Raw genomic sequence first — 57,671 nt, 5'->3', positions numbered from 1 at the left:
GGAGTTCGCGGCGGGCGTCATGCCCAGGTCGCGCATCATCTGCACGCGCGCCTTCACGATGTACGCCGCCTTGCCGAACGCCCGAGAATAGACGATGCCGTGGTAGGATTCGTCCGGCTCCGTGAACTCGGGGAACTTGCCGTTCGTCCAGTCGAAATTGCCCGAATCGACGACGACGCCGCCGACGCAGAGCGCGTGCCCGTCCATGTATTTCGTCGTGGAGTGGACGACGACGTCCGCGCCGAACTCGATCGGGCGGCACAGGATCGGCGTCGGGAACGTGTTGTCGATGATCAGCGGCACGCCGTTCGCGTGGGCGAGCTTCGCGAGCTTTTCGATGTCGCAGACGGCGAGCGCGGGATTGGCGAGCGTTTCGCCGAAGACCGCCTTCGTGTTCGGGCGGAACGCTTTCTGGATCTCCTCGGCGGGAGCGTCGGCGTCCACGAACGTGCATTCGATGCCGAAGCGCTTCAGCGTCACCGCGAAGAGATTGACGGTCCCGCCGTAGATCGCGGCGGCGGAGACGAAGTGGTCGCCCGCCTTGAGAATCGTCGCGAGCGCGGTGAACGACGCCGCCTGGCCGGACGAGGTGCACAGCGCGCCGACGCCGCCTTCGAGCGCGGCGATCTTCTGTTCGACGGCGTCCACCGTCGGGTTGGAGAGACGGGAATAGAAATGCCCGGCGGCGGTCAGATCGAAGAGGTCGCCGATGTGTTTCGTGGAATCGTATTTGAACGTCGTGCTCTGGCAGATCGGGAGCGCGCGCGGTTCACCGTTCTTCGGCTCGTAGCCGGCGTGGAGGCATTGAGTTTCTTTTTGCATAAGCCTCTATTCTCGCGGGAACGCGCGCAGGTTTCAACGGTTTTCCCCGCGCCCGCGGCTTAGTCTCGAAACGCGGCGCGGACGGCTTTAAGCTGAGCGCATGAACTTTTTCGACTCTTTGACCGTTCCGCCCGCGCGGACGACGCTCGCGAACGGCGTCCGCGTCTTTTTCCGCAAGACGCCGCCTTCGGGCCTCGCCTCTGTGCAGGTCTGGGTGAAAAGCGGCAGCGTTCACGAAGGCGAGCTGCTCGGCGGCGGCGTCTCGCACTTCATCGAGCACATGGTCTTCAAGGGCACGGAGAAATATTCCGCCGAGGCGCTCGCGAAGACGGTCTCCGCGAAGGGCGGATTCATGAACGCCTACACGACGTTCACGCGCACGGTCTATCACGTCGATCTGCCCGCGGAGTTCGCGGAAACGGCGTTCGACGCGCTCGCGCAGATGACGCTGTTCCCGCGTTTCGACGCCGCCGACGCCGCGCTCGAAAAGGACGTGATTCTGCGCGAAATCGACATGTGCGCGGACGATCCCGACGAGCGGATTTCGGACGCGACGCGCGCGACCGTCTTCCGCGAGCACCCGCTGCGCGTGCCCGTCATCGGCAGGCGGGAAATCTTCCGCGGAATCGGCGTCGAACAGCTCCGCGCGCATTTCGAAAAACGCTACGCGCCGGGCGCGATCAGCGTCGTCGTCGCGGGCGATCTGGAGGCGGAGGCGGTCTTCGCGCTCGCGGAAAAGCATTTCGGCGTCGTTCCCGCGCGCGCCGGCTGCGCGGCCGTCGTTCCCGCGGAGCCGCCGCAGCTCGCGCCGCGCGAGACGACGCTACGCGGCGACGTGAACGTGCTCCGCGGCTGCGCGGTCTGGCGCGTTCCCGGAGCGGCGCACGAGGACGCGCCGGCGCTCCGCGCGCTCGCCGCGCTGCTCGGGCTCGGCGATTCCTCTCTGCTCTGGAACGAGCTTCACGAAAAGCGCGGGCTTGTGCACGAGCTCGAGGCGACGCGCTGGACGCCCGCGGGCGAAGGCATGTTCTGGGTCGGCTACGTCGCCGATCTCGACAAGCGCGCCGCCGTCGAAGCCGCGATCGAGGACGTCGTCGGCAGGGTCGCGCGCGACGGCGTTCCCGCGAAGCTGCTGGAAAAGACGGTGCGGCAGATGCTCGTCGGGCTGGTGACGTCGCGCCGTTCGGTGCAGTCGACGGCGGCGGCGCTCGGCTCCGAAGCGGTCGAAAGCGAACTCGGCGCGACGCGCGTCGCGTTCGAAAAAATCCGCGCGCTGACGCCGGACGACGTCCGCCGCGTCGCGGACAAATATTTTCACGAAAACGCGCGGACGCTTTCCGCCTACGAGGCGAAGCGCCCGACGGTCGCCGTTCCCGCGGAGACGCCGGGCGCGGCGGCGCCTTCGGGTTGCCCGCCGTTCGAGGACGTGCGCTTCGCGAACGGCGTGCGCGTGCTGCTGCAGCCGGTCGCGGGCTATCCGAAAGTCTCGGTCGTCGCGGAGCTGCGCGCGGGCGGCGCGTTCGAGGACGAAAGGCGCAAGGGCGCGACGTCGCTGCTCGCGGAGCTGCTTTCGCTCGACGCGGGAACGCTCTCGGCGGCGGAAGTCGCGGAAAGAATCGAGAGCGTCGGCGGCGTCTTCACGACGACGGGCTCCGCGGAATCGCTCTCGGTCATGCTCGAGACGCTGACGGAGGATTTCTCCGTCGCCCGCGACACGCTGCGCGACGCGCTGCTGGCGCCGCGCTTCTCCGAAGAAAATTTCGCGCGGGAACGCGACGCGCAGCTCGCGACGCTGCGCGCGAAGCGCGACGAGATCGAGAGCTTCGCGCGCTACGCCCTGACGGAACGTTTTTTCGGCAAGGCGTGTCCGCTCGGCACGCCCGCGCTGGGCACGGAAGACGCGCTCGCGGCGATGACGCTCGCGGACGTGCGCGCGCTTTACGGGCGCGTCGTCGCGCCGGAGAATCTGGTGCTCGCCGTCAGCGGCGAATTCGAGCGCGACGTCGTTCTGGGCGCGCTCGAGGAGGCGTTCGGCGCGGCGGCGTTCCCGTCGCGCGGCGCTTTCGTCGAGCCGGATTTCGCGCCGCCGACGCCTGTCACGGAAGCGCGCGAGGAGACGCTCGACTTCGACGGCGAGCAGACGGTCGTCCAGCTCGCGTTCCCGGACGCGGGCGAGAGCGACGAACGGCGCTTCGCGGCGCATTTGCTGGTGACGGCGCTCAACGGCATGTCGAGCCGCCTGTTCACGGAAGTCCGCGAAAAGCGCGGGCTCGCCTACTACGTCGCGGCGGCGCGGCGGACGGCGAAGGCATGCGGCATGTTCCGTCTCTACGCGGGAACGGAGGCGAAGAACGCGCGCGCCGTGCTCGACGCGATGCGCGCGGAGATCCGCCGCGTCCGCGAAGGCGGGCTGACGGACGAGGAAATCCGCGACGCGAAGATTTCGATGCGCGTCGCGGGCCGCTCGGGCATGCAGGGACCGCTTTTCCGCGCGATGGCGGCGACGACGGCGGCGCTCAACGGGCTCTCCCCGAACGCGCCGCTCGAGCACGAGGCGCGCATCGAGGCGCTGACGCGGGAAGACCTGACGCGCTTCGCGAACGAGTTCCTGCGCGACGAAGCCTCGCTCGCGCTGACGGTCGGGCGAGGGAACGTTCAGGAGTTGAAAAGTAATAGGAAGTGACAAGGTTTCGGTGACAAGTGACAAGAGCAGTGAACAGCGAACAGTGAATAATGAACAACGCCTTGCGTTCGGCTTCGCCGAAGCGGCTGCGACGCTGTTTAAACAGCGCGAAGCGCTTATCACTGCGTTATTCACTATCCATTATTAATTATCCGTTATTCAATTCACTTGTCGCCTCCCCAACTTTCCTTTCGCCTTTCCGCGGCGAAAGCCTTAGCGTTGCGCGCATGAAAGCTTTTATCACCGGCGCCGCCGGATTTCTCGGACGCGAAACCGTCTTCGCCGCGCTGCGACGCGGATTCGAAGTCACCGCGTTTCTGCACGACGCGGACGCGCCGCTCCCGCCGCAGATCCGCCGCGTGAAGACCGACCTCGAGGACACGGCGGAAATCGAATCGCTCGTCCTGCAGGAATTCCCCGACGCGATCGTCAACTGCGCCGCGGTGACGTCGCTCGCCGCCGCGAACGCCGATCCCGCGCGCGCCGAGCGGCTCAACGTCGCGCTCCCGCGCCGCCTCGCGATGCTCGCCAACCACGTTTCCGCGCGCTTCGTGCACGTTTCGACCGACATGGTCTTCGACGGCGAAAAAGGCGCCTACGAGCACACGGACATGCCGCTCCCGCGCAATCTCTACGCGCAGACGAAGCTCATGGGCGAGCGCGAAGTCCTCAAATACGGCAAGGCGAACGCGAGCGTCGTGCGCACGACGCTGCTTTCCGGCAACTCCTTTTCCGGCTCGAAAAGTCTGCACGAACGCCTCTTCGCGGACTGGGCGGCGGGCAGGACGACGCCGCTCTTCGGCGAGGAGATCCGCCAGCCGGTGAGCGCGGGCAATCTCGCCGACGTGCTCGTCGAGCTGTGCGAACGCCCGAACCTGAGCGGCGTTTACCACTGGGCGGGCGGCGAGGCGCTCTCGCGCTTCGAAATCGGCGAACGCATCGCGCGGCATTTCGGCCTTCCCGCGGAAAAGCTCGTGAAGCGCGCCTGCTACGCCGACGTTCCCGGCGCGGCGGAAACGCGCCCGCGCGATCTTTCCTTCGTGCTTCACCCGCTTGCGGGCAAGCTGAAGACGCGCGTCCAGGCGTTCGACGAACTGCTCGCGGAAATGCGCGTTCCCGCGCCCTGCGTCGCCTGGTACGAAGCGATGACGGGCCGCAAGGTCGTCCGCCGCCTCGTCAAAGGCGTGGACTTCTGATCCCCCGCGCGTCAGTCCGTCAGCTCGAATTCGCGGACGACGAGCCATTCGTTCTGCGGAGCCGTGACGCGGAGGCGCAGAGCCTTGACGCGCGTTCCCGCGGGGAGCGCGGCTTCGGCGACGCCGTCGGAAAATTCCGCGACGCGGCGCCAGGCGTTCCCGTCCTCGGAAATCTCGAGGACGCCGTGCTGCAGGCGGTCGCCGCCGCCGCCGTTTTCCTCCTTGCCCGTGACGCAGCGCACGCGGCGGGCGCGGCGCGGTTTTTCGAAGACGGCGCAGACGGAATCTCCCGCGAGCGCGGCGCGGTCGGACCAGTAGATCGTGGCGCGGGACCCGTCGGCGGCGCGTTCGGGGAAGTGGATTTCCGTCGTGCCGAGCGTCGAGCTCACGGCGGCCTTGGGCAGATTCAGAAAGCGTTCCGCCTCGCGACCGAGCGCGCCGTCGGGCAGCACGGCGCGCGCGCGGACGCGCACGGCTTCGCCGCGGTCGGGGATCTTCACGAAATAGTCGGGCGCTTCGGCGCGGGGAGAGTCGGGCGTCGGCGCGCTCCCGTCGAGCGTGTAGGCGACGGGAGCGTCCTTGCGGTCGGGGGAGAAGACGACGCCGCCGGGCGCGGCGCGGACGAGCACGCCGACGGGCTCGCGCGCGGCGAAGTCTGCGGCTTTCCAGCGGGCGAACTGCGCGTCGAGGCGTTCCCGGAAATCGTCGAAGTCGAGGCGTTCCCGCGGCGTCCACGCGATTTCCGCGAGCGCGGCGATACGCGGCGCGAGCATGTATTCGGCGCGGCGTTCGTTCGGCACGTATTCGGTCCACAGCACGCCTTCGGCGCCGAGCACGCGCCCGCGGCTCTCCTCGGGAACGCCCGCGGCGGGATCGAAGGAATAGACGCGTTCGAGCGGCACGAATCCGCCGATGGAGCGCGGCTCGCCCGTGCGCGCCTGCGAGTAGTCGAAGTAGCAGAACGCCGTCGGCGTCATCACGACGTCGTGCCCGAGCGCGGCGGCGCGGGCGCCGAAGGAGACGCCGCGCCAGCACGTCACGACGGCGGATTCCGGGAGCGCGCCGCCTTCGAGAATCTCGTCCCAGCCGACGAGCCGGCGGCCGTTCTCCGCGAGCGTTCCCGCGACGCGGCGCAGCGCGAAGCTCTGCAGCGCGGCGCCGTTCTTCAGCCCGGCTTCGCGGATTTTCGCGCGGCATTTCGGGCATTTCCGCCAGCGCTTCGTCGGGCATTCGTCGCCGCCGACGTGGACGAACTTTCCGGGAAAGAGCGCGAAGATCTCTTCGAGAACGCCGTCGAAAAATGAATACGTCGCTTCGTTCCCGAGGCAGAAGACGTCGTCGAAGACGCCGCCGGACGTCGCGACCGCGTAGGGCCCGCCCGTGCAGCCGAGGCGCGGGAACGCGGCGAGCGCGGCGAGCGCGTGTCCGGGGAATTCGATTTCGGGAACGATCTCGACGCCGAGAGAGTCGGCGAAGCGGACGATTTCGCGGATTTCCTCCTGCGTGTAGAAGCCGCCGTAGCGGCCGTCGGCGTCGAGCTTTCCCGTTTCTTCGGGCTTCATGCCGAACGCGCCGGGCGCGCGCCGGGCGCCGACGCGCGCGAGCTCGGGAAATTTTCGGATTTCGACGCGCCAGCCCTGGTCGTCCGTCAGGTGCCAGTGAAGCACGTTGATCTTCAGCTCCGCGAGCGCGACGAGCAGTTTTTTTATCCATTCCGGCGACTGAAAATGGCGCGCGGAATCGAGCATGACGCCGCGCCACGGGAAGCGCGGAAAATCCGCGACGGCGCAGGCGGGAAAAACCGCGGGAACGCTTTCCCCCGCGCGCGGCGGGAGCAGCTGGCGCAGCGTCGCGAGCGCGCGCAGAAAGCCGGCTTCGGCGAGCGCGGCGACGACGATTTTCTCGCGGGAGATTTCGAGCGCGTAGCCTTCGGGATTGCCGCGGACGCGCGCGGGATCGGCGAGTTTTTCGAAGACGACGCGGTTCGCGGGCGCGGCGCCGGCGGGCGCAGGAACGAAGTTTTCGCGGAAGCGCGCGGCGGCGCGTTCGGCGGCGGCGTTCCCGCGTTCGGCGACGATTTCCGTGCCGGACGAGAGCGTGAACGGCGCTTCCGTTTCGCGGATTTCGAAGGAGACGGGCAGGGGAATCGGCGCGGGCGTTCCCGCGTCCGCGCCCGGCGCCCCGCAGAGCGCGAGGAGAAACGAAACGGCCGCGGAAACGTGAAGAAATTTCGAAATCGTCATCGCTTCCGCAGCCTTTTCCGTCCCGCGACCTCTTTAAACTTTAAGCCTTAAACTTTAAGCTCTTCGCGCCTCACTCCCATTCGATGGAGGCGGGCGGCTTGGTGGAGATGTCGTAGAGCACGCGGTTGATGCCCTTGACTTCGTTCAGAATGCGGTTGGAGACTTCGCGCAGGAGCGGGATCGGCAGCTCGACCCAGTCGGCGGTCATCGCGTCTTCGGAGACGATGGCGCGGAGATTCGTCGCGAACTCGTAAGAGCGCTCGTCGCCCTTGACGCCGACGGTCTTTACGGGAATGAGGCCCGCGTAAGCCTGCCAGCACTTGTCGTACCAGCCGTATTTGCGCAGTGTGGAAATGAAGATCGCGTCGCAGTCGCGGATGATGTCGAGGCGCTCCTTGGAGACGGCGCCCGGGCAGCGCACCGCGAGCCCCGGCCCCGGGAACGGGTGCCGCCACAGAATGTCGTGCGGAATGCCCATCGAGGCGCCGAGCTCGCGCACTTCGTCCTTGAAGAGCTCCGCGAGCGGTTCGAGCACCTTGCCCTGCTTCTGCAGCTCGAGCACGCGCTCGACGCGGTTGTGGTGCGTCTTGATGACGGACGCCTTGGACTTCGCGTTCGACGCGCTCTCGATGACGTCGGGATAGAGCGTGCCCTGCGCGAGCATTTCCGCGTTCCCGACGGCGTCCCAGAACACGTCGATGAAGAGCCCGCCGATGATGCGGCGCTTCTTTTCGGGATCGGGCTCGCCGGCGAGCGCGTCGAGGAAGCGCCGCGACGCGTCCACGGTCTCGATTTCGACGCCCATGCGGGCGAAATTCGCGCGCACTTCGTCCGCCTCGTTTTTGCGGAGCAGGCCGTTGTCCACGAAAATCGCGCGCATGTTCACGCCCGCCTCGTGCAGCAGCACGGCGAGCACGGTCGAATCCACGCCGCCGCTCACGCCGCAGACGACCTGGCGCGAGCCGACGCGCTCGCGGATTTCCGCGATGAGCTGCTTCTTGAAATCGCCGATGTCGAAGCGCGCGAGGTCCTTCGCCTGCGCGAGGAAATTCTTCAGAATCGTGCGCCCCTCGTGCGAGTGCGTGACTTCCGGGTGAAACTGAATGCCCCACATGGCGTCCGCCCAGCGCAGGCTGACGGGAACGCCCTCGGCGTTCTTCGCGATGACGGTGCAGCCGTCCGCGAGATGATCGACCGTGTCCGAGTGGCTCATCCACACCTGCGAGCCGCTCGTCACGCCCGCGTAGAGCGCGTCCGCCGGCTCGGCGGGAACGAGCGCCGCGGGACCGTATTCGCGCTTGTTCGAGGCGCGGACGGTGCCGCCGTGCTTGATGTTGAGCAGCTGCATGCCGTAGCACACGCCGAGCACGGGAACGCCGAAGCTCTTCAGCCACGCGAAGTCGATGTCGGGCGCGTCCGCGTCCGTCGTGCTCTTCGGCCCGCCGGAAAGAATGATCGCGCCGGGATTCTCGATCTGCGCGAGATCTTCGAGCGCGTAGAGTTTCGCCATGAAGCCCAGCTCGCGGACGCGCCGGACGATGAGCTGCGTGTATTGGGAACCGAAATCGATGACGGCAGTGATTTTAGACATGGGCGCAGAGCTTAGCCGTTCCGCCGCCCGTTTTCAAACCGCAAAACGCGCGGACGCCGCGCAACCCCAAGCTGCGTTCCGCCGCATGGGGTTATTCTTGTTCCGCATTTCATGCGGATCCGTCGCGCAAGCCGACGGAAGACAGGCGAAAGAGCACTATTCGCGGAAACGCTTTGGGGAAGCGACATTCCTGTCGCTTTGCAGAATTCTTAAAAAGAAAATTTCCTTAAAAAAAACTTCAACAAGCGACAGGAATGTCGCTTCCCCAAAAGGCTGCGGGGCTCGCAGATTGCGGATTCGGCACGGGAACGCCCCGGAGGGGCGGAACAAACATAACCCCATGCGCGCCGCGAAGCGCGCGCTTGGGGAAAGTCCGGCGCATCGACCGCGCCTGAAAGGCGCAACCGCCCGGAGCATCCGAGGTCGCGCGGCGAGCCGTCCCCGCAATAGAAGTTGCGCCTTTCAGGCGCGTGTTCCTTTTGTGCCGCAGCCCCAAGCGGCGCCCGCCGCATGGGGTTATTCTTGTTCCGCATTTCATGCGGATCCGTCGCGCAAGCCGACGGAAGACAGCGCGAAAGTGCCCTATCCGCGGGAACGCTTTTGGAGAAGCGGATCCCGACGGCTCCGCGAAAATTCCGCGAGCGCAAATTTTTGCCGCGGATGAGCGCAGATGCTTTCGCGGGAACGCTTCCCCGCGAAACTACTTCCCGGCGAGGACGGCGGCGAGGTCGCGCCAGTGCGCGTCGAAGGCGGAGGGATCGTAGCGCTTTGAAATCGGAGTGCGGAACCGCAGAAAATCAGAGTCTTCGTATTAAGGCGTCCCAGTTCTTTTTGGGATTTCGGAAGAACAGAAACATCAGCGAAACCGCGTACGCCGCGCGTGCTCCGAAGCGCCGCTTCGTCCAATAATAAATCCGTTCCCGACGCGAATGCCAAGACGCAGCAAAATGGTGAATCGTGTACGTATTCGCCGTCAGACGAATTTCTCCCGTCTCCCACGACTTCGGGCAGAAGAAATCTTTCGGAAACATCGTGACCATTCCTTGGAAATCCTGCTTCGTATTGTCGAAGCGAAAACCTCCTCCCCGCATCATGTTCGTGATAATCATGACGTTCGTCGTCATGTCCATGCGTCCGTCCTGCAAAATGAAATGGCGTCCCTCGTAATATCCGAGCAGATCCTTTACCCATATGCCATTTTTTTCGCTCGCCATGATGCCTGTCGGCACCGATGATTCCGTCTCGAATCCCGAAAACGCGGGAAGCGACAAAAATTCGTCCAGCGGCTTCAGCACCTCCACGTCCGTGTCCATGTAAATTCCGCCTTCTTTGACCAACGCCCAAAGCCGGACGTAATCCGTCACGAACGCGAACTTCCGCGCTTCGTAAGCCTCTTTCACGAACGGATGAGAATTCACGTCGAATGAATCTTCGTTCCAAAGGCGCAGTTCGTAATCCGGGCAGAATTTCTTCCACGAAGCGATGCATTTTTTCGCCAGCGTCGGCATTTCGCCGCGTCCGAACCAGCAGTAATGAATGATTTTAGGAATCATAAAAAGTTTTCAGAAGGTTTCGAGGATTCTTCGGCAGGCGTTGCCGTCGCCGTAGGGATTCTGCGCTTCGGACATCGACGCGTAGTGCGCCGCATCGTCCAGCAGGCGCGAGACTTCCGCGACGATTTTTTCGCGGCTCGTGCCGACGAGCTTCACCGTTCCCGCCGCGAGCGCTTCGGGGCGTTCCGTCGTGTCGCGCATCACCAGCACCGGTTTGCCCAGCCCGGGCGCTTCCTCCTGAATGCCGCCGCTGTCCGTCAGCACGATCGAGGAAAGCTCCATCAGCCGAACGAACGGCAGGTATTCCTGCGGCTCGGCGAAGAACATGTTCGCGGGAACGTCCGCGCCGAAGACTTCTCGGATCGGCTTGCGCACGTTCGGGTTCAGGTGCATCGGATAGACGAAATCGACGCCCGGATATTTCAGATTCAGGTCTCGGATGCCCGTGCACATGCGGATGAAGCCTTCGCCGAAGTTTTCCCGGCGGTGGCCCGTGATGAGCACCATGCGGCGCGTTCCCGCGCTCCACGCGTCGAGCCGTTCCCGCGGAATGCCCGCCGCGCATAGCGTCGCGGCGACGCGTTCCCGCAGCGCGGCATCCTCGCCGAGCTTGGCGACGACGGAGCGGAGCGCGTCGATCACGGTGTTGCCCGTCACGAAAATGCGCTCGGCGGGAACGTTCTCCTTGATCAGATTTTCGCGGGAAAGGGGCGTCGGCGCGAAATGTCGCGTCGCGATGCGCCCCGTGATCTGGCGGTTCATTTCCTCGGGCCAGGGGCTGTAGACGTCGTGCGTGCGCAGACCCGCCTCGACGTGCGCCACGGGAACGCGCGCGTAAAACGCGGCGAGCGCGGCGGCGGCGGAAGTCGTGGTGTCTCCGTGGACGAAGACGAAGTCGGGCTTCGCTTCGGCGAGCACGTCGCGCATGCCCGTGAGCACGCGCGCGGTGACGTCGTAGAGATCCTGCCCGGCCTTCATGATGTTGAGGTCGTAGTCGGGAACGATCTCGAAGAGATGCAGCACCTGGTCGAGCATCTCGCGGTGCTGCCCCGTCACGCAGACGAGCGTTTCGAATTTCTCGGGAACGGCGCGGAACGCCTTCACCAACGGCGCCATCTTGATGGCCTCCGGGCGCGTCCCGAACACGAGCATGATACGTTTTAGGTTCATGCAGCGCTCCTTTCCTCCGCAATCGAATACGCAAAAAGAGCCGCTTCGCGAAAACGTGAAGCAACTCTTTCCCCGCGTGTGAAATGAATTCTTTGCGAAAATGAGACAGCGTTCCCGTCAACGAGACCCGCTATACCCCCCCCCCCCGTTTATTTCCGCCAATCCGACGTACGAGAGCATTCCAGTTTTTCTTTGGATTTCGGAAGAGTATAAAAGCCAATGAAAGCGCCAGAGCCGCGCGTGCACCGAAGCGTCGTTTCGTCCAGTAATAAATCCGTTCTCGCCGAGAGTGCCACGATGCCGCGAAATGGTGAATCGTGTATGTGTTCGCCGTCAGACGAATTTCTCCCGTTTCCCATGACTTCGGACTGAAATATTCCGTGGGATAAATGAATACGCCGTCGATTTCCATGATTCCGGGCTTCGGTTTCAGTCCGCGCCGCAGAAGAATTTCGGACGTGTATTGAACCACCGTCTTGAAATTATAGACGCCCGGCGAAAGCTCGAAATGAAGCTCATGGTAGGCGTTTAATATGTCTTTATAGAGCCCGAGACCGGGCGCACACGCGAGCCCGAGACCGGGATTCACGCTGTTTTCGGCGGGAACGTTCCGCTCCAAGCCCATAAATGCGCCTCGCTCCAGAATTTCGTCCATCGGCCGCAGCACTTCCACGTCTGTGTCAAAATAAACACCGCCCTGTTCGTAGAGAATTTTGAAACGCGCGTAGTCGCTAACGAACGCGTATTTTTTCGCCGCATATGCTTCGCGCGTGTAAGCGATTGCGTTGACGTCGAAGTTGTCTTCGTTCCATTCCCGAATTTCCCAGCCCGGGAAAAAACGTTCCCACGAAGCGATGCACTTTTTCGCCAACGCGGGCAGTTCTCCGCGCCCGAACCAACAGTAATGAATGATTTTGGGTATGCTCATGATTTGCCTTTCCGAATTTCCTCTTCGCATTTTGCTAATGCCGTTCTCAGAAATTCCAATGATCGTTCCCGTAACGCGGACAGTTTCTCGCGGACGGACGCCCAATCAATCGGCGCGTCCATTGCCGCCGAAAAATCTCCCCCTTTGTAAATCCGATCGCTCAGTCCCAAAGAGAAAAGAAATGAATTCGGACGGGCGTTCAGCACCGCGTAGCGTCCTTTGAGAGGCAGGAGCAAAAATTGTTTTTCGAACAGAACCGCAAAAACCACACCGTGAAACGAATTTGTGACGACGTATTCCGAATCGCGGTAATGCGCCAGCCATTCTGGAATCGAGTCAAAGGCGTATTCAGCGCCTGGAAGCCTGTCGTAGGCGAGATTCATGCCGTCGGAAAGAGTCGCAACAAAACGGCATCCGCGGGAACGGCAAAAATCTTTTTGCGCCGCATAATGCACGTCATCTGCTTCGTCGAAATTCAAACCATAGAAGAAAAAGCATTTCTGTTCCCGCATGGAGGGAACGGCGGCTGCGACTTCCAAATATGCATCCATGTCCAAAAGACAAGTCGGGTCCAAGACGTGGGCGGCGTCCGTCCTTCCGGCTTTTCTGCAAATTTCAACGCCTGTGTTTTCACGAACGGACACGGCGGAAAATTTTTTCAGATGCGGTGCAATCGCCGACAAATATTCTTTTCCGAAATCTGAGGCTCCGAAACTCGCCGCGTAAGAAATGCGCGGCGTTCCCGCAGAGCCGAAATCTAGGAACATCGCTCGATGCCAGTCTCCGAACACATTGTTCTCCGTACTCCAAACGACATCGGAGCCGACGGCGTAGATGTCTGCGACGGGCGGATCAGAGAGCAGTTCTTCCAATGACTTGTATCGGCGCTCGCTGACTCGGATGTTCGTTGCTCTGAATCCGTCGAAGTCCCTCCGGTCCTCAGATTCGAATGCTAGCGCGCGGGAACGCTCAATTTTTGCGAAATTCCTCGCTCGCCTGGAGCGAAGATATTTGGTCAATGCCATCGGATTCAGGCATTTCAACATTCTCCGGAAAAGCGAAATGCAGACATCTGCCTTCGTCCGTTTTTTCGGCACCGAATTTCCGCCGAAACGAATGAGGAACGGATCATGCCCTTCTCTCTGAAAAATTTTTTGAAGAGCATAGCACTGCAAGACCTGACCGTAATTATTTTTTGACCACCAGAATGTGATTCCGCCGATTTTCATTTTTTCCCTTTCTTTCCGAGAATCTTTTTTGCAATTTCCAAAAGCCGGAGCGCCCGCAAAGTGCGGACGACAATCGAAAAGCACACCTGCTTTCCGTTTCGACGAATGCGCGTCAGATACGGCAAAGGTCTGAATTTCCTGACGGCGACGTCCAATGGGACCCCACGCTCAATTGACGCGAAAAATGCTTTCCGCTTAGGATGCGGAAGCAACGATTCTTCGAGCGACCGGATACCGCGAGCCTGGGCGTACGCCTTGGGTATCAGCTCGACGGAATCTGACGCCCGTATAGCCGCCAGACCGCGCTCTGTATTGGCGAGAACGAGGGAACAGCCGAGATCGTCGTCCAATTCCGCTTCGATTCCCCAAAAATCTCCGAGAACCAGATCCGATCCGGATTTCTGAAATTTAGCGGGACATGTGGCGCATGAAGGACGATTTGCCAAGTCGCTCAGAAACGCGTTCATGTAGGTGTTTTCCGCCCAATAGTGGCATGGCTCTAAAAAGCTCAACTTCGTATTTTTGTCTCCGCTTTGCGGCGACCACGTAAGCGCAAGACTGTATTTCTTCCATCCGCCCGGAGGAGATTTGCTTCGCAGGCTTAGAGTGCGGATTTCGACATGGTCTTCATTGCTTCCGCAATCAGTCGTACGCGAAGAACGCGCCCCTAAATCTTTCCCGTCAGATTTCCCGTCGGGTTTACTTCCTAGCTTCTTTTTGAGATCCCGAAGATAAATTCTCCAAATCTTTGGAGAAGGAACGCCGTGACAGACCACTTCTACGGCGAGCAGGTTCGGAAAATCCGCGCGCAGCGCGCGCCGCAGCCCCGCAATCTGGCACGGCGTTCCCGTGAACATCACTTCGCGTCCGGCTCGCAGAAATTCGCGCGCCTTGCGGAACGTGTCGCCGACGCGCGACTGCAGATACTTGCTCCCGCGAAACGCCGCGAGCCCTTCGAGCGTTTCCGTGAAATCGTGCACGACCTCGGTGAAATCCGAGTTCCAGCGCGCGCCGAACACGACGCCGCCATTCCTTATCACGCGTTCGGCCAACGCGGAAAAAACGCCTCCGGAAGAGCTCTGAAAGCGGATTGCTTCGTCGAGATTTTTCGCAGCGAAAACGACGGGGTCACACCCTCCATTCGGAAAATTTCGCGGGCGCTCGCCGCGATTGATCATCGGACAGACGTTCTCGCAGAGATGGCACTCGATGCATCGCGATGCGTCCGTTTCCGGATAGAGGAAGCCTTCGTTGTCTTCCTGCATTTTTATGCAGTTTTTCGGACAGACGGTTTCGCAGGCGTGACAGCCGCAACAATCTTCTTTTCGTCGGAGAACTATCATTTGTCTTTCGAAAATTTATTGATGAAAAATTGCTTGAAGAACGTTCGCTCTTCCTTGTTGAATCCGATGAAAAATGTGATTACGGGAACGCAGATGCCCGTCGCAGCTCCTGAAATCGCGAGTTTCGCCCATCCGTCATTCATCGCGAAAACGAGAGGAAGAGAAATGCAGAGGCACGAAAGACTCACTAAGACGGCGCGACCGAAAACGCATCGCAGATATTTGCCCGGAGAAAAATACGGAATCATTCGGCGCAGGTAAAAAATCCGCCAGACGGAAACTGTGAAATTCACGGCGGTGCGAACGACGATGACAGAGACAGGCGAATATCCGCACCATAGAAGCAGAATGCTTACGGGAACATTCGTGAGGATCAGACTGCTGACAATCATCTGGTAATTGCGAATCTTTCCGGTCGCGCTTGCGGAAATGCATAGCGACGACGCAAGCGCATCAATGACAGAAGACACGATGATCCAACGGACAAAACCCGCCGTGTGTTCCGGAACGTTTCCGAGCCAGATTTCCAAAATGAAATCGGCGTTGATGAGGATTGGAGTCGCCAAGAACACCATCAGAAAAAATGAAAACTTCGAGGCTCTGAAAACTAACTTCAAAAACGCGCCTTCGTTTTCCGCCGAGTACAGTTTTGTGATCTGCGGCGAGAACGCCGTTTGAAAATTCATGACGAACTGATAGACCGCTGCGTAAACCTGATTGGCGATGCCCATCGCGGCGTTCACGGCGACGCCGCAGAAAATGTTCACCACCATGTTGATACCCTGGCTGTTCGCCATGTTCGCGACGCCGCCGAAAAGCCACCACCCGGAAAACGAGACGAGCTCGCGGAAGAGTTTTTTGTCGCGGAAGGGGCGATAGATGGCCGTCCGCGGGAACGCGCGGCGGCAGTATGCGACGTGGACGATCTGCATCAGCACGCCCACGGCGAAGGTCAGCGCCGCGTAGAGTACGAGCTTGTCCGCGTTCCCGATCACGAGCAGATAGACGATGCCGAGCCGCAGAAACGTCGTCGCGATGCTCGCCCAGGCGTAAAACGTCATGCGCTCGTAGGCGATGATCGTCGCGTTGTAGGGCACGAGCATGATGCCCAGAAGCGTGCTCGCGACCGAGAACTGATAGACCCAGTTCGCCGCCGCCATGCGCTCGGCGGGAATGTTCAGCTGCGCGTTCAGAAACCACAGTCCGAGCGTTTCCGCGAGCAGGAGCACCGCGCCCGCGATGGCGAAATGCACGCTCATCGACATCGAGAATACGCGCCCGACCTGCGCGAAGTCCCTGCGCCCGAGCTCGAAGTTGAGAAAGCGCTGCGTCGCCGAGGACATCGCCGCGTTGAGGAAGGAAAAGAGCACGACCACGCCGCCGACGACGTTGTAGATGCCGAAGTCCTCGACGCCGAGCGTCTGCAGCACGACGCGCGAAGTGAACAGCGACACGATCATCGAAACGCCCATGCGCACGTAGAGCGCGAGCGTGTTCTTGGCGATGCGGCGGTTGTCGGAGGAAATCATTTCAGGCGGGTTCCGAAGATTTCAGCGGGCTTTTTGGGGAAGCGACATTCCTGTCGCTTGGCGAAATCCCTCCGAAGGAAATTTTTTTGAAGAAGGTTTCCGAAAAGCGACTGGAAAGCGAGGCGTGGAGCCAAGTCGCTTCCCCGGAAGGAAGAGGTTTTTGGGGGCGAAGACATTCCTGTCTTCGTTCCCGCGGCGAGCGGTTCCCGAAGGACGAAATTTCGCCGCTCGATTCGCGGGAACGCTTTTGGGGAAGCGACATTCCTGTCGCTTGGCGAAGTCCCTCCGAAAGAAATTTCCTTGAAAAAGGTTTCCGAAAAGCGACTGGAAAGTCGCTTCCCCAAAAAGCGCGTTTTCGTTCATCGGAAAAACCTCCGTTTCAAAAACGCGGCGACGACGATCGCCTTCGCGACGGCGAGCACATAAACGAAGCCGAGCGGCGCGGGAAGCAGGTGGTGCAGGTAACGCAGTTTCCCCGCCGCGCCGAGAGCCGCGAAAGTTTTTCGAGAAAATCCGCGGGAACGCACGGCGGAACGATACGTCTCCCACGACGCGCCGTAGGGGCGCGCGTTGAACGTCAGCCCCTCCCGCCACGACGCGACGAAGCGCACGACGTCGGCGTCGCCGAACAGGGTGCGTTCCCGCGCGAACGCGTCCATTTCGTCAGCGATGCGCACGAGCGAATCGAGATTTTTTCGGGACTTCGCGGTCATGATCGAATTGCCGCGGATCGTGTAGACGTAGGTCGGCGCGCGCACGACGCACATCGATTCGGCGACGCACGCGAGCTGGAACGACCAAAGATTGTCCTCGTGGAGCAGCCCCTCGGCGAAACGCAGGTTTTCGCGGACGAGAAATTCGCGCTTCACGAGGCGATTCCACGCCATCATGAACCACTCGCCTCGCAGATAGCGCGCGCGGATTTCGGCGTTCCCGCGGATGAAGCCGTCGGCGGCCTTCACGGGAATGAAGCACGATCGGTCGCCCCCGGAAGCGTAGTTGCCGAGCACGAAATCGACGCGGCGTTCGCGCAGAGGCTCGGCGAGCAGCGCGACGCAGTCGGGCGTGAGGAGGTCGTCGCTGTCGAGAAAATAGACGTATTCCCCGGTCGCGGCGTCGGCGCCGGTGTTGCGGGCGGCGGAGAGGCCGCGGTTGCGTTCGTGGCGCACGACGCGGAAGCGGACGTTCCCGCGGTAGGCGGCGATGCGTTCCCGCAGGACGTCCATGCTCGCGTCCGGCCCGCGGTCGTCCACGAAAACGCATTCGAGGTTCGGATACGTCTGCGCGGCGACGGAATCGAAGCAGCGCCCGACATATTTTTCCACGCCGTACACGGGCACGACGATCGAAACCGCCGGCAGGAGAAGGCTTTTCGCGGAAGCTTTGTTCGTGTCCATTCGCGGTTCCTTTTTTCCGCGTCAGCCGAGGATTTTTTCGACGGCGGGAACGAGTGAGGCGAGCGCGTCCTTCGCCGCGCGCAGCTTCGCGATCTTCGTCTTCGCGGCGTTCCCGCGCGCGAGCTTCGACGCGTGATCCAGGCGCAGCGAAGTCTTTTCCAACGCGGGCAGGAGAATCTCGTGGAGCGCTCCCGCGGCGAATTTTTTCAGGTCCGTCTCCGCCTCGAAGAAGTCCTTGCGTTCGCCGAGCCGGATCACGACGCGGATCGCGCCGAAGCGCCGCAGCAGCTGCGTCGCCTCCACGCACGCGCCGCGCGAGAGCAGGAGCTTTTCCTGCAGGTCGGTGATCGCGAGCGGCTCGTCCGCGCAGTAGAGCGCGCCGTAAACCATGCCGACGCTCTTGCGCAGCCCGAGCATCGCGGCCCCGCGGCAGAACACTTCGACCACGGCGAGCTCCCACGCCTCCAGCGCGGGCAGAGGAGCTTCGGATTTCCTGTCATTCTTCTTTGACATGGCAGGAAACACTGACGGTTTAAAATACCGGTGGCAAGTCCGAAATTTCGACCACGGAAGACACGGGAAAGCACGGAATTCTTCTTTGGCGAAAAATCGCGGGAATGCAGGGGAGAAGCGGCATTCCTGCCGCTTTTTTGAATTTCCCGAAAGCTGATTTCGCCGAAGCGACAGGAATGTCGCTTTCCCTCTGGTTGAAATTCCGCGCGATTTGACCGAGGGGGAAATCCTTTTGTTTATGCGGCTTCGGAGTCGTTTTCCCCTCGGTATTTTAAACCGAGGGGGGGGGCGGGCGGCGCGCGGCGGGCGGGGAAAACGACGAATCCCGTCCGGAAGGCGGGCGGGATTCGCGAAAAATGGCGGAGAGAGAGGGATTCGAACCCCCGGTGCCTTGCGGCACACCTGATTTCGAGTCAGGCACAATCGGCCACTCTGTCATCTCTCCGTAAGGCCGAAAAAGGAGCAAGCATCAAAAAGTTTCGCGCGGAAATAGTCAACCGGAAATTTTGTGGTGGCAAAAGAAGGCGCTTTGCGAGAAAATTTTTCTCCGTCGTGAATACCGCAGAGCCGAGCCGTTCGTCCCGCGCGCTTCGCGCCGTCCGCGAACGTTTTTTCGTGAGCGAGCGGCGCGCGTTCCTCTGCGCGCTCGCGGCGTGCGCGTGCGCGTTTCTCGCGTTTTCGCCGGAGCTGCGTTTCGACGGCGCCGCCGAGGAGCGGGCGTTCCCGCGGATTGGCGTTTCCGACGAGGTGAGCGAGGAGGAGGATCTGCGCGATTCCGCGCCGCTCTTTCTGCCGACGCGCTGGAACGGGGGCGACGAGAATCTGGCGGCGGAGCTGGACGTGGCGCAGGACGAGAACCTTTCCTTCGGCGGCATATTCTTTCTGGATTCGGACGGGAACAGGGCGGTGCTGGAGCCGCGCGATCTTGAGGCGGACGAGAAGGACGTCTTCGTTCCCGCGAAGCGCTGGGATCTTGTCCGCGCGTTCGGGCAGCGGGGCGACGCTGAGGAGGCGGCTCGGGCGGAAGGCGGCGTGAAGATGGCGGTGTTCGATTCGATGCGCGGGACGGCGGTCTTCTTCGGGAAGGCGGTCGCCGACGGCGTTCCCGCGACGGAGTTCGAGGATCCGAAGATGCTGCTGCGCCCGGTGGAGATCTTCTGCTACGGCGAACCGACGCGGCGGCAGTTCTACATCGTGTCCTCGTCGGAGGACAGCAAGACGGACGCGGCGGCGCTGAAGCTCGTGAAATCCTGGGCTCGGGAGCATCTCCGCGGCGCGGGCGAGTACCGTTTCCGGCTGGGGAAATAATTTTTTTGAAAAAAGTGTTGACGATTTCCCCGAAAATGAAAAAATGACCGCTCCTTTTTGTTCCGCTCCGGCGATACGGGAAGGAGACGGTTGCCCTTGTAGCTCAGTCGGTAGAGCGCGTCCTTGGTAAGGACGAGGTCGGCAGTTCAAGTCTGCTCGGGGGCTCCATCCACGAATTTTCAACATAATCATAAACAACTAAAACAAATACAGAATATGGCTAAAGAAACCTACGTTCGCACGAAACCGCACGTCAATGTCGGCACCATCGGTCACATCGACCATGGCAAGACGACGACGACCGCCGCTATCCTCGCCGTCCAGGCCTGCAAAGGTCTCGCGGTCGTCAAGGCTTACGCGGACATCGCGAAAGGCGGAACGGTCCGCGACGCGACCAAGACGGTCACGATCGCCGCTGCGCACGTCGAATATGAATCGGAAAAGCGCCACTACGCGCACGTCGACTGCCCCGGCCACGCCGACTTCGTCAAGAACATGATCACCGGCGCCGCCCAGATGGACGGTGCGATTCTCGTCGTCTCCGCCGCCGACGGACCGATGCCGCAGACGAAGGAACACGTCCTTCTCGCCCGCCAGGTCGGCGTGCCGAAGATCGTCGTTTGGCTGAACAAGTGCGACCTTCTCGACGACCCGGATCTGCTCGAGCTCGTCGAAATGGAAATCCGCGACCTCCTCAATAAGTATGAGTTCGACGGCGACAATGCCAAGATCGTCCGCGGTTCCGCGACGCAGGCTCTCGAAGACGCCGCCGCGAACAACGCCGAAGGCCCGGGCTACAAGGCGATTACGGAACTCATGGAAGTTCTCGACAGCGAAATTCCGGAACCGGAACGCGCGCTCGACCAGCCCTTCATGATGTCCGTCGAAGACGTGTTCTCGATCACGGGCCGCGGCACGGTCGCCACGGGACGTATCGAAAAGGGCGTCATCAAGGTCGGCGAAGAAGTCGAAATCATCGGTCTCGCGGACACGCAGAAGTCCACGGTCACGGGCGTCGAAATGTTCCGTAAGAGCCTCGATCAGGGCCAGGCGGGCGACAACGTCGGCGTGCTCCTCCGCGGCATCGAAAAGGACCAGGTGCAGCGCGGCCAGGTGCTCGCGAAGCCGGGCTCCATCCACCCGCACACGCAGGCCAAGGCTCAGATTTACGTCCTCACGAAGGAAGAAGGCGGCCGCCACACGCCGTTCTTCACGAACTATCGTCCGCAGTTCTTCTTCGGCACGGCTGACGTCACGGGCGTCGTGAAGCTGGCCGCCGGCACGGAAATGGTCATGCCGGGCGACAACGTCGAGATCGAAATCGAACTCGGCAAGCCGGTCGCGATGGAAAAGGGTCAGCGCTTCGCCATCCGCGAAGGCGGCCGCACGATCGGTTCCGGCCGTATCATCGACATCATCAAGTAATCGAGGATAAACGGGATTTCGCGGATGCCGGGACGGAGCGTTATCCGTTCCCGGCTTCCGCACCTAAACTCACAGGGCAGTAGTTCAACGGTAGAACAGCGGTCTCCAAAACCGCATATGAGGGTTCGATTCCTTCCTGCCCTGCCACTTTAAGCAATGTTTTCAAAAATCTTCAGCTTCGTCGGGACCGTTCGGCGTTTCTTCAACGAAACCTGCACGGAGGTCTTCAAGAAGGCGATCTGGCCTAAGCCGAAAGAACTCGCCCAGTACACGGCGGTCGTCTGTGTCGCGGTGATCGTTCTGACGTGCGTCATCTTCGCCTTCGACCTGTCCTTGGGAAGCCTGATTCAATTTTTGACCAAACTTGTGAGCGCCTAAAATTTCTTAGGCGTTTTTCCAGCATAAAACAACTTTCAATAAGACAGACACCATGGAACAGGCGGAAGCGGAAAGCGGCTTTGATTGGTATGCGATTCAGACTCTCTCCAACATGGAGCAGAAGGTGGAGAACTATCTCAAGAAGTTCGTCGAGATCGAAGGACTGCAGGACTACATCAAGGACATCCTGATGCCGACCGAAACTGTCCAGGAGGTCCGCAACGGAAAGAAGACGCAGCGGAAGCGCAAGCTTTATCCGAACTACATCTTCCTGCGCATGCGTCTGTTCGACGAAGAGGGGCGTCTCATCAACAAGCCCTGGTTCTTCGTGCGCAATGTGCAGGGCGTGATCGACTTCATTGGCGGCGAACACCCGGTCAAGCTCAAGAAATCTGAAATCGATCAGATTCTGGAGCAGGTCGAGGCCGCCAAGAACAAGGTCGTCCCGAAGGTGCAGTTCCACGAAGGCGAAGAGGTGAAGATCCTCGAAGGTCCCTTCGTGAATCTGACGGGAGCGATCGATTCCATCGACGTCGAGCGTCAGAAGATGCAGGTCTCCGTTTCGATTTTCGGTCGTCTTACGCCGGTCGAGCTCGAGTTCTGGCAAGTGGAGCGTGTCGTTGAAAGTTGATTCCAACGTTCGAAATCAAACTTTAAAAATACAGACAAATGGCAAAAAAAGTAGTAGGTGAAATCAGACTCCAGCTCCCGGCGGGCGCGGCGAATCCGGCTCCTCCGGTCGGCCCGGCTCTCGGCGCGAAGGGCGTCAACATCATGGCGTTCTGCAAGGAGTACAATGCTCGCACGAAAGACCAGGCGGGAATGATTCTCCCGGTCGTCATCACGGTTTACCAGGACAAGTCCTTCACGTTCATCCTCAAGACGCCGCCGGCGGCGGTGCTCCTGAAGAAGGCCGCCAAGATCGAAAGCGGCTCCGGCGTTCCCAACAAGGACAAGGTCGGCAAGGTGACGCGCAAGCAGATTCTCGAAATCGTCGAGATCAAGAAAAAGGACCTCAACGCCGTCGACGCGAACCAGGCCGCCCGCATGATTGAAGGCACGGCCCGTTCGATGGGCATCGAGGTCGTCGGATAAGAATTCGTACTGCGATCAGGCAGGAGACAAAGAAAGTCGAAAACATGCAGAAAAAAGAATCCAAACGTTATACGGCAACGAAGGCCGTCGGCGATTTGGCGGCGTCCTATTCCGTCGCGGAGGCGGTCGAGATGCTCGCGAAGATGCCGAAGGCCAAGTTTGACGAAACCGTCGAGATTAGCGCCCGTCTGGGCGTCGATCCCAAACAGTCCGACCAGATGGTCCGCGGGACCGTCTCGCTTCCGAACGGCAGCGGCAAGAAGGTCGCCGTCATCGTCTTCACGGAAAATCCGCAGGAGGCGCTCGACGCCGGCGCGGACGCCGCGGGTCTGGCGGATCTCATCGAAAAGGTGAACTCCGGCTGGACCGGCTTCGACGTCGCCATTTCCACGACTTCCGCGATGAAGGACGTGCGCAAGGTGGCCCGCGTGCTCGGTCCCCGCGGACTGATGCCGAACCCGAAGTCGGGAACGGTTTCGGACGACATTCCCGCCACGATCAAGGCGGTCAAGGGCGGCCGCGTCGAGTTCAAGATGGACAAGACGGCCAACATCGCCATCGTCATCGGCAAGCGTTCCTTCGACGCCAAGCAGCTCGCCGAAAACGCGGAAGCCGCGATTCAGGCTCTCGTCAAGGCGGAGCCCGAAGCGCTGAAAGGCACGAAGTTCATCAAGTCGCTGACGGTCAGCTCCACGATGAGCGCCGGCGTCAAGATTGACGTCAAACCCTACATCGCGTAAGAAAGGACCGAGAAAACATGAGATCCGAAAAGAAATTTCTCGTAGACGAAGTCGCGCAGCACCTCGCCAAATCCAACTATCTGCTTTTGGCGGACTTCACGCAGGTCACGGTCGCCGACGCCGCTTCGATCCGTTCGCAGATTCGCGAATTCGGCGCGGAGTATCACGTCGTCAAGAACAGCATTCTCAACATCGCCGCGAAGAGCGCGAATCTTCCGGACATCGCCCAGTACCTGACGGGCCACACGGCCATCGTCACCGGCGGCGACAATCCGAGCGGAGTCGCGAAGGTGCTCTTCAAGTTCTTCAAGGACAAGTCCCGTCTCGAAATCAAGGCGGGCGTCGTCGAAGGGGAACTGCTGAACAAGGACGCCGTCGAAGAGCTCTCCAAGCTCCCGTCCCTCGCGGAAGCGCGCGCGCTCTTCCTCTCGCTCCTCTCGACGCCGGCCGGCTCGTTCGTCCGCGTTCTCGTCGCGAAGAACGACAAGGAGAGCGGAGCCGCCGCGGAGTGAAACCCTTTTTCGGACCGTCGTTCCGGCGTTCCCGTCGGCGCGGCGGTTCGGGAAAAACAATCCAAAGAAATCGGTTAGGGGCGATAACCCCTTAAATGTCCGCAATTCCGCGGACGCTAATCATTCAAGGAAACAAAAACTATGTCAGACATCACCAAAGAACAAGTCATCGAATGGCTGAGCGCCCAGCCCGTCAAGGAAATGGTCGCTCTCGTCAAGGAACTCGAAGAACTCTGGGGCGTTTCCGCCGCTCCGGTCGCCGTCGCCGGCGCCGCCGGTGCCGCCGCCGCTCCGGCTGAAGAGAAGACGGAATTCGACGTCATTCTCGTCAACAAGGGCTCGAGCGCCATCAACGTCATCAAGGAAGTCCGCGCGATCACGGGTCTCGGCCTCAAGGAAGCCAAGGAACTCGTCGAAAGCGCTCCGAAAGCCATTAAGGAAGGCTGCACCAAAGAGGAAGCCAAGCAGATCGAGGAAAAGCTTAAAGCGGCCGGCGCCACGGTCGAAGTCAAGTAATTTCTTGAGCTTCTCCTCACATTCAAATCCGGAGTTGCGGACAGTGTTGCGCTGTCCGCATTTCCGGTTTGAAGAGAAAGGGCGTTTTTCGTCCTTTCTCTTCAACTCCCCTTTTACATACAAAATTTTTAACTGAACCCAACAAGGACACTATCCATGTCAACGCGCAAAAATTTTGGTACTCTCAGCGAGATCATTCCTCCGCCGAATCTTATCGAAAATCAAATCAACTCCTACAACGAGTTCTTGCAACGTGATTTGCCGGCGGCGAGCCGCAGACCGGTTGGGTTGGAAGGCGTCTTCCGCGAAATTTTCCCGATTGAAAGCTACGACGGCCGCTGCCGCGTCGAATACGTGAGCTACAACCTGGAAGCGCCGAAATACACGGAGCTCGAATGCATCCGCGAAGGCATCACGTATTCCGTCAAGCTGTTCCTGAAGCTGCGCCTCTGCGAAGAGGGCGACCGCATCAAGGAAGAAGAAATCTTCATGGGCGAAATCCCGCTGATCACGGACCGCGGTTCGTTCATCGTCAACGGCGCCGAGCGCGTCATCGTCAGCCAGCTGCACCGTTCTCCGGGTCTCTGCTTCGAGCAGAGCGACCACTCCAGCGGCAAAACCCTTTTCGCCTTCCGCATCATTCCCGACCGCGGAACCTGGCTTGAAGTGCAGTTCGACCAGAACGATCTGCTCTACGTCTATCTGGACCGCCGCCGCCGCCGCCGCAAATTTCTCATCACGACGCTCCTGCGCGCCTTCGGCTATTCGACGGACGCGGAAATCATGGAGCTGTTCTACAATTTCGAGACGCTCAAGGTCAAAAAGGCGATCGAAATGGACGGCGTCTCCAAGTACGTTCTCGTCGAGGACATCGTCGATTCCGAAAAAGGGAAGATTCTCGCGCGCGCGTTCGAGCCGATCACGAAGACCATTCTGCGCGAAGTCGAGAAGATCGGCATCGCCTCGGTCCGCGTCATCGACACGTCGATCGACGACGGCGCCATCATCCGCGCGCTGAAGAAGGATCCGACGCGCAACGAGGAAGAAGCGCTGAAGGACATCTACAAAGTGCTCCGCCCGGGCGAGCCCGCGACGGTCGCGAACGCGCGTCTGCTGCTGAAGCGCCTTTTCCAGGATCCGAAACGCTACGATCTCGGGAGCGTCGGCCGCTACAAAATCAATCAGAAGCTGAATCTCAAGACGCCGATCGAAACGCGCATCATTCAGATCGAGGACATCGTCCAGGCGACGAAATACCTCTGCAACCTGAAGCGCGGGGACGGCGTCGTGGACGACATCGACCACCTCGGCGCGCGCCGCATCCGCAACGTCGGCGAGCTGCTTGCGAACCAGTGCCGCATCGGCCTCGCGCGCACGGAGCGCCACGTCCGCGACCGCATGGCGATGTTCGATCCGAGCGTCGAGACCATCACGCCCGGCCGCCTCATCAATCCGAAAGCGCTTTCGACGGTCGTGCGCGACTTCTTCGCGCGCAGCCAGCTCTCGCAGTTCATGGACCAGATCAACCCGCTGTCCGAGCTCACGCACAAGCGCCGCTTGTCCGCTCTCGGGCCGGGAGGTCTCAACCGCGACCGTGCGGGCTTCGAAGTCCGCGACGTGCATCCTTCGCATTACGGCCGCATCTGCCCGATCGAAACGCCTGAAGGCCCGAACATCGGTCTCATCAACTCGCTCGCGACGTATGCGCGCGTGAACGAGTTCGGCTTCATCGAAGCGCCTTACCGCAAGGTCGTGAAGGGACGCGTGACGAACACCGTCGAGTACATGACCGCGGACGACGAAGAGCGCTACAAGGTCGCGCAGGCGAACTCCGAAACGGACGAAAAGGGCAATCTCATCGGCAAGGTGACGGCGCGCTACCGCGACGACGTCCTTTCGCTCGATCCGACGGAAGTTGACTACATCGACGTTTCTCCGAAACAGGTCGTTTCCGTGGCGGCGGGGCTGATTCCGTTCCTCGAACACGACGACGCGAACCGCGCGCTCATGGGCTCGAACATGCAGCGCCAGGGCGTGCCGCTGCTGCAGCCGGAAGCGCCTTACGTCGGCACCGGGCTCGAACAGCGCGTCGCGGAAGACTCGAAGACCGTTTCGCTCGCGCTCGAGGACGGCATCGTCGCCTCCGTGGACGCCCGCAAGATCGTCATTTCCAAGGACGGCAAGGAAAACGGCAAGGACGCGATCACGTACGAACTCCGCAAGTTCCTGCGCTCCAACGCGACGACCTGCTTCAATCAGCGTCCGGTCGTGAAGAAGGGCGAAAAGGTCAAGAAGGGGCAGTGCATCGCCGACGGCGCCGCGACGCAGGACGGCGAGCTCGCGCTCGGCCGCAACGTTCTCGTGGCGTTCATGCCGTGGAACGGCTACAACTTCGAAGACGCGATTCTGCTCAGCGAGCGCGTGCTGAAGGACGACGTCTTCACCTCGATCCACATCGAAGAGTTCGAAGTCACGGCCCGCGACACGAAGCTCGGGCCGGAAGAAATCACCCGCGACATTCCGAATGTCGGCGAGGACGCGCTGCGCAATCTCGACCGCTCCGGCGTCATTCGCGTCGGCGCGGAAGTCGGCCCCGGCGACATTCTCGTCGGCAAGATCACGCCGAAGTCCGAAACCGAACTCGCGCCGGAAGAAAAGCTCCTCCGTGCCATCTTCGGCGAAAAGGCGGCGGACGTTAAGGATTCCTCGCTCAAGGTGCCTTCGGGAACGTACGGCATCATCATGGACGTGAAGGTCTCCTGCCGTTCCGACAAGGAAGCGGAAAAGACGCAGTCGCAGTCCGACATGCGCCGCCAGATCAAGAGCGTGAACGAGACGTTCCGCTCCGAGTCCGAAAAGCTCCGCGACGAGCTCACGGAATCGCTTTCCAACATTCTGCTCGGAGAAAAGATTCCGCTCGACGTCGTCAACAGCGACAACGGCGAAGTCATCATTCCCGCGGGCCGCAAGATCACGAAGACGCTGCTGCGCAAGCTCGCGTCCGTTTCGAAATACATCGAAATGCCGCAGTCTCCCGTCCGCATCAAGATCATGCGCATCGTCGAGGATTACCAGAAGCGTTTCGACGAGCTCGAGGCGGAACGCGACCGCAAGGTCGCCGCGATCGAATCCGGCGAAGACGATTCCGGCGTCATCAAGAACGTCAAGGTCTACATCGCCGCGAAGCGCAAGATTCAGGTCGGCGACAAGATGGCGGGCCGTCACGGGAACAAGGGCGTCGTCGCCCGCATCGTTCCCGTGGAGGACATGCCGTTCCTGCCGGACGGCACACCGGTGGACATCTGCCTGAATCCTCTGGGCGTTCCTTCCCGAATGAACGTCGGGCAGGTTCTCGAAACGCACTTGGGCTGGGCCTGCAAAAAGCTCGGCATCAAGGTCGCGACGCCGATTTTCGACGGCATTCCGGAAGAAAAGATCCGCGGTTATCTCGACGAAGCCGGGCTGCCGCACAGCGGCAAGACGATTCTCTTCGACGGCCGCACCGGCGAGCCGTTCGACCAGGACGTCGTCGTCGGAATCATCTACATGATGAAGCTGAACCACCTCGTCGCGGACAAGATTCACGCCCGCGCGGTCGGTCCCTACAGCCTCATCACGCAGCAGCCTCTCGGCGGCAAGGCGCAGTACGGCGGACAACGACTCGGGGAAATGGAAGTGTGGGCTCTCGAAGGCTACGGCGCCGCGCATACGCTCCAGGAATTCCTCACCGTCAAGTCCGACGACGTCGCCGGCAGAACGAAGATGTACGAAAATCTCGTCAAGGGCGACAACAGCCTCGCGGCGGGAACGCCGCAGTCGTTCAACGTTCTGGTCAAGGAAATGCAGGCCCTGGGGCTGGACGTCCGCATGGGAGATTCGGCGGCGCTCTGAGCGGGTGCCCCGGACTCCTCCAAAAATCAACCATTTAAGGAACATTATCGATGAACCACGCAGAATCCGACATCAGCAACAACGAGCGCGAGCCGTCGTTCGACTACGTTTCCATTTCCATCGCGTCGCCGGACGCGATCCGTCAGTGGTCTCACGGGGAAGTCAAGAACCCGGAAACCATCAACTACCGCACGTTCAAGCCTGAACCGGGAGGACTTTTCTGCCAGCGCATCTTCGGGCCGGTCCGCGACTACGAATGCGCCTGCGGCAAGTACAAGCGCATCAAGTTCAAGGGCGTCGTCTGCGACCGCTGCGGCGTCGAAGTCACGGTCTCGCGGGAACGCCGCCGCCGCATGGGGCACATCGAGCTCGCCGTTCCCGTCGCGCACATCTGGTTTCTGAAGTCGATGCCGTCGCGTCTCGGGCTTCTGCTCGACATGACGGCGCGCCAGCTCGAATCCGTCATCTACTACGAAAAGTATCTGATCGTCGATCCCGGCAAGACGCCGTTCGAGGCGAAGCAGCTGCTCTCCGCCGAAGAATACAATCAGGCGGTGCAGGAATACGGCGACGACGCGTTCGTGGCGAAGATGGGCGCGGAAGCGCTCCGCGACGTGCTCGCGGCGCTCGATCTGCCGCAGGTCGTCCAGGAACTGCAGGAGCAGATGTCGAACACGCGCTCCAAGCAGGCGAAGCTCAAGCTCGCCCGCCGTCTGAAGGTCATTCAGGGCTTCATCGAATCCGGCAATCGTCCGGAATGGATGATTCTCGAAGTCCTGCCCGTGATTCCGCCGGATCTGCGCCCGCTCGTCCCGCTCGACGGCGGCCGCTTCGCGACGTCGGACCTCAACGACCTTTACCGCCGCGTCATCAACCGCAACAACCGTCTCCGCAGCCTGCTGCAGCTGAAGACGCCGGACGTCATCATCAACAACGAAAAGCGCATGCTCCAAGAATCCGTGGACGCGCTCTTCGACAACGGTCGCCACGGCCGCGCCGTCACGGGTGCGGGCAACCGTCCGCTCAAGTCCCTCAGCGACATGCTCAAGGGCAAGCAGGGCCGTTTCCGTCAGAACCTCCTCGGCAAGCGCGTGGACTACTCCGGACGCTCCGTCATCGTCATCGGCCCGGATCTGAAGCTCAACCAGTGCGGTCTGCCGAAGAAGATGGCGCTCGTGCTCTTTGAACCGTTCATCATCCGCCGCCTAAAGGAGCTCGGCTTCGTGCACACCGTCCGCGGCGCGCGCAAGATGATCGAAAAGCGTCCGCCGGAAGTGTGGGACATTCTCGAAGAAGTCACCAAGGGCCACCCGGTCATGCTCAACCGCGCGCCGACGCTGCACCGTCTTTCGATTCAGGCGTTCGAGCCCGTGCTCATCGAAGGCGACGCGATGCGTCTGCACCCGCTGACCTGCACCGCGTACAACGCGGACTTCGACGGCGACCAGATGGCGGTCCACGTTCCGCTCTCGACGGAAGCGATCATGGAGTGCAAGCTCCTCATGCTTTCGACGAACAACATCTTCTCTCCGTCGAGCGGCAAGCCGATCATCACGCCTTCGCAGGACATCATTCTCGGCGCGTACTATCTTACGTTCGAGCCGCCGGCGCAGCCGAAGGAGGGCGAGCACGTTCCGCTCGTCGGTTCCGTCGAGGAAGCGCAGATGGCGGAAATGGACGGCGCGCTGCACTTCCACAGCTGGGTCGATTTCGTCAATCCCGACTTCGGCAAATCGACGTTCTACGGGAACGCCGACAAGAAGATCATCCGCACCACGGTCGGCCGCATCATCTTTAATCAGATCTGGCCGAAGAAGCGTCTCGTCGACGACGCGACCGTTCCCGCGGACGGCATGGGCTTCATCAATTTCTCGGTGAAGAAGGGACAGATCGGCGACCTGATTCTCAATTCCTACAGGCTCGTCGGCAAGGAAGGCGTTCCCGAAGTCGTGGACGGCCTGAAGGCCATGGGCTTCAAGATCGCGACGCGCGCCGGCATCTCCATCGGTATCGGCGACATGATCTTCCCGAAGGAAAAGGCGGACATCGTCAAGAAATCCTCCGCGAAGCGCGACGAAGTCGAGGCGCAGTACAAGAAGGGCATCATCACCGCCGGCGAGCGCTACAACAAGACGGTCAACATCTGGACGGAGGCGACGAACCAGATCGCGTCCGCCGTGTTCAAGACGCTCGAGGCGTCCGCTGTCCCCGCGGTTTCGCTCAAGGGCAAGGCGGCGGAATCCGATCCGCGCAACAAGGGCCGCTGGATTCTCAACCCGGTCTACGTCATGATGGACTCCGGCGCCCGAGGCAACAAGCAGCAGGTGCGCCAGCTCTGCGGCGCCCGCGGCCTCATGGCGAAGCCGAACGGCGAAATCATCGAGCGCCCGATTCTTTCGTCCTTCCGCGACGGTCTGACGATCGGCGAATACTTCATTTCCACCCACGGCGCGCGCAAGGGTCTCGCGGACACCGCGCTCAAGACGGCGGACGCCGGCTACATGACGCGTAAACTCTGCGACGTGGCGATGGACGTCATCGTCACCGTCGACGACGACGGCAACCGCGACGGCATCTGGAAGCGAGCCATCCGAGACGGCGAAGACGAAATCGTCAAGCTCTCCGAGCGCATCGTCGGCCGCTGCTCGTGCGAGGACGTGCGCAATCCGCAGGAACCGGACGAAATTCTCGTCCGCTCCGGCGAAATGATTTCCGCCGCCGCCGCGAAGAAGATCGAGGACTCCGGCATCGAGCGCGTCAAGGTCATGTCGCCGCTCACGCACATGAAGGTGAACAGCATTCCGGCGCTGGCGTACGGGCTCGACCCGTCCACGGGAGCGCTCGTCAAGCGCGGTTCTTCCGTCGGTATCATCGCGGCTCAGTCCATCGGCGAGCCGGGCACGCAGCTCACCATGCGCACGTTCCACATCGGCGGCATCGCGAATCAGATTCTCAAGAATCCGGAAATCCGCGTTCCCGTCGGCGGCGTCGTCCGCTACAAGAATCTGCGTTACGTCGAAATCGGCGAGAACGTCGCGGTCGCGCTCAACAAGACGGGCTCGATCGAAATTCTCGACGAAAAGGATCCTTCGAAAGTCATCGACGAGCACGAAATCGTCATCGGCACGTTCCTTTCGGTGCTCGACGGCGGTGTCATCAAGTCCGGCGAACTGCTCGCGAAATGGGACCCGCACAACATCCCGATTCTCTCCGAAAAGGCGGGAAGCGTGCGTTTCCGCGACATGATTCCGGGCGTCACCGTTTCCGCTGAAATGAACGAGGCGACGGGGCAGGTGCAGACGGTCGTCATCGAACACAGCGACGACCTGAATCCGTCCGTCGAAGTCGTCGTCAACGGTAAGTGCGTCGCGACGCACGCGATTCCGACGGGCGCGCAGGTGGTCGTCTCCGAAGGCGACGACATTCTTCCGGGCGCGATGCTCGCGAAGACGCCGCGTTCGGCGTCCAAGACGCAGGACATCACCGGCGGTCTGCCGCGCGTTGCCGAGCTCTTCGAAGCGCGTCGCCCGAAGGAAGTCGCCGAAATGGCGCGCGCGGACGGCATCGTCTCCTTCGGCGGCACGCTCCGCGGCAAGAAGCGCCTCGTCATCACGCCGGCGGACGGTGTGCCGTTCGAACATCTGATCCCGCACGGCAAGCACATCACCGTGCAGGAAGGCGACCACGTCCACAAAGGCCAGCTGCTCACGGAAGGTTCGCCCGACCCGCACGAAATTCTCGAAGTGCTCGGCCTCGAGGCGATTCAGAATCACATCATCGAAGAGATTCAGCGCGTTTATCGCGCGCAGGGCGTCACGATCAACGACAAGCACATCGAAATCATCGTCGCGCGCATGCTCCGCAAGGTGAAGATCGTCGATCCGGGCGACACCAAATTCCTCTGGGACGAAAAGGTGGACCGCTCGATGATTCTCGAAGAGAACGCCCGCATCGAAGAAATGGGCGGCGCTCCCGCGACTTACGTTCCCGTGCTGCTCGGCATCACGAAGGCGTCCCTCGAGACGGAATCCTTCATCTCCGCCGCGTCCTTCCAGGAAACGCCGCGCGTCCTCACCGACGCCGCCACGCTTTCGAAGAAGGACATGCTGACGGGCTTCAAGGAAAACGTCATCATGGGTCACTTGATTCCGTCCGGAACCGGCCTGCCGGCCTACCGCAATCTCCGCCTGACGACGCTCGGCGGCGAAGAGGCGAGCGAAATGTGATTTTTCGCTTGCCTCCGGAATCAAATACCGTAAAAGTTTAAGGACATTTAACTTAAATTCTCAGAAATATGAAAACCGTTTTCGCATCTTCCTTCACCGTGGCGGCTCTCTGCGCCGCCGCCGTTCCCGCGTTCGCGGGAGCGCCCCTGTACCAGTTCGACGACGGAACGTCGATTTCTGCGCTCTGCTCGGCGCGCGTGGAATTCAACGACAATATCTACCTGCGTTCTTCGGACAAGGATTCCGACGTCATCCTGCACCTCATTCCCGGCCTTGAGCTTTCCAAAGGCAGCAAGGACGCGCAGTCCTCGATCAAGTTCACGGTCACGGAAGACCTGAGCATGTACATGGACGACGACGAAAACAATTATCAGGCCACGCACGTGAACGCCGCCTACAGCTACGCGGGCGCGCGCCTCAGCGGCACGATCGCCGCCGGCTTCGACATGAATCAGAACACGACGAGCCGCGACATCAAGGCCGGCGACATGATCGAGTACTACACCTACTACGCGAAAGCGATCGGTTCCTACAAGATCGGCGAAAAGGTTTCCGTCACGTCCGGTTTCTCCTGGAACGGAACGGCTTATCAGGATCACCGCGACTCCTACAACGACCGCGAAACTTATTCCGTTCCGGTGAGCGTCTATCACTCCGTTCTCACGGAAAAGCTCCGCGCCGGTCTTTCCTACGAATACCGCTACACGGACCTCGCCGCCAACGGACGTGAACGTTCTCTGGGTACGAATCCCGGCTATCAGCAGGTTCACTTCTTCGGCGTTTCCGCCGTCGGCGAAGTCACCGAAAAGCTCACGGTCGACGGTCGCGTCGGTTACACGACGAGCGACTACAGCCGCCGCACCACGGGCAACAACGACGACCGCGAAAACACGCTCGGCCTGAACGCCGCGTTTAACTGGGCTGCGACGGAAAAGACGTCCGTGCGTCTCGCGCTTTCCCGCGACTTCGAAATCTCCGGCAACGGCGACGACATCACCTCCACGGGCGTCGCGCTCACCGCGAATCACCGCATGGACACGCACTGGTCGTTCAACGCCGGTCTCGACTACCGCAACGACGATTACAATAACCGAGACCGCAAGGACGACGTCTACACCGCCCGCGTTGGATCCAACTACAACGTCAACGAGTATCTGAACATCGCCGCTTCCTACAGCTTCCAGTGGGACGATTCGAACGATTCCGATTCGGAATACACGAAGAACCTCGTGTCGCTCTCGCTCAACTTCCGCTACTGAGCGGAAGCGGGCGAGAGTCAAGCATGATGCTTTTTTTGAAATGAAGAAAAACAGTTTTTTCAAGAGAGTTGCCGCGTCCTGCGCAACTCTTTTTTTTGTCTGCGTTTTCGCCGCCTGCACGCCTGAGGCGACGGATCGGGATTTGCGCGGAGACAAGCCGCTGCTGACTCTCGAGAAGCCCGTCTATCGTATCCGCCCGATGGATATGGTGCGCGTCGAAATCACGATCCAGAAGGACGGCCGCCGCGAGGTCATGCCCGGCGAATACCGCGTTTCCGCGGACGGACACATTCCGCTCATGTATCTGAATCAGGTGCAGGTGGCGGGACTGACGCTCCCGGAGGCCGCGGAAAAGATCAAACGCGCCTACATCGACCAGGGCTACTTCAAGAAGCCCGAAGTCATCCTGCAGATTTCCTCTTACGCCGAACGCCGCGTCTACATCGACGGTTTCGTGGCGGTCGCCGGTCCCGTCAACATGCCGATGGAAGAGGAGCTGACGCTCGTCCGCGCCATCACCGCCGCCCGCGGTCTGCAGCCGCGCGCGTCGCGCACGGATCTGATTCTCATCCGCAACGTGAACGGCGAAGAAAAGAAGTACATCATCAACCTGAAGGAGATTCAGGAAGGCAACGCGCCCGACATTCTCCTGCAGGAAGGCGATAAAATTTACGTTCAAGATTCCAAGATTTGATCAAAATGTCCGAGAACGCATCTCCTAAGGAACCCCAGGAAACGCAGGCGCCCGAGAGCGGGAACGCCGCGACTCCGCCGCCCTCCGGTTATCGCGGCGGTTACGGCTACGGATACGGCTACAGCTACGGTTACGGGGAAGCTCCGAGCCTGGCGGACGTCGCCGGCGGGCTTTCCGAAACGCTGCAGAACCGCACGCTCGGCGACTACATCGCCATTTTCCGGGAACGCATCTGGTACGTCATTCTTTCGGCGTTCATCGTGCTCGCGGGAGCGCTCGTCTACACCTACAACATCGTTCCCGAATACACCGCGTCGGGCCGCGTTCAGGTGCTGCGTCAGGCGATCAATCTCGGCGGCGGACGCGCCGGCGGAGAGCTTCAGGTCGGCGGACAGGACGACTTTCTCACGCAGGTCGAAATCATGACCAGCGGCCAGATCGTGGACCGCGTCGTTCAGCGCCTCACGCAGGCGGAACTTTCCGAGGTCGTCGATCCTTACCGCAACAGCGACTTCTTCTCAGGACCGCTTTCCGCCGAGGAAGTCATCGCGCGTCACCGTTCGGTTTCGCCGAAGAAATCGACGTTCATCGTCACGGTAGAATACACGCACCGCACGAAGGAAATCGCGAAGAAGATGACCGATTACTTCATCGACGAAATCTGCAAATACAACATGGAGATCCGCGCTCTCCGCGCGAATCCCGTGATCGAGACGACGCGTCAGAAAATCGAAAATCTCGAAAAGAAGATCGAGACCGAACGCCAGGAACGCGTCGATCTGGTGCGCCGCGAAAACCTGCTCGAACTCGACATGGGCACGGCCGCCGGCGAGCTTTCCGCCATCAATTCGCAGCGCGACGCCGAAAAGAAGAACTACGACGACCTGCTCGCGATTCTCAACGAAATCGACAAGGTGAAGAAGGAAGGACGCGACCTGCTCAGCCAGCCGTCCATCACGTCGAATCCGCACGTCTCCTCGCTTTTCTCCCGCCGCACCGAGCTGCGCATCAATATCGAGAGCATGCAGGAGGACTTCGGCGAAAAGCATCCGGAGCTGATTCACGCCAAGGAACAGCTCGCCGCGACCGAAGCCGAGCTGAAGAAGGCGGTCGAAAAGGCGGAAGCCGAGTTCAAGGCGAACTTCATCGCGGCGCAGCGCCGTTACGAATCCGCGAACAGGCGTGCCGTCGAAAAGACCGCGCGCCTGCAGAAGATGCGCGAAGCGAGCACGCGTCTCGAAACGCTCACCGCGCAGCTCCGCAACGACGAAGAAATGCTGCAGCGTCTGCGCCTCAATCTCGAAGACCAGAGCCTAAGCCTCACGACGACGACGACGTCCATCATTCAGCCGCTGGACGCCGCGAGCGTGCCCAACATGCCCTCGAACAAGAACTTCCTGCTGAACGCGATTTTCGCGCTCGTCGCGGGAACGGCGATCGGCGCCGGCATCGTGCTGCTGCTTTCGTTCCTGGACGACCGGATCAAGTCCGTCCGCGACATCGAAGTCTCGCTCGGGCTGCCGCTCCTCGCCTCCGTCATGCGCGTTCGCGGGACGAAGAAGAAAGGCCTCAACGACCGCTCCTCTCTGGCCTCGACCGGATACGACCGTACGGCGCAGGAAGCCTTCATTTCCCTGTATTCCGCGCTGAAGATCGGCGACGAATCCAAGAACGCGAAGCTTGTGGTCGTCACGTCCACGATGCCCTCCGAAGGCAAGACTTTCATCGCCTCCAACGTGGCGCAGACTTACGCGAATCACGGGGAGAAGGTGCTCCTGCTCGATGCCGACCTGCGTCTGCCTAACGTCGCGAATTCGCTCGAAATCGACGTTTCCGCGGGCGGGCTCAAGCGCTACATCGACGGCGAGGCGTCGCTGGACGACGTCATCGTCAAGGACGTCGTTCCCGGCATGGACGTGCTGCCGATCGAAAAATCACTGCCGAATCCGTCTCAGGTCATCAACGGCAAGAAATTCACGGAAATGCTCGCGCAGCTGCGGGATCGCTACGACCGCGTCGTCATCGACACGCCGCCGATCGCCGCCGTGTGCGACATTCTCAACATTCTGCCGAACTGCGACGGCGTCATCTACACGGTCAAATTCAACGCCGTTCAGCGCATGCAGGCGAAGACTTCGCTGCGCCGCCTCGGCGAGGCGAAGGTACCGATCTTCGGCGCCGTGCTCAACATGGTGCCCTCGCACTCCGCGCATTTCTACACGGACAAGGCCTACACCGGCGAGTACTCGCGCTACTACCGCAAAGACTGACGCGGCCTTTTCGCGCACGCAAAAAACGGACGTTCCCGCGGGAACGTCCGTTTTTTTGCTGCACGCGGATTCGGATTCTCAGGCCCGCGAGATTTTTCCCTTAAAATTTTCTTTACCGGCCTTCCGTTTCGGCGGCGGCGCGGATCGCTGCGGCGAGCTGCGGAATCGCCTCGACGAGCGTCGGCGCCGGGTAGAGCAGACGCGAATTTTCGTCGAGCACGAAGACGTTCCCGCGGCGGACCGCCGGCATGCGCCCGTAAACGGGGTCGCCCGCGAGCGAGCGCGCGAGCTCCGGCGCGGGCGTGAGGCGGGCAGGGCCGTCGGGACCGACGCGGATCAGCAGGTCGGCGTTCGCGGCGACGAGCGTCTCCTTCGAAAGCGTCGGCCAGGCTCGCGCGGAGGCGGGCGCGGCGTTTTCGCCGCCGCAGATGCGGACGAGCGCGTCGAGATAGGACGCCCTTCCCGCGAAGACTTCGCCCCAGGCGATCAGCACGCGCGGCGCACGCGGGAGCGGCCGGCGGGCTAGCGCGTCGGCGACGGCGCGTTCAGCTTCGTCCCAGCGCCGAAGAATCGCCTCGGCGCGTTCTTGCCGACCCGTCTTTTCGCCGAGAAGGGCGACGTCGCGCTTGAGATTTTCGTAGGATTCGGGGAAAAGCTCGACGCAGGGAATGCCGTAGCGCGCCATGCGTTCCGGGAACGATTTGTCGCGCACGGCGGCGCGGACGAGCAGGTCCGGTCGGAGCGCGAGCACGGCTTCGGCTGACGGATCGAGCAGCCCGCCGACGACCGTCGGCGTCGAACCCGCGGGAACGCGGCAGTAGCGCGTGACGCCGACGAGCTCGCGCGAGACGCCGAGGGTTTCGAGCACCGCCGTCGCGTTGGGGCTGAGGCTGACGATGCGGCGCGGTGCCGGCGTTTCCTCCGTTGCGAAGGCGGAGAACGCGGCGGCGAGCGCGAAGAGGATGATCGTGAAGATGCGCGTCATGACTTGAAGAATGAACCCTACACTTTGCGTCGTCGCGCCGCAAGCGCGCGACTCGCGCAGACGCAAAAAACGCCTCGGGAAACCGAGGCGTTTTTGAGCGGGCGAGCGCTTCCGATCAGCGTTTCGAGAACTGGAAGTGCTTGCGCGCGCCGGGCTGACCGCTTTTCTTGCGCTCCTTGGCGCGACCGTCGCGCGTGAGCAGACCCGCCTTCTTGAGGACGGAGCGGAGTTCCGGATTGTATTTTTCGATCGCGCGGGCGATGCCGTGCGAAATCGCGCCGGCCTGGCTGTTGCAGCCGCCGCCGTTGACGCGGACGAAGATGTCGAGCGAACCATCGAGACCCGCGACGCCGACCGGAAGCGTGGCCGCCTTCGCGAGCGCTTCCGTGAAGCAGTAGGTTTCAAGCGGCTTGTCGTTGATCACGACCTGGCCGGACCCGGACGCGAGGCGAACGCGGGCGGTGGAGGTTTTGCGGCGCCCGACGGCGACAAAAACAGGAACGTCTTTTTTCATTTTCAAAATCTCCCGCAATTATTTCGCGTCGATGATGGCGACCGGATTCTGCGCCGCGTGCGGATGTTCCGCGCCCGCGTAGATCTTCAGCTTCTTGAGCATCGCGGAGGCGAGGCGGTTCTTCGGCAGCATGCCCTTGACGGCGTGCATGATGAGGAATTCCGGACGGCGCGCGCGCATGTCGGCGACGCTGCGGCGATAGGCGGTTCCCACCCAGCCGGTGTAGAACATGTAGCTCTTGTTTTCTTCCTTGGCGCCGGTGACGACGACCTTGTCCGCGTTGACGACGATGACGAAGTCGCCCGTGTCCACGTGCGGCGTGTAGGTGGGTTTATGGCGCCCGCGGAGAATCGCCGCGATCTGCACGGAAAGGCGACCGAGCGTTTTGCCCGTCGCGTCGACGATGTACCATTTCTTTTCGGTATCGTTCGGAGTCTTTGCTAAAGTTGTTTTCATTGAATCTTGAATGGCGGAAGCTTCGGGCCGCGGATCGGGAACCGCTTTCCGTCGCTTTCGGGTTTGAATTTCAAAAAAGGAAAGACGATTAAAGCGCGTGAAAAAAAATCTTGCAAGAAAAAATTTGCATTTTCGCGAAAAAACATTCGGCGGGAACGCTCAGGGCAGTTTTTTCGCGAGCGCGTCGACGGCGGAAGCGTTGTCGAGCAGGTCCGCGATCGGATCCCAGCGGCCCTCGAGCAACGCGTCGCGCACGGCGTCGGGCAGCTCCACGGGAACGCTCGCGTCGCCGAAACGGGCGAGGCGAGCCTCGACGTCGACTTCCATCGGCTCGCCGGGATGCGCGGCGGCCCAGGTCTCGATCGCGGCGAGCGCTTCGCGGGAGGCACGGACGCAGGCGACGCCGAGCGTCGTTGCGTTGCCGAAGAAGATTTCGGCGAAGCTTCCGGCGACGATTGCGCGGATGCCGCGGCGCCAGAGCGCCTGCGGGGCGTGCTCGCGGGAGCTGCCGCAGCCGAAGTTCATGCCGGAGACGAGAATGCCGGCGCCGCGCGCGGCGGGAGCGTTCATCGGGTGCGGCTTGTCGGAGCCGTCGGCGTTCTTGCGTTCGTCGTAAAAGGCGAATTCTCCCAAGCCGTCGAAGGTAACGCTTTTCAGGAAGCGCGCGGGAATGATGCGGTCGGTGTCGATGTCGTCGCCGGAAACGACGACGGGAACGGCGCGGACGCGGGAAATTTTTTCGAGTGCCATTGCTGTTTATTTTCTGAAGGGCGAGCGCGTCATTTCCGGACGCAGTCAAGGTGCTCCGCGATGTGTTCGTGGACGCCGCCGTCGCGCAGTTTTCTGCAGAAGCATTCAAGCACGTCGTGCACTTCTTTGCGGAAATCCTCGTGCATGCAGTAGAACACGACGCCGCACAGAAGCGTCGCGGAAACGATGCAGGAAATGATCAGCTTCACCATATGAAATTTCTTTTAGAACCGTAATCGGCGGTTGCCAACAAAAAAGCGTTCCCGCGCGCATTCGGCGGGAACGCTCTTCGCGGCGAACGCGCTCAGGCGCCGATCTGGAAGCGCGAGAAACGGGAGATGACGATGTTTTCGCCCGTCTTCGTGATCTGTTCGGTGATGAGGTCGTTGATCGTCTTCTTGTCGTCCTTGACGAACGGCTGGTCGAGCAGGCAGATCTCGGAATAGAACTTCTCGAGCTTGCCGGCGACGATTTTTTCGATCGCCTGCGCGGGCTTGCCTTCGCACTGCGCCTTGACGATTTCGGTTTCCTTCGCGATTTCCTCCGCGGGAACTTCTTCGCGCTTCAGGAAGCGCGGAGCCGCCGCCGCGATGTGCATCGCGACGTCGCGCGCGAAGCCCTGGAAGAGCTCGTTCTTCGCGACGAAGTCGGATTCGCAGTTGATTTCGACGAGAACGCCGATCTTGCCGCCCATGTGGATGTAGGAAGCGACCGTGCCCTGCGAGGCGGTGCGGCCCGCCTTCTTGTCGCGCGTGGCGACGCCTTTCTTGCGGAGGATTTCCGCCGCGGCGTCCATGTCGCCGTTGGTTTCGACGAGCGCCTTTTTGCAGTCCATCAGACCGGCGCCCGTGCGGGAACGGAGTTCGTTAACGGTTTTTGCGTCAATGTTTGCCATAATGATTTGTCCTTGTTCCGGAGATTATTCGGCGGCCTTCGGGGCGCGCGGCTTGCGCGTCGCGGGGCGGGAACGGCGGGCGGGCTTCTTTTCCGCGAGCTGGTTGTCCTTCAGCAGTTCGGCGGAAATCGTCACGTCGCCGGCGGCGTCGCTGTCCGCGACGACTTCCTGCTTCGCGGGAACGACGGCCTTCTTCGCTTCGGCTTCGACGCTGCGGCGGGAAAGGCCGAGCTGAATCGCGTCCGTGATGACGGAGACGATCAGGCGCACCGACTTCACCGCGTCGTCGTTGCCCGGAATCGGGAACGCGACCTGCGTCGGGTCGGAGTTCGTGTCCACGAGACCGACGCACGGGATGTTGAGGCGCTTCGCTTCCGCGACCGCGATTTCCTCGTTCTTGATGTCGATGACGAAGACGGCGCCCGGCAGCTTGTAGAAGTCGAGCAGGCCTTCGAAGCCGCGGTCCATGCGCTTCATGTGGCGCTTGATGACGGCCGCTTCCTTCTTGTTCATCTTGTCGAGGGAGCCGTCGGCTTCCATGCGCAGATACTTGCGGTATTTCTCAAGCGAGCCCTTGACCGTCTCGAAATTCGTGAGGCAGCCGCCCATCCAGCGGTTCGTCGCGTAGGGCATGTTGCAGGACTTGGCCGCGTCGCGCATCAGATCCTGGGCCTGGCGCTTCGTGGCGACGAAAAGAACGTCTTTCCCGGCAGCCACCGTGTCTTCGATGAATTTCGAAGCCTTTTCGAGGCATTCAAACGTCTTCTCGAGGTCGATGATCGACACGCCGTTCTGGTGCTTGAAGACGAATTCGCGGGATTTCGGATTCCAGCGGCGGGTCTGGTGCCCGAAGTGAACGCCGGCGTCCAAGAGGTCTTTAATCGTGATGTTCATGATGAATTTGGCTCCGTATCTCGCCGCGCACCGGAATCGCGGGAAACATTGGATAGTATGGTTTTTTTTCTGGTTTTCTTGTGATTGAAGAATTCCGTTCCGGTAGTCCGAAATTCGAAAATGAGACAGCGATTCAACCGAAAAGCGCTCGCGTCCGCAAGCGCAAATTCCCGCCTCCGCGAAAAAAATCGCGTTCCCGCGAAAAAAAGCTTGCGCCTCGGGAAAAGAAAGCTCATGATTGCGTCTCCTTTTTGGTGAGATATCCAAGTGGCTAAAGGGCGTGGACTGTAAATCCATTCGGTTTCACCGTTCGGGGGTTCGAATCCCTCTCTCACCACCACTTCAAAAAAGCCTGCAATTCCGCATAAACAAAGGGATTGCGGGCTTTTTCGTGGAATTTTTGGAAGGGCGGAAATTGAGACAAAAACGACAAAAACCGCCAAAATACGACAGCAAAAAACACACTTTTTTCACACAGGGCGAAAAATGCGTTCATGCGAGCATTTAAGCGGCTTCGAGGGCGGCTGGGGCGAAAAATTCCGCTTGCGGGAGCGCGGCGTTCCCGCAAGCGCCGCCGCGGAATTTTCCGCGACGTTTCAAGAGCGGATTTTTTCGAGCACGTCGAAAAAGTCCGGAAACGTCTTGCCGCAGCAGGCGGGATCCTCGATTTCGATCCACGTAGAGCAGTCCCCGCGCAGGTCGAAGGTGCCCAGCACGCCGAAGCTCATCGCGACGCGGTGGTCGCGGTAGGTCGCGACGCGGAAGCGCCCGCCCGGCGCCGCATCGGCGCGCGCGCGCAGGCGTTCCCGCGTAATCGGCGTCAGCGTGAGCGAATCTTCCGTCTGCGCGACGTTCTCCGCGCCGAGAATCTTCGAGAGCTCCGTCGCCATCGCGGCGACGCGGTCCGTCTCCTGCCGGCGCGTGTGCGCGACGCCGCGTATCGTGAGCGGCGTTCCCGCGTCGAGCAGCGGCGCGACGGCGGCGAGCGTCAGAAACGTGTCCGAAATCGCGTTGAAGTCGACGTCGAAGCCGCGCGTCGCCGTTCCCGCGCGCACGACGCAGGCGGGAGTTCCCGCGGCGTCCGCGGTCGTCGCGGCGGCGAGCAGGTCGCGCGGCGGCGTCGAAAGCTCCGTCGCGAACGCGGCGTCGCCCTGCAGCCCGTCCGTATCCAGTCCGTCGATACGGACTTCGCCCGCGCGGTGCACGAAGGGAAGAATCAGGAAATAGGACGCGGCGGTCGCGTCCGGCTCGATCGCGTAGTCGAAGTCGCCCGAGCCGTAGCCGCCGCCGCAGACGAACGTGTTCCCGCGACCCTCGACCGCGCCGCCGAAGCTCGCGATCATCTTCGCCGTCATCTCGACGAACGGCCGCGAGACCGTCTCGCCCTTGAGATGCACGTCGAACGTGCCCGCGCCGTTGCGCGTTCCCGCGACGGGCGCGATCTGCATCAGCGCGGAAAGAATCTGGCTCGACGCGCTCGCGTCCGCGACGACGTCGCGCGCGGAAACGCCGCCCGTGCGCATCGTGAACGGAAAATGCCCGGGCTCGCCGCCGAACTCGAACGCGCAGCCGAGCCGCGCCAGCGCGTCGAGCAGCCCCGACATCGGCCGCCGCCGCATCGCCTCGCTCCCGTCGAGCCGGTATTCGCCGCCGCGCTTCAGCGCGAGAATCGCGGTGAGAAAGCGCGCCGCCGTGCCCGCGTTCGCGACGAAGAGCTCCGCGCGCGCTTCGGGAATCTCCCCGCCGAGCCCGACGATCTCGACCGTCCGCGCTGCTTCGTCCGCATCTACGCGGAAGCCGAGCCTCCGCAGACATTCGATCATCGTGCGCGTGTCTTCGGAGAAAAGCGCGCCGGAAAGCCGCGTCGTTCCCGTGCGCAGCGCGGCGAGCGCGAGCGCGCGGTTGGTGATGCTCTTCGAGCCGGGCGGCGTCACGCGCGCGCTCCGAAAATCGCGGAAGGGTCTGATCGGCAAAATCTCCATCGGACAGAAAAACTTTTTCGCGTTTATACCTTATCGCTCCCGCCGCGGCAAAACGATTTCCGCGTTCCCGCGACGCGCGGAAAAAATGTTTGACGCTTCGGGGGCGCGAAATAAGCTCGCGGATTCAGTTGGTCTCGCCGCGCGCACGCGAACGTCCGCGCGGAATTTCCCCGAAGAAAAACGAAATTCGAATCGAAATCATGAGCAAAAATCACCTTCTTATGCTTTCCGCGCTCGCGTTCGCGTGCGCGGCGTTCCCGGCGGTCGGCGTGCCCGCCTTCGCGCAGAGCGTTCCCGCGCGCGCGGGAGCGAACGAAAAGCCGGACGTCGTCGTCTCCGCCGCCGAGTTCAAGCGCGGCGCGTCGTTCGCGGCGTTCATGCCCAAGGACGCCAAGGGCGCGAAAATCCTCGCGACGGACTTCGAGCAGCTCGTCGCGCCGAACGGCTCGATGCGTTTTCCGCTTTCGGACAAGACCTGCCTCGTGACCGTCGGCGACAAGGACGGGAAGAACGCGCGCACGCTGACGGTGCTTTTTTCCACGGGCAACACGGGCGCGGGCAAGCCGGCGATCGTTCCCGCGATTCAGGAATGGGAGGGCAAGACGGGCGAGTTCCAGCTCGATTCGGGCGTCTCGCTCTGGTGCGATCCCGCGCTGATGAAGAAGCACCCGCTCCTCGCCGAGCACGTGAACAATTTCCGCAGGGACCTTTTCGCGCTCACGGGCGTGAAGCTCAAGACCGCGAAGGAAAAGCCCGCCGCGCGTGCGATCGTGTTCGAGCTCGGCGCGGACGCGCGGCTCGGCGAGGAAGGCTATGAGCTTGCCGTGACGCGCAACGGCGTCGTCGTCTCCGGCGTCGCTCCCGTCGGCGCGAACTGGGCGGCGCAGACGCTGCTGCAGGGCTTCAAGAACTCCATGGGCGGCAAAAAAGGCGCGAAGCCCTCGTTCCCGTGCGGGAACGCCGCGGACTACCCGCAGTACCCGCTGCGCGGATTTTCCTACGACGTCGGGCGCAAGCCGGCGACGAAGGAGGCCGTCGCGAACGTCGCGCGCACGATGGCGTTCTACAAGCTCAACGACCTGCAGCTGCACCTGAACGACAACTTCATCTGGCTGCACGACTACACGAAGATTCCCTGCGGCAAAAACGCGTCCGCCGAGGACAAGAAGCGCGCGCTCGACGAAGTCATGGCCGCCGCGCCGACCGCATTCCGCCTCGAATCCAAGGTGCCCGGGCTCACGAGCACGGATTATTTCTACACGAAGAAAGACTTCATCGCGCTGCAGAAGACCGCCGAGGGCTACGGCGTGCGCATCGTTCCCGAAATCGACGTTCCCGGGCACGCGATGAGCTTCGTCAAGGCGCGCCCCGACCTGATGTACCGCGGCGGCGTGCACAAGGAGCACGACGTCGAGCGCGCCGCGATGCTCGACGCCTCGTCCGCGCCCTACCCGAAGGGCGGCAAGCGCACCTACCGCGACGAGACGCTGAAATACGTGCAGAGCGTCATGGACGAATACCTCAAGCCCTCGGGCAAGGAGGGAAAAGTCTTCCGCGGCGGCGTCGTCCACATCGGCACGGACGAGTATTACGGCTCCTCGGAGGACTACCGCGCGTTCGCGGACGCGATGCTCAAATACGTGAAGTCGCGCGGATACACGCCGCGGCTGTGGGGCTCGCTCAGCTACAAGCGCGGCGGCACGCCCGTCGTCTCCGAAGGCGTGCAGATGGACATCTGGTCGCTCCACTGGCAGGACCCGCAGGAGGCGCTCGACCTCGGCTACGACATCATCAACATTCTCGACGGCGACACCTACATCGTGCCGAGCGGCACCGGAAGCGTCGGCGGCTACGGCGACCTGCTCAACCTGCAGAAGCTCTACGGCCCGACCTGGGCGCCGCACGTGATGGGCAGCAAGAAAGTCGCGCCCGGACACCCGAAGCTCCTCGGCGCGCAGTTCGCGCTCTGGAACGACAACAGCTGGCGGCGCGACACCGGGCTGACCGACTACGACCTCTTCGACCGCATTCAGAAAAGCTCCGCCGTCATCGCGGAAAAGACCTGGGCGACGGGAACGGACCGCCCGTTCGCGGATTTCGAAAAGGTGCTCGCCGAAATCGACGTGCCGCCGGGAATCAACCCGCGCTTCAGGATGGCGGCGCACGTTCCCGCGAGCGCGGACGAGCTCAAGCGCGCCGAACGCGAGAACGCGGACGTCTCCGGCGGCGGCAAAGTCTTCAAGCTCAAGGGCGGACACTCCTTCGTGCGGCTCCCGCGCGACAATTCGTTCGCGCCGAACTACCGGATCACGTTCACCGTGCGTCGCGCGGCGGCGGGCAAAGGCGAGGAAATCCTCTTTTCGGCGCCCTGCGGCGCGTTCAAGGCGGTGCAGAAGGAAACGGGAAAAGTCGGCTTCACGCGCGACGCGTGGGACTTCTCGTTCGACTACGTCCTGCCCGTCGGCAAGACCGTCGAGCTCGCCGTCGAGGCGCGCGGGCGCGACGTGACGCTCTACGCGGACGGCAAGAAGATCGGCGGCCCCGTGCGGCACAAGTTCCCCGAGTCGCACAAGATCTCCACGCTCGTCTTCCCGATGCGCACGATCGGCGCTCCCGAAAACGCCTTCAACGGCGAAGTGAAGATCAAGAGCGTCGAGCAGCTCTGAGCAATCCGCGTTCCCGCCGAAGTCTTTTTACCTCCATTCCCTTCGCGGTTTTTCTTCGCGCCGAAGGAGAATGGCAGACAATGAACAATTGCGCACTCAAAGTTTTTGCTCGGGCAAAAACCTTGGAGCGCACTGTTCATTATTCATTGTCAATTATTCATTGACGAAGCGGCGGGACGCGGCCGGAGAAGTCGTGCGCGGTTTCGAAGGCGTGCGCGGCGGCGAGGACGGAGGCGTCGTCGAGCGCCTTGCCGAGAATCTGCAGGCCGATCGGCATTCCCGCCGCGTCGAAGCCGCACGGGAGCGACACCGCGGGAATGCCCGCGAGATTCGCGGGAACGGTGCAGATGTCGCCGAGGTACATTTTGAGCGGGTCGGAAGTCTTGCCGCCCTGCGGGAACGCGGTTTCGGGCGTCGTCGGCGCGAGGAGCAGATCGACGTCGGCGAACGCGGCGTCGAACTCGTTGCGGATGAGCGTGCGGAGCTTCTGCGCGCGCAGGTAGTAGGCGTCGTAGTAGCCGGCGGAAAGCACGTAGGTGCCGAGCAGGACGCGGCGCTTCACTTCCTCGCCGAAGCCTTCGCCGCGGCTTTTCGCGAAGATGTCGATCGCGTCGGTCGCGCGCGCGCTGCGGTGCGTGTAGCGGATGCCGTCGAAGCGCGCGAGGTTGGAGGAGGCCTCCGCCGTCGCGATGATGTAGTAGGTCGGGATCGCGAGGTCGATCGACGGGAGCGAGACTTCGCGGAGCTCGCAGCCCTGCGCCTCGAACCACGCGGCGGCGCTCTTCACGGCGTCGTCGATCGCGGCGTCGCCGCCGAAAAATTCCTTGGGCAGGCCGATTCTGAGTTTTTTCGCGGGAGCGGAAAGGGCGGGAAGCGTCGGCGTGCGCGGACCCGGGAGCGCGGTGGAATCGTGCGCGCAGGGCGAGGCGAGCACGTCGTAGAGCGCGGCGACGTCGGCGACGCTGCGCGCCATCGGTCCGACCTGTTCGAGCGAGGACGCGAACGCGACCGCGCCGTAGCGCGAGACGGTGCCGTAGGTCGGCTTGAGCCCGACGACGCCGCAGAAACTCGCCGGCTGGCGGATCGAGCCGCCCGTGTCGGAGCCGAGCGCGAGCGGCGTCATTCCCGCGGCGACGGCGGCGGCGCTCCCGCCGGAGGAGCCGCCGGGAACGCGCGAGAGGTCCCATGGGTTCGCGGTCTTCGCGAACGCGGAGTTTTCCGTCGAGGACCCCATCGCGAACTCGTCCATGTTGAGGCGGCCGAAGACGACGGCGCCGGCCTTCTTCAGGTTGGCGACGACGGTCGCGTCGTAGGGCGAGACGAAATTTTCGAGCATCTTCGAGGCGCAGGAGCAGCGCTGCCCGGCGACGGCGATGTTGTCCTTGATCGCGACGGGCACGCCGTCGAGCGCGGAAAGCGGCGTTCCCGCGGCGCGGCGCGCGTCGGAGGCGTCGGCCTGGGCGAGCGCGTCGGCCTCGTCGATCGCGAGGAACGCGCGGACGTTCCCGTCGATTTCGCGGACGCGGTCGAGCTGCGCGCTCATGAGTTCCCGCGCGGAGATTTTTTTCTCGGCGAGCAGTGCGGCGAGTTCGCTCGCCGTTTTGAAAATCAGATTTTCCATTGAAAAAAGAAATTAAAATTTAACCACGAATCTGCACGAATGAACGCGAACGATTTTTGAAGCGCGAGGCGCGACGGTCGAAAAAGTCTTTGCGTTCTCTGCGTTGAAATCGCGAAGCCTCGCTCATTCGCCGTCGTCGACGACGCGGGGGACGACGATCTGATCCTCGCGGGCGGTGGGCGCGTTGCGCAGCAGGGCTTCGACGGGGAGCGTCTCGCCAGGAACGTCGTCGCGGAGCACGTTGTACACCGGGAACGCGTGGGCGCAGGGCTCGAGCGCGGAGACGTCCGCGGCGTTCAGTTTTTCGAAAAAGCCGAGAATGGTCTGAAAATCGCCGGCGAATTTTGTCTTTTCCGCGTCGGAGAGTTCGATGCGCGCGAGCGCGGAAACGTGGTCGAGATCGATCTTTGAATCGTTCATGGGAAAGGCGTCATTTGATTTTGAACACGAGCTTGACGTAGAACGTCGAATCCAGGTGGCGGTTGCCTTCGGCGACGATGCTGTTGTAGACGTTGCTCATGCCGATGCGGATGCCCACCTTGTTCTCGTAGTAGGCGGTTTCGAAGTAGGATTCGTGCGTGAGGACGTAGTTGCCGCGCGGATCGTCGAGCGAAGGCGAGTAATTGATCTTGTTGTAGAGCGTGCCGAAGTCCGCCTCGTAGCGGTTGTTCAGCTCGACGTCGCCCGTCGGCGTGCTGACGTCCTCGATCATCGCGTCTTCCTCGTAGCTCTCGTAACGGAAACCGGCGCCGAGACGGAAGTTCACCGCCCAGTTTTTCCGGTCCACGATGCCGTAGCCGAGACCGAGCGCCGAAGTAGTGAAGAAATTCTGCCGCGCGATTTTGTCGTAGCCATTGTCGGTGCGCGCGTACCATTGCATCGGCGCGTAGAACTTGTCTTCGTAGTCGGCGATGAGGTGAAGGTTGTCCTGGGATTTTTCGCCGTTGGTCTCGCTGTAGCGGAAGCTCGCCGCGAGCACGAGCTTGTCGTAGGGCCCGGAATTGTAGGCGTTGAAGCCGAAGAGCATCTGCGCGAAGTCCGTCGTGCCCGACGTTCCCGTGAAGCCGGCGTCGATGGTGAAGTTCCAGCGGCGTTCCTTGGATTTGAGCGCGCGCTCCGCCGGGCTCGGGTCGCCTTCGCGCCAGAGCTCCGCGACTTCCGGCGTTCCCGCGGCGGCGATCCCGTGCAGCGAACTGATGCTGACCGAACTGCCGAAGCCGGGAACGACGACGCCGTGAAACGTCGCGCCGGAGCTCGTCGTCATGAAGATCGCCTCGTCCGTCGAGAAGTTTTCGACTTTCGCCATGTCGATCTTGAAGGCGCCTTTGGCGAAATCCGGCTCGACCGTCAGCACGTTTTCGGTGATGCCCCGAATCTTTCCGCGGATCAGCGAGCCGTCTTCGAGGCGCACCTCGTCCGCGCGCGCGAACGCGCCCCCCGCCGCGAAAAGGGCGAGAACCGTCGGGACGCACAAGGACTTCATGGAAAGAGCGGACATGAATAAACTGCGCGCGAGCATAATTCTTTTCCCCGAACGGGTAAAGGCGAGAAACGGCTCGGAGACGATCGCGCGATGCCTCAATAAAAAAGTGCACCGAAGGCAAAAAAATTTTCAGGGTGATGCCTCATAAAGAAGTGCACCCAAGAAGTGAGGATTCCGGAGAGGTTTTCGCAAGCGGGGGACGGGGATTCCCCGAAGGAGGAGGCGAAGCCGAATCCGAAGGGGAAGCCCCGGCCCCCGCCGCGCGAACAAGGGATTTTTCGGAAAGCTGCTGGACTTTCTGAAGCGGCTCGTGAACGCGGTGCGCGGCACGAAGTTCGAGCGCGAGGTGAGCGAGGCGGTCGAGCTTTACCGCAAGGCGGCGTTCGAGGCGCGGCGCGCGGAAGGAACAGAGACAAAGACAGAGACAGAGACAAAGACGGCTGGAACAGAGACTGCGGGAAAGCGGGAAGAAGGGACGCGAGAGACTGAAAGGACGGAAGGGACTGAAAGCGGGACGCAGGAAGCGAAGCCGGAAAATGAAAAGAAGTCCGTTCGCGACATGACGAACGAAGAGCTGATCCGCGAGTGGCAGGAAGGCAAAAGGCTTGCAGCTGTAAAACTCGACGAAGCGGACACTCCGGAAGCAGAAGCGAGAAAGATGGAAGGAGCACGTCGCCGCGCCGCGGCGGAGTTCGAGCTGCTTCGCCGGGAGAGCGAGGAAATCGACGCGCTCGTGCAGAAATGGCTTGCCGACCTCCGTGCCGGAAAGAACCCGGACTGGCGAGGGATCGAGCCCGAGTTTCAAGAGATTTGGAAACGGTATGCGCGGATGTTCGGATACGTCAAAGACGGCGTCGAGATGTATCATACCCTTGGCGATTTCAAGCTCACGATTAGTTTGATGGGCGCGCTTCAAGATTTGGTCAACGTGCCGAGGACTGAAAAGGAAAAAGCCTACGCCGAAGAGGATTTCAAGGAAAGCTACGAGAAGTTCCGTGCGTGGCACGCGGAAAAGAGCAAGCTGGTGGATGCGCATGAACGAAAGCTCGGGCGGGAACGCGCGGTTTCGAGGGACACGCAAGGGAATCCCGTGGACGAGCGCGGCGCGCTCATTTTCGATAACATCGAAAAGATGGAGGATCTGAGCGATGCGGACTTCACGAATCCGTCGCGAAGCATCGCGCTTCCGGCGCTTCCTCAAAACGTGTCCGACGCGATCGGCTCGGGCGGGAAGCGCGTCGTCATCAAGAAAAACGTTTTCGAGAAAAACGCGCGGGCGCATGCGGAGCTTTCTCCGGAAGCGAGCCGAGCGATTTTGAAAAGCGCGCTTTATTCGACGGACATAGTCGGGCAGACGCGCGCGATCACGCGTCCGAATTACTGGGTCGCGATTTCGACGAAAGACAAAAATTCCGTCGTTGTTCTCGAAGTGAATCGCGGGAAAGAGAACACGGAAATCGTCGGATGGCGTCTCGTCGATTCTCGGGGGCTTGAGAAAATGAAGCGGCAAGCTCAACGCGAGGACGGGCAACTCCTCATACTGACTTCCGAGAAGGAAGCGGCAGCAGCCCTTTCTGCTCTTCCGTCGAACTTGCCGACGCCTAGAGATGCTTCGGAAAACGGCTCGGAAGTCAAGCCGATTTTCGACGAGAAGGGGAAGGTTTCCTTCGGCGGGAGCGCGGCGGTGAGCGTCACGGAGGACAAGTGGGGAATTTACCGCGCCTACGCGGACGAGGCGGGCGAGAAGCACAAGTTTCCGAGCGCGTATCCGTCGTTTCGCGAGCTGCTCGTGCGCGTCGCGAAGAAGCGCGGCGTCGCCGCGGAAGAGGTTTTCCGCGAGGCGAGCGAGCGGCTGACGCGCGCGATGCAGGAGGCGGACAACGGACAGCGGGCAACGGACAGCGGGAACGCTTCGGGCGGTTTTTCGGGCGAAAACGGGCGCGGAAGCGAGTATTCAAGCGGAAATCCTGCGGGAACACGCAACGCGTGGAGCGCGCGGACTCCGAGCGCGGAGAACTCCGTCGTGGTGAGCGGCGAATACCGCGTGGTCGATGCGGACGAGCTGACGTTCGTCGATGTGAGCGACAAGGCTCAGCAGGACGAGCAGGAGCGCAACCGCGAAGGGCGTCGGACGAAGCTTCAGACGCACGGCATGCTCGAAGACTTCGTCGCGGAGCGGCTTCTCGAAGACGCGCACACCGATCGAGGCGCTCCGATTTACCGCGAGCTTGAGGACGGGACGCTGCGTTCCGTGTCCGGCGAGGGGCGTTCTCGCCTGCTCAAAGATGTTTACGAGTGGGGCGGAGAGCCGGAGGCGCAGTATCGCGCGGCGCTCGAAAAGTTCGCGCGGGAACACGGCGTCGCCGTCCCGGAAGGCGTGAGGAAGCCCGTGCTCGTGCGCGTCGCGAAGGACGCTGGCGGCATGAGCTGGGCGGCGCTCGCGAAGGCGAGCAACATGGACATGAAGAGCGCCTACTCGACGGCGGAACGCGCCCACGCGGACGCGCGCGAGCTGGGGAAATGCCTGCCGCTGCTGAACGCGCGCAGCGAAGACGACCTGCTCGGCGAGAAGAACCACGCGTTCGTGGTCGCGTTCGTGCAGGCGGTGAACGCGGGAACGGAATACGTGCAGGACCGCAAGGAGGGCTTCAAGGAGACGCTCGCGACGCGCATTCAGGAGGCGCTCGTCGCCTACGTGATCGGCGACCGCGAGGCGGCGACGGATCTGTTCGATTCGCCCTATTCGCTGAAGAACGCGCTGAACACGCTGATGGACCTTGCCGTCGATCTGGCTCGGCTCAAGGAGAACGAGCGCTACGACGTTTCGCGTGAGCTCGCCGCGGCGCTGAAGGCCGCTCTCGCCGTGCGCGAGCTGAAGCGCAAGGGAGACGCGCGGACGACGGAGCAGCTGATCGAGACGCATTTCGAGGGCAACGCGCTGGAGGGCATCGGCGAAAACGTGCGCGCCGGGCTGGACTTGGGCGCGGCGAAGATGCTCGCGAATCTGATGCTCGACAGGAAGACGGGGCTTTTCGGGCGGACGCTGATCGGCTACGTCTCGGAGGTCGAGCGCGAGAACGGGCTGGAGGGCAACGACATGGGACTCTTCGGCGCAGAGACGGACTGGGGCTCGAAGAGCGAGCTGATGAAGCGCGCGCTGGACAAGGCGAACGGCGAGAAGAACGCGCGTTATTCGCTTTCGGAGCAGGACGCGGAGACCATCGAGGAGAGACGCAGGCTTTTCGAGGCGGCGACGCCGAAGATGATCGCGCGGAGAAACGCGGAAGTGAACGAAGAGCTGCTGAAGCTCAAGGACGTCGAAATCGAAAACGCGGAAACCGGAATCCGCGCGAAGATTGCGAAAAATCAGCGCGACAAGCTCGTTTCCAACAAGGCGGCGGCGAAATCCGAGGCGAACGGCTTTACGCGCGAGCAGCACAACACGGCGGCGGCAAACATCGCCGACCTGTTCCGTCGCGCTTACCTTTTCGAAGAACGAGGAGACGCGGACGGAGACCCAAACCTTAAATCAATCAGACGCTTCGCCGCGCTGATTGTCTTCAACGGCGTTCCCGCGGAGGCGGACATTCTCGTGAAGGAGGGCACTTCCTACGGGAGCCGCATCTACACCGTCGAGCTTCAGGAAATAAAAAAGCCGTCGGCACGAGGAACTGAATCCATAAATGCGGACAATGGGAAAACCCAAGGCACCCCGCCCACTACCGACGGCAAGGAAAAGGTCGCACAGGAGGCGGAGAAAGTCAACGCCTATCTGGAGAGCCGCAGAAAGTATTCGCTCGCCGGATACGAGGCAGAACAGAGCGGACTGGCGCGGAAGTATTCTATCGACGCGGAAACGGCAAGCTTAGTGGGATTGCACGAGATTTCGGAGGAGAAGCTTCGCAAGGCGATCGCGCTCGGCGGGCTGGCTAATCCCTCGCTCGGCGTCGTGGATCTGAACGCGCGCGCGGGAACGGGCTTCGGAGCGATCACTCTGATCGCGCCGCGGACTCTCATCGACAAGAAAACGGGGCGCAACGCGGGAACGTATGCCGGCGACGCGTGGACGCCCATGGTGCCGCCGGTAAAGCTGATAGGGAACGAAAAGACGATGAAGGCTGCAGATGTCTACATCGACGGACGCGTCGGCAATCCGGAAATCGCGCAGCACGTCAAGACGGACACGCGCGCGATCTTGAGCGGACGCGGGAACAACCAGTATCTGCGCTACGTGTTTCTGAAGGAGCGCGGAATCCCCGTTCCAGAAAGAGTGACGCCGATCCACTTCCCGGAAGGAACGGCTCTGAAAGTCATCGACATTCTCGGGAACGAATCGTTTTTCGCCTTCGAGAGCGAGCTGAGCGACGCGCAGAAACGCGCGCTGACGGATCTTTATTTCGAGGTTTCGGAGAAGCCGGACGCGTCGGAGAAGATAAAGAACGTCCTCAAAAAAATGCTCACCGACGAGAAAGGGCTGCTCAACTACAACGTGATCCGCGATTTCCTGGCTCGGGCACGCTCGGACTACCGCGAAGGCGGAAAGCTCGACGCGGTCGGGACGGTTTCGGACGCGGTGCGCGAGGTTTCGGCGATGAGGCTCGAAGACGAATACGTGCAGTGGCGCGACGAGCTGCTCAAATCGTTCGGCGCGCGCGAGCAGATCTATGCCGGAGAGACGCGCACGGGGCGTTCGCGCTACATCGACGCGACGCTCGAAAACATCTCGAAGGAGATGAACAAGAAGGCGGTAAAGGATTCGGGCGACGACACGAATTTCGGCTCGATCAAGGCGAGCCTGCTCAAGAGCATGACTTCGCTGAAGCAGATACGCTCGAAGAAGGAGCTGCTGAATCTGAGCGACGCGGACGCGGAAGCCGCCGTCGAGGAGACGAAGGACCGGCTCGTCGGCGTCTTCAACGCGATCAACGCGAAAAAGAAGCTCGTCGAAAACCCGTTCATGAATTTCGACTACTCGGTGCGCCGCTTGAAGGAGGCGTTCGCCGAGGAAGACCCGAAATCGTATCTTGAAAACGAATACGGCTACGAGATCGAAGAGAAGCTCGCGCAGGAACTGAGCGCGGTGAAGGAGCTGATGCAGAATCTGCCGGCGAAATATTTCGAGACGAAGTTCCGGCGCCCGGTCGGGCTGGACGAGTTCCGTGCCGCCGTCGTTCCCGCGGGAACGGACGCCGCTGTCGTGAGCGCGCTGAAGGACGCGGGCGTGAGCGTTGAGGAATACGCCGCCGACGACGCGGAAGACCGCGCGGCGAAGGTGCGCGGCGTCGCCGCGAAGGCGTCGGACGTGCGGTTTTCGCTGGCGATGGAGGCGAGCGCGGAATATCTTGAGCCGAGCGACTTCGGCGAAGATGGACGCGCAAAGCCCGAGATCTTGGCGGAAATCGAGGCGGAGAAGGCGAAAATCCGCGAAGATGCGCAGAAAAACGGCACATTCGGGAAAGCTCCGAACGGCTCGCCGTCGAATCTGAACGCGGAGCAGTGGGTGCTGGTGCGGACAAAGCGCTTCAAGCGGTGGTTCGGGGATTGGGAATTTGCCCGTCAGGTCGAGCAGATTTTTAAGATGTCGCCGATTCACAGTCTTACGGGAACGGAGTTCCAGAAAGACAGCGTTCCGCTTACTGAAAAAGTGACTGCGTTTTGGAAAGAAAAGCACAACGGCTTCGCCGTGAATCCGACGCTCGGAACCGTGCGGCTCGATCGGGAGGGCGTCAAAGATTCGCTCGGGCACGGCATCGGAAGCCTGAAGAGCGCTGCTTACGCGGCAGTTCCGAGCGTCATTGAGCACGGGATCATTTTCGACCGGCAGACGAACTGGAAGAATCGCGGCTACGACACGGCGGTTCTCGCCGCTCCGATTACAATCGGAGGCAAGGAGTATATCTGCGAAGTGGTCGTTGAAACGCGACCGAATCGGCAAGGTTTTTACCTGCATGAAGTTGAGTTAAAAGAAAAAGTCGAGAACGCGTTCAAGACTCCCACTAAAGGAAGCGCGTTTCCGACTTCGCGGCTGATACTCGCCAAAAAGGCGTATAAAGTCAACGAAGAAGGCGTCTCTAAGGTGGTTGACGAGAACGGGGAACCGAGAGTGGTTTACCATCAGACTGGCGACGACTTTACGGCGTTCGACACGAACGCGCGCAAAAATTCGGCGGGCGACTCCGAGATGCCGGTGGGCGTGTTTCTGAAGCCGGACGACAGAGACATCGGGCTTCGCGGCAAGAAGCAGATGGGCCTCTTTGCCAAGGCGTCGAACATCAAGCGATTCAAGAATCGCGCGGAAGTTAGAGAGTTTGTCCGCAACAACGAAGCCTATGATTCGGCGCAGAAGACGATTCACTCAAACGACGTGCAGTTCGGCAAGGAGTTTGAGGAAGTCGAAAAAAAGATAGACGCGCTCTATTCGTCGTTGTGGCACATGCGCGGCTCCATCAAGATTTCCGAAAACAAAGAGTATCAGGCGCTCCAAGAAAAATCTTCCGCGATTCTCAAGAAATGGACGAACGCGAACGACGCGCTCGGCGAGAAAGCGAGAAACATTCTGACGGGCGAGCTGAAGCGGCTTGGCTTTGACGGCGTTTACGTGGATGAGGATTCCGGATCTTTCGGGAGAAAGACTGCGACGTATGTCGTCTTCAATCCTGCCGGCGTGAAGAGCGCGACGGAGAACGTCGGGACGTATGCGCGGGAGAATCCGGACATAAGGTATTCGCTGGGGCAGCAGTATTTCAACTTCGAAGGGACGGAAGGTTTGCCGCTGTTCGACGCTATGCGGGAACAGGTTGAGAGCGCGGAGGACGTCGCGAAGCTCGACGAAGCGGAGCGCGCGCTGAAGCGGCGCGTGGACATGGAGCCTTGGCGCGCGAAGAGCGACGCGCTGAAGAACAGCACGGCGTTCATCGCGAACACGTTCGGGTTCAAGAAGGTGAACGTCGGAAAGCGCAAGGGCGAAGCATGGACGACGCCGAAGGAAGTTTACGACGCGCTGCTGGACTTGGCGGAAATCGTGGACGTGCCGCCGAGCGCCGTGGGATTCGGCGACTTGGATCTCGACGTTTCCGGGCGAGCGACGACGAGGAGAAAAGGCACCTACATTCACGGAGGCGATCACAAGATCCATGTTTACGACCACGGCTCGCTCGCGCACGAGTGGATGCACGCGCTGCACGACTGGTTCGGCGGACTTTCTCAAGCATGGCGCGACAATCGCTACGAGACGCGCAGGTCTTTACCGATGGGAGATCCCGTCCGCGCGGAAATCGCCGACGCGTTCAAGGCGATTGAGGACGCTGTTGAAAAAAGCGATTTCGCGAGACGTTCCCGCGAAGCCGAGAAGGGCGCGGCGTATCTTTCGAAAAACATAGAACTGGTCGCGAGAGCGTTCGAGACCTACGTTTTAAGTCGCGTCAAAAACGGCTCGGAGGCGATATCCCGCGTGCGCGAGCTGAACGACGCGATTTCGGAGAAGCGGAACGAGTTTCTGAAATCGGAAGAGGCGGAGCGGCAACGCGTCCGCTCGGAACTGCTCGCGCTGAAGACCGAGCTGGACAAAGTGGGAAGAAACCTGCTCGTCAAGTTCGACGACCGCATGATGAGAGCCTACTATCCGACGATCGAGGAGCTGGACGCGGATGGCGTCAGCGCGGCGTTCGACCGACTGTTCTCGACGCTGAAGTGGAAGGAAACCGATGAAAACGGACGCAAGGTTTCGCGGCTTTATTCGATTTCGATGGAAGAGCAGGACGCGTGGAACGGCGTGCTGGACGCGTATGAGGCGGGAAAGCTTCGAGGAGACGCGGAATACAAAGTTTTGGAAAGAGTTCCGACGGTATGGAAGGCGTGCGGAATCGACGATTTGCCGATTGTGATTTCCGGGAACGCGCTGAACAAGATCACGAAGGAAAAGCACGGAATCGCCGTCGGCGACCTGCGCGACCTGCTGACCAACATCGACGACCCGATGGCTGTGTTCACTTCAAAGACGCGACCGGAAGATTCCGTCGTCGTGCTTGTAGAAATCATGGACGCGAACACCGGAGAAAAATCCGTCGTGTCCGTCGCCGTAGATCAAAGCTCTCAAGAACGCGGAAAACGCGTAAACAAAATCACAAGCATCTACGGGAGACCTGCAAGGCAGATCCTCGGATTCATGAACGACGGCCTCGCGCTCTACGTGAACCAACAAAAATCCCGCGCTTATCTGCGGTCGAACAGGCTGCAATTGCCAGCGGCGGCTTCAAAGCGCGGGAATCCTTCGCTCCTTACGGAGGAAGATTTTTCCAATGATGCACTCGGCGAAGTAATCGGCAAGCGAAAATTTTCTCTTTCGGAGATGGAGGAGAGCGAGGAGACGATTCGGGCTCGTGCGCGGGAACGGGCGCGGGAACGGGCGAAGCAGGAGCGGGCGAAGAAGAAGCGCGACGCCTACGGAAGCCTGAAGGACATCGGCGCGGAATCGCGGAGAATGATTCAGGACTTCATCCGCGAGCACAACGAGCTTTATTCGGACCCGGCGGCGATCCGCAAGCTGAAGGTGAAGGGGATCGCGCTTGCGAAGCTGCTGCTGGAACGCGGGCTGGACAAGGCGGACGCCGCGCTGCTGGACGCGGTGTGCGGCGGCGAGCCGGAGATGCTGCGCAGGGACGTGAAGGCGCGCGGCGAGCTGCTGGCGCGGCTGATGCGCGAGAATCTGGACAACACCGCGGCGGTGAAGGCGACGGTGGCGCAGATCACGGCGATGAGCAACCGAATCGGCAGAATGCGCGCCTACGCGAGGCTTTCGTCGATGCTCAGCTTCGGGAGCGCGGAAGCCTACGACGCTCTGGACGCGATCGAGCGCGAGCGCCGGGCGCGGGACGACGCGATGCCTCAATAAAAAAGTGCACCGAAGGCAAAAGAT

Annotated in this window: 39 protein-coding genes and 4 tRNA genes (1 of these 43 running past the window's edge); 20 read left to right on the top strand and 23 right to left on the bottom strand. The window is 61.4% G+C overall.

All coding sequences use genetic code 11. The annotated features are described in order from the left end of the window. Window positions 1-822: the 5' portion of an O-acetylhomoserine aminocarboxypropyltransferase/cysteine synthase family protein gene (locus ACQREB_RS05510; protein WP_427766273.1), read on the bottom strand. 441 nt of this gene lie to the left of the window's left edge; only the first 822 of its 1,263 coding nucleotides appear in the window; the start codon lies at window positions 820-822; its stop codon lies beyond the left edge, outside the window. Between the two features lie 100 nt (window positions 823-922). Between ACQREB_RS05510 and ACQREB_RS05505 the strand changes: the two genes are divergently transcribed. Continuing rightward, window positions 923-3,505, top strand: coding sequence for a M16 family metallopeptidase (locus ACQREB_RS05505; protein WP_427766270.1), 2,583 nt, complete (start codon window positions 923-925; stop codon window positions 3,503-3,505). A gap of 227 nt (window positions 3,506-3,732) precedes the next feature. Further along, a complete protein-coding gene (locus ACQREB_RS05500) occupies window positions 3,733-4,701 on the top strand; it encodes an SDR family oxidoreductase (RefSeq protein WP_427766268.1) in 969 nt (322 codons plus the stop codon). An 11-nt stretch (window positions 4,702-4,712) separates the two neighbouring features. Here the strand turns inward: ACQREB_RS05500 and ACQREB_RS05495 are convergent, their stop codons facing one another. The 11 genes from ACQREB_RS05495 to ACQREB_RS05445 form a co-directional block, all read right to left on the bottom strand. Then, window positions 4,713-6,944 carry a glycoside hydrolase family 20 protein gene (locus ACQREB_RS05495; RefSeq protein WP_427766265.1) on the bottom strand — a complete coding sequence of 744 codons (2,232 nt, stop codon included), beginning with the start codon at window positions 6,942-6,944 and terminating at the stop codon, window positions 4,713-4,715. Between the two features lie 70 nt (window positions 6,945-7,014). Continuing rightward, window positions 7,015-8,535: a glutamine-hydrolyzing GMP synthase gene (gene guaA / locus ACQREB_RS05490; protein WP_427766262.1), complete on the bottom strand. Its 1,521-nt coding sequence runs from the start codon at window positions 8,533-8,535 to the stop codon at window positions 7,015-7,017. 797 nt (window positions 8,536-9,332) lie between these two features. Continuing rightward, window positions 9,333-10,088 carry a glycosyltransferase family 32 protein gene (locus tag ACQREB_RS05485; protein ID WP_427766259.1) on the bottom strand — a complete coding sequence of 252 codons (756 nt, stop codon included), beginning with the start codon at window positions 10,086-10,088 and terminating at the stop codon, window positions 9,333-9,335. Window positions 10,089-10,097: 9 nt separating this feature from the next. Further along, on the bottom strand, window positions 10,098-11,258 hold the full coding sequence (gene wecB / locus ACQREB_RS05480; protein WP_427766256.1) for a non-hydrolyzing UDP-N-acetylglucosamine 2-epimerase: 1,161 nt from the start codon (window positions 11,256-11,258) through the stop codon (window positions 10,098-10,100). Between the two features lie 130 nt (window positions 11,259-11,388). Then, window positions 11,389-12,186 carry a glycosyltransferase family 32 protein gene (locus tag ACQREB_RS05475; protein WP_427766254.1) on the bottom strand — a complete coding sequence of 266 codons (798 nt, stop codon included), beginning with the start codon at window positions 12,184-12,186 and terminating at the stop codon, window positions 11,389-11,391. Beyond that, complete coding sequence (locus ACQREB_RS05470; protein ID WP_427766251.1) at window positions 12,183-13,415, bottom strand: polysaccharide pyruvyl transferase family protein; 1,233 nt, start codon at window positions 13,413-13,415, stop codon at window positions 12,183-12,185. Before ACQREB_RS05470 ends, ACQREB_RS05475 begins: the two co-directional genes overlap by 4 nt. After that, window positions 13,412-14,758, bottom strand: coding sequence for a Coenzyme F420 hydrogenase/dehydrogenase, beta subunit C-terminal domain (locus ACQREB_RS05465; RefSeq protein ID WP_427766249.1), 1,347 nt, complete (start codon window positions 14,756-14,758; stop codon window positions 13,412-13,414). The genes ACQREB_RS05470 and ACQREB_RS05465 overlap by 4 nt, the downstream gene beginning before the upstream one ends. Then, a complete protein-coding gene (locus ACQREB_RS05460) occupies window positions 14,755-16,287 on the bottom strand; it encodes a lipopolysaccharide biosynthesis protein (RefSeq protein WP_427766246.1) in 1,533 nt (510 codons plus the stop codon). Before ACQREB_RS05460 ends, ACQREB_RS05465 begins: the two co-directional genes overlap by 4 nt. Before the next feature lie 359 nt (window positions 16,288-16,646). Further along, entirely contained in the window at window positions 16,647-17,684 is a 1,038-nt protein-coding gene (locus tag ACQREB_RS05455; protein WP_427766244.1) for a glycosyltransferase family 2 protein, read from the bottom strand. 21 nt (window positions 17,685-17,705) lie between these two features. Next, complete coding sequence (locus tag ACQREB_RS05450) at window positions 17,706-18,197, bottom strand: GbsR/MarR family transcriptional regulator (RefSeq protein WP_427766241.1); 492 nt, start codon at window positions 18,195-18,197, stop codon at window positions 17,706-17,708. A gap of 357 nt (window positions 18,198-18,554) precedes the next feature. Then, a tRNA-Ser gene (locus tag ACQREB_RS05445) sits at window positions 18,555-18,642 on the bottom strand. Window positions 18,643-18,749: 107 nt separating this feature from the next. On the opposite strand from ACQREB_RS05445, the gene ACQREB_RS05440 reads away from it, so the two are divergent. From ACQREB_RS05440 to ACQREB_RS05370, 15 genes are all read left to right on the top strand, one after another. Further along, window positions 18,750-19,505 (top strand): hypothetical protein, encoded by a 756-nt coding sequence (locus ACQREB_RS05440; RefSeq protein ID WP_427766239.1) that lies wholly within the window; start codon window positions 18,750-18,752, stop codon window positions 19,503-19,505. Between the two features lie 92 nt (window positions 19,506-19,597). Next, window positions 19,598-19,673: transfer RNA gene (locus ACQREB_RS05435), tRNA-Thr, on the top strand. Window positions 19,674-19,721: 48 nt separating this feature from the next. Beyond that, on the top strand, window positions 19,722-20,930 hold the full coding sequence (tuf, locus tag ACQREB_RS05430; protein WP_427766236.1) for an elongation factor Tu: 1,209 nt from the start codon (window positions 19,722-19,724) through the stop codon (window positions 20,928-20,930). A 73-nt stretch (window positions 20,931-21,003) separates the two neighbouring features. Continuing rightward, window positions 21,004-21,077: transfer RNA gene (locus ACQREB_RS05425), tRNA-Trp, on the top strand. Between the two features lie 9 nt (window positions 21,078-21,086). Continuing rightward, on the top strand, window positions 21,087-21,308 hold the full coding sequence (secE, locus tag ACQREB_RS05420) for a preprotein translocase subunit SecE (protein WP_427766233.1): 222 nt from the start codon (window positions 21,087-21,089) through the stop codon (window positions 21,306-21,308). A gap of 52 nt (window positions 21,309-21,360) precedes the next feature. After that, window positions 21,361-21,939: a transcription termination/antitermination protein NusG gene (gene nusG, locus ACQREB_RS05415; protein WP_427766230.1), complete on the top strand. Its 579-nt coding sequence runs from the start codon at window positions 21,361-21,363 to the stop codon at window positions 21,937-21,939. 38 nt (window positions 21,940-21,977) lie between these two features. Further along, window positions 21,978-22,403, top strand: a complete 426-nt coding sequence (gene rplK, locus ACQREB_RS05410) for a 50S ribosomal protein L11 (RefSeq protein ID WP_427766227.1) — start codon at window positions 21,978-21,980, stop codon at window positions 22,401-22,403. 44 nt (window positions 22,404-22,447) lie between these two features. Beyond that, window positions 22,448-23,143: a 50S ribosomal protein L1 gene (gene rplA / locus ACQREB_RS05405; RefSeq protein WP_427766225.1), complete on the top strand. Its 696-nt coding sequence runs from the start codon at window positions 22,448-22,450 to the stop codon at window positions 23,141-23,143. Between the two features lie 17 nt (window positions 23,144-23,160). Continuing rightward, entirely contained in the window at window positions 23,161-23,655 is a 495-nt protein-coding gene (gene rplJ / locus ACQREB_RS05400) for a 50S ribosomal protein L10 (protein ID WP_427766223.1), read from the top strand. A 141-nt stretch (window positions 23,656-23,796) separates the two neighbouring features. Continuing rightward, complete coding sequence (rplL, locus tag ACQREB_RS05395) at window positions 23,797-24,171, top strand: 50S ribosomal protein L7/L12 (RefSeq protein ID WP_427766221.1); 375 nt, start codon at window positions 23,797-23,799, stop codon at window positions 24,169-24,171. 156 nt (window positions 24,172-24,327) lie between these two features. Next, on the top strand, window positions 24,328-28,062 hold the full coding sequence (rpoB, locus tag ACQREB_RS05390; RefSeq protein WP_427766219.1) for a DNA-directed RNA polymerase subunit beta: 3,735 nt from the start codon (window positions 24,328-24,330) through the stop codon (window positions 28,060-28,062). Between the two features lie 50 nt (window positions 28,063-28,112). Beyond that, on the top strand, window positions 28,113-32,288 hold the full coding sequence (gene rpoC / locus ACQREB_RS05385) for a DNA-directed RNA polymerase subunit beta' (RefSeq protein WP_427766217.1): 4,176 nt from the start codon (window positions 28,113-28,115) through the stop codon (window positions 32,286-32,288). 68 nt (window positions 32,289-32,356) lie between these two features. Beyond that, the gene (locus ACQREB_RS05380) at window positions 32,357-33,547 is read left to right on the top strand and encodes an outer membrane beta-barrel protein (protein ID WP_427766214.1); all 1,191 of its coding nucleotides are present in this window, start codon (window positions 32,357-32,359) and stop codon (window positions 33,545-33,547) included. Window positions 33,548-33,689: 142 nt separating this feature from the next. Continuing rightward, window positions 33,690-34,241, top strand: coding sequence for a polysaccharide biosynthesis/export family protein (locus tag ACQREB_RS05375; RefSeq protein WP_427766213.1), 552 nt, complete (start codon window positions 33,690-33,692; stop codon window positions 34,239-34,241). Window positions 34,242-34,246: 5 nt separating this feature from the next. Continuing rightward, window positions 34,247-36,511: a GumC family protein gene (locus tag ACQREB_RS05370; RefSeq protein ID WP_427766211.1), complete on the top strand. Its 2,265-nt coding sequence runs from the start codon at window positions 34,247-34,249 to the stop codon at window positions 36,509-36,511. Between the two features lie 112 nt (window positions 36,512-36,623). Here ACQREB_RS05370 and ACQREB_RS05365 read toward each other — a convergent pair whose 3' ends face one another. From ACQREB_RS05365 to rpsB, 7 genes are all read right to left on the bottom strand, one after another. Then, on the bottom strand, window positions 36,624-37,496 hold the full coding sequence (locus tag ACQREB_RS05365; RefSeq protein ID WP_427766209.1) for an ABC transporter substrate-binding protein: 873 nt from the start codon (window positions 37,494-37,496) through the stop codon (window positions 36,624-36,626). Window positions 37,497-37,611: 115 nt separating this feature from the next. After that, on the bottom strand, window positions 37,612-38,010 hold the full coding sequence (gene rpsI / locus ACQREB_RS05360) for a 30S ribosomal protein S9 (protein ID WP_427766206.1): 399 nt from the start codon (window positions 38,008-38,010) through the stop codon (window positions 37,612-37,614). A gap of 18 nt (window positions 38,011-38,028) precedes the next feature. After that, window positions 38,029-38,466: a 50S ribosomal protein L13 gene (gene rplM / locus ACQREB_RS05355; protein WP_427766203.1), complete on the bottom strand. Its 438-nt coding sequence runs from the start codon at window positions 38,464-38,466 to the stop codon at window positions 38,029-38,031. A 159-nt stretch (window positions 38,467-38,625) separates the two neighbouring features. Further along, entirely contained in the window at window positions 38,626-39,216 is a 591-nt protein-coding gene (locus tag ACQREB_RS05350) for a 3-isopropylmalate dehydratase small subunit (RefSeq protein WP_427766200.1), read from the bottom strand. A gap of 29 nt (window positions 39,217-39,245) precedes the next feature. After that, a complete protein-coding gene (locus ACQREB_RS05345) occupies window positions 39,246-39,428 on the bottom strand; it encodes a hypothetical protein (protein ID WP_427766197.1) in 183 nt (60 codons plus the stop codon). 92 nt (window positions 39,429-39,520) lie between these two features. Further along, window positions 39,521-40,111, bottom strand: coding sequence for a translation elongation factor Ts (tsf, locus tag ACQREB_RS05340; RefSeq protein ID WP_427766195.1), 591 nt, complete (start codon window positions 40,109-40,111; stop codon window positions 39,521-39,523). 24 nt (window positions 40,112-40,135) lie between these two features. After that, window positions 40,136-41,005: a 30S ribosomal protein S2 gene (rpsB, locus tag ACQREB_RS05335; protein ID WP_427766192.1), complete on the bottom strand. Its 870-nt coding sequence runs from the start codon at window positions 41,003-41,005 to the stop codon at window positions 40,136-40,138. Between the two features lie 253 nt (window positions 41,006-41,258). On the opposite strand from rpsB, the gene ACQREB_RS05330 reads away from it, so the two are divergent. Then, window positions 41,259-41,345 (top strand) — tRNA-Tyr (locus ACQREB_RS05330). Window positions 41,346-41,601: 256 nt separating this feature from the next. Here the strand turns inward: ACQREB_RS05330 and aroA are convergent. Continuing rightward, a complete protein-coding gene (gene aroA / locus ACQREB_RS05325) occupies window positions 41,602-42,987 on the bottom strand; it encodes a 3-phosphoshikimate 1-carboxyvinyltransferase (RefSeq protein ID WP_427766190.1) in 1,386 nt (461 codons plus the stop codon). A 200-nt stretch (window positions 42,988-43,187) separates the two neighbouring features. Here aroA and ACQREB_RS05320 point away from each other — a divergent pair, with 200 nt between their 5' ends. Beyond that, a complete protein-coding gene (locus ACQREB_RS05320; protein ID WP_427766187.1) occupies window positions 43,188-45,653 on the top strand; it encodes a family 20 glycosylhydrolase in 2,466 nt (821 codons plus the stop codon). Window positions 45,654-45,810: 157 nt separating this feature from the next. Here the strand turns inward: ACQREB_RS05320 and gatA are convergent, their stop codons facing one another. From gatA to ACQREB_RS05305, 3 genes are all read right to left on the bottom strand, one after another. After that, window positions 45,811-47,274, bottom strand: coding sequence for an Asp-tRNA(Asn)/Glu-tRNA(Gln) amidotransferase subunit GatA (gatA, locus tag ACQREB_RS05315; RefSeq protein WP_427766185.1), 1,464 nt, complete (start codon window positions 47,272-47,274; stop codon window positions 45,811-45,813). A gap of 123 nt (window positions 47,275-47,397) precedes the next feature. Continuing rightward, a complete protein-coding gene (gene gatC, locus ACQREB_RS05310; RefSeq protein ID WP_427766184.1) occupies window positions 47,398-47,694 on the bottom strand; it encodes an Asp-tRNA(Asn)/Glu-tRNA(Gln) amidotransferase subunit GatC in 297 nt (98 codons plus the stop codon). 10 nt (window positions 47,695-47,704) lie between these two features. Next, the gene (locus tag ACQREB_RS05305) at window positions 47,705-48,757 is read right to left on the bottom strand and encodes a DUF481 domain-containing protein (RefSeq protein ID WP_427766182.1); all 1,053 of its coding nucleotides are present in this window, start codon (window positions 48,755-48,757) and stop codon (window positions 47,705-47,707) included. Between the two features lie 559 nt (window positions 48,758-49,316). On the opposite strand from ACQREB_RS05305, the gene ACQREB_RS05300 reads away from it, so the two are divergent. Continuing rightward, complete coding sequence (locus ACQREB_RS05300) at window positions 49,317-57,647, top strand: hypothetical protein (protein WP_427766180.1); 8,331 nt, start codon at window positions 49,317-49,319, stop codon at window positions 57,645-57,647. Window positions 57,648-57,671 lie beyond the last annotated feature (24 nt).

This window comes from Candidatus Spyradosoma sp. SGI.093 (assembly GCF_050314555.1).
GTDB lineage: Bacteria > Verrucomicrobiota > Verrucomicrobiia > Opitutales > UBA953 > Spyradosoma.
Note: the sequence above shows the minus strand (reverse complement) of the source record. Positions and strands in the feature narration are given on the sequence as shown.

Excerpts from the sequence above, each read along its gene's own strand:
- nusG (WP_427766230.1), top strand. The coding sequence starts at position 21,361 with ATGGAACAGGCGGAAGCGGAAAGCGGCTTTGATTGGTATGCGATTCAG.
- rplK (WP_427766227.1), top strand. The coding sequence starts at position 21,978 with ATGGCAAAAAAAGTAGTAGGTGAAATCAGACTCCAGCTCCCGGCGGGC.
- aroA (WP_427766190.1), bottom strand. The coding sequence starts at position 42,987 with ATGGAGATTTTGCCGATCAGACCCTTCCGCGATTTTCGGAGCGCGCGC.
- ACQREB_RS05320 (WP_427766187.1), top strand. The coding sequence starts at position 43,188 with ATGAGCAAAAATCACCTTCTTATGCTTTCCGCGCTCGCGTTCGCGTGC.
- ACQREB_RS05500 (WP_427766268.1), top strand. The coding sequence starts at position 3,733 with ATGAAAGCTTTTATCACCGGCGCCGCCGGATTTCTCGGACGCGAAACC.
- wecB (WP_427766256.1), bottom strand. The coding sequence starts at position 11,258 with ATGAACCTAAAACGTATCATGCTCGTGTTCGGGACGCGCCCGGAGGCC.
- ACQREB_RS05305 (WP_427766182.1), bottom strand. The coding sequence starts at position 48,757 with ATGAAGTCCTTGTGCGTCCCGACGGTTCTCGCCCTTTTCGCGGCGGGG.
- ACQREB_RS05365 (WP_427766209.1), bottom strand. The coding sequence starts at position 37,496 with ATGACGCGCATCTTCACGATCATCCTCTTCGCGCTCGCCGCCGCGTTC.
- secE (WP_427766233.1), top strand. The coding sequence starts at position 21,087 with ATGTTTTCAAAAATCTTCAGCTTCGTCGGGACCGTTCGGCGTTTCTTC.
- tuf (WP_427766236.1), top strand. The coding sequence starts at position 19,722 with ATGGCTAAAGAAACCTACGTTCGCACGAAACCGCACGTCAATGTCGGC.
- ACQREB_RS05460 (WP_427766246.1), bottom strand. The coding sequence starts at position 16,287 with ATGATTTCCTCCGACAACCGCCGCATCGCCAAGAACACGCTCGCGCTC.
- tsf (WP_427766195.1), bottom strand. The coding sequence starts at position 40,111 with ATGGCAAACATTGACGCAAAAACCGTTAACGAACTCCGTTCCCGCACG.
- ACQREB_RS05485 (WP_427766259.1), bottom strand. The coding sequence starts at position 10,088 with ATGATTCCTAAAATCATTCATTACTGCTGGTTCGGACGCGGCGAAATG.
- ACQREB_RS05380 (WP_427766214.1), top strand. The coding sequence starts at position 32,357 with ATGAAAACCGTTTTCGCATCTTCCTTCACCGTGGCGGCTCTCTGCGCC.
- ACQREB_RS05465 (WP_427766249.1), bottom strand. The coding sequence starts at position 14,758 with ATGATAGTTCTCCGACGAAAAGAAGATTGTTGCGGCTGTCACGCCTGC.
- ACQREB_RS05350 (WP_427766200.1), bottom strand. The coding sequence starts at position 39,216 with ATGGCACTCGAAAAAATTTCCCGCGTCCGCGCCGTTCCCGTCGTCGTT.
- gatC (WP_427766184.1), bottom strand. The coding sequence starts at position 47,694 with ATGAACGATTCAAAGATCGATCTCGACCACGTTTCCGCGCTCGCGCGC.
- ACQREB_RS05345 (WP_427766197.1), bottom strand. The coding sequence starts at position 39,428 with ATGGTGAAGCTGATCATTTCCTGCATCGTTTCCGCGACGCTTCTGTGC.
- gatA (WP_427766185.1), bottom strand. The coding sequence starts at position 47,274 with ATGGAAAATCTGATTTTCAAAACGGCGAGCGAACTCGCCGCACTGCTC.
- rpsI (WP_427766206.1), bottom strand. The coding sequence starts at position 38,010 with ATGAAAAAAGACGTTCCTGTTTTTGTCGCCGTCGGGCGCCGCAAAACC.
- rplA (WP_427766225.1), top strand. The coding sequence starts at position 22,448 with ATGCAGAAAAAAGAATCCAAACGTTATACGGCAACGAAGGCCGTCGGC.
- rplJ (WP_427766223.1), top strand. The coding sequence starts at position 23,161 with ATGAGATCCGAAAAGAAATTTCTCGTAGACGAAGTCGCGCAGCACCTC.
- ACQREB_RS05450 (WP_427766241.1), bottom strand. The coding sequence starts at position 18,197 with ATGTCAAAGAAGAATGACAGGAAATCCGAAGCTCCTCTGCCCGCGCTG.
- ACQREB_RS05300 (WP_427766180.1), top strand. The coding sequence starts at position 49,317 with ATGACGAACGAAGAGCTGATCCGCGAGTGGCAGGAAGGCAAAAGGCTT.
- rpsB (WP_427766192.1), bottom strand. The coding sequence starts at position 41,005 with ATGAACATCACGATTAAAGACCTCTTGGACGCCGGCGTTCACTTCGGG.
- rpoC (WP_427766217.1), top strand. The coding sequence starts at position 28,113 with ATGAACCACGCAGAATCCGACATCAGCAACAACGAGCGCGAGCCGTCG.
- guaA (WP_427766262.1), bottom strand. The coding sequence starts at position 8,535 with ATGTCTAAAATCACTGCCGTCATCGATTTCGGTTCCCAATACACGCAG.
- rpoB (WP_427766219.1), top strand. The coding sequence starts at position 24,328 with ATGTCAACGCGCAAAAATTTTGGTACTCTCAGCGAGATCATTCCTCCG.
- ACQREB_RS05370 (WP_427766211.1), top strand. The coding sequence starts at position 34,247 with ATGTCCGAGAACGCATCTCCTAAGGAACCCCAGGAAACGCAGGCGCCC.
- rplM (WP_427766203.1), bottom strand. The coding sequence starts at position 38,466 with ATGAAAACAACTTTAGCAAAGACTCCGAACGATACCGAAAAGAAATGG.
- rplL (WP_427766221.1), top strand. The coding sequence starts at position 23,797 with ATGTCAGACATCACCAAAGAACAAGTCATCGAATGGCTGAGCGCCCAG.
- ACQREB_RS05505 (WP_427766270.1), top strand. The coding sequence starts at position 923 with ATGAACTTTTTCGACTCTTTGACCGTTCCGCCCGCGCGGACGACGCTC.
- ACQREB_RS05475 (WP_427766254.1), bottom strand. The coding sequence starts at position 12,186 with ATGAGCATACCCAAAATCATTCATTACTGTTGGTTCGGGCGCGGAGAA.
- ACQREB_RS05470 (WP_427766251.1), bottom strand. The coding sequence starts at position 13,415 with ATGAAAATCGGCGGAATCACATTCTGGTGGTCAAAAAATAATTACGGT.
- ACQREB_RS05455 (WP_427766244.1), bottom strand. The coding sequence starts at position 17,684 with ATGGACACGAACAAAGCTTCCGCGAAAAGCCTTCTCCTGCCGGCGGTT.
- ACQREB_RS05495 (WP_427766265.1), bottom strand. The coding sequence starts at position 6,944 with ATGACGATTTCGAAATTTCTTCACGTTTCCGCGGCCGTTTCGTTTCTC.